We start from the raw sequence: 48116 nt of genomic DNA, 5'->3' as shown, positions 1-48116 counted from the left end.
GCACGAACTCGCCGCCGATGTAGTTGCCGTAGCGGGCCTTGAAGGAAACGATGGCGCCTTCGCTACCGGGATGGGCGTAACGCATGATGGTATCTCCTGGCTCTTGTGCTTATTAGGGGAGGACGCGCTGTCGCGCTTGTCGTAAGCCTGGAGCAAGGGCCGGGCCAGAGTGGCGAAAGGCCCGGAGTAGAGCGTCCTGAAGGTTGCGCAGGGGGAGCTTGCGAACGCTCCCTGTCACGCGGGCGGGACGCTCGTGAGTGACACTCTGTACCGTTTTTGGCGCAGCGCATGACTCATCGGTCAGTCCGTCGTTGCATTGCGCCCCGGCCTGTTGGATGCTGCACCGATAGCCGTCCGGAGAGTCGCGGACCGATCCACCGCGCCCAGGCAAGAGACGGCCCGTCCCTCGCGGAGAACCATAACAATGCCTGCCAGTTCCATGAGCCGCCACGCGCGGCAAGTGCTGACCGTCGCCCAGGGCAAGATCCCGCCGGGCGGCCCTGCGACCGATCCGTCCATCGCCCGCTCCTGGCTGCGCTGCCTGGAACAGCACCATCTCGATCCCGGCCAGCCGATGGCGCCGATGGTGCTGGAGCACGCGCGCATGCTCGAACGCCGCGAGCGCCTGCAACAGGTGCTGGAGATCGCCGATGGCGAGATGCACAGCCTCTACCAGCAGCTTTCCGGCAACGACCATGCGGTACTGCTCACCGATGCCCGCGGGGTGATCCTCAATTGCGTCAACGCCGACGCCCAGCGCCAGACCTTCGAACACGCCGGCCTCTGGCTCGGCGCCGACTGGAGCGAGCCCTGCGAAGGCACCAACGGCATCGGCACCTGCGTGGTCGAGCGGCAGGCCCTGACCATCCAGCAGGAAGAGCACTTCCGTAGCCGCCACACCGGCCTGACCTGCTCGGCGAGCCCGGTATTCGATCCGCAGGGCGAGCTGATGGCGGTGCTCGACGTGTCTTCGGCGCGCCAGGAAGTCTCGCGGCAGAGCCAGTTCCACACCATGGCGCTGGTCAACCTGTCGGCGAAGATCATCGAGGGCTGCTATTTCCTCCGTCGCTTCGAGGGCTCCTGGCTGCTGCGCTTCCATGTCCAGGGCGACTATGTCGGCCTGTTCAGCGAAGGGCTGCTGGCCTTCGAGGAAGACGGGCGGATCCGCGCGGTGAACCAGAGCGCGCTGAACCTGCTCGGTTGTCCGCGCCAGCGCCTGCTCGGCCAGCCGGTGGAGACCTTCTTCGATTGCCGTCTCGACGACCTGCTCGGTCGCGCCTCGCCGCAACCCAGCGCCAGCTGGCCGCTGCGCACCCGCGAGGGACGGCCCCTGTACGCCATGCTGCGCGGCGCGCCGCGGGCGATACCCCAGGGCCTGGCGGTGCCCACGGCAGCGAAGCCGGCGCCTGCCGCGCCCGGCCTGTGCCTGGGCGACGCCGAGCTGGCCGCCGATTTCCGCCGGGCGCTGAAGGTCTACGCGCGCGACGTGCCGCTGCTGCTCAACGGCGAGACCGGTTCCGGCAAGGAGGCCTTCGCCAAGGCCGTGCACCTGGCCGGCCCGCGCGCGGAACAGGCGTTCGTCGCGCTGAACTGCGCGGCGATCCCGGAAACCCTGATCGAGAGCGAACTGTTCGGTTATCGCGGCGGCAGCTTCACCGGCGCGCGCAAGGAGGGCATGCGCGGCAAGTTGCAGCAGGCCGACGGCGGCACCCTGTTCCTCGACGAGATCGGCGACATGCCGCTGGCCTTGCAGACCCGCCTGCTGCGGGTGCTGGAAGAGCGCCGGGTAGTACCGCTGGGCGGCGAGCCAGAGGATGTCGACGTGCGCCTGATCAGCGCTACCCACCGCGACCTGGCCGGGCTGGTCGCCGACGGACGCTTCCGCGAGGATCTCTACTACCGCCTCAATGGCATGGTCGTGAGCCTGCCGCCGCTGCGCGAGCGCAGCGACCGCGAGGAGCTGCTGGACTACCTGCTGGCCGAGGAAGCCAGGGGCCAGCGCATCCAGCTCGACGGCGAGGTTCGCCAGGGCCTGCTGGCCTACCGCTGGCCGGGCAACGTCCGGCAGATGCGCACGGTGCTACGGACCCTGGTGGCACTCTGCGAGGACGGCCGGGTCGGCCTGCGCGACCTGCCCGCGGATATCCGCCAGGCCCTGGCGGCGCTGCCGCCCGCCGCAGCGGCGCCCGCCCCGGCCGCGAGCAACAGCCTGGACGACGCCGAGCGAGCCGCGTTGCTGGCGGCGCTGGATGGCCAGCGCTGGCACGTGAGCCGGGTGGCCGAGCAACTGGGGATCAGCCGCAACACCCTGTATCGCAAGCTGCGCCGGCACGGCCTGGTGCGCGGCCAGGCCTGACGGGCGGGACGGCTCCAGGCGGGCCGCCGCGAGGCCGGCGGGAACCCCGCCGACGCCGCGTCGTCTGATGCCGCGACGCCGGGCGGCCGGCGCCTCCGCTGTGCTAATCTGCCGCCCATTCACAGCGCCTTCGACGGCTTGATCTGCAGGAGTCTGCATGCACATCCACGTACTCGGCATCTGCGGGACCTTCATGGGCTCGCTGGCCGTGCTGGCCAAGGAACTGGGCCACCGGGTGACCGGTTCCGACGCCAACGTCTACCCCCCCATGAGCACCCAGCTGCAAGCCCAGGGCATCGAGCTGATGCAGGGCTACGATCCGGCCCACCTGGAGCCGGCGCCGGACCTGGTAGTGATCGGCAACGCCCTGTCGCGCGGCAATCCGGCGGTGGAGCATGTCCTGAACAAGGGCCTGCCCTACGTTTCCGGCCCGCAGTGGCTGGCCGACCACGTGCTGCAAGGACGCTGGGTGCTGGCGGTGGCCGGTACCCACGGCAAGACCACCACCACCAGCATGCTCGCCTGGGTTCTGGAGCACGCCGGCATGAGCCCGGGCTTCCTGATCGGCGGGGTGCCGCAGAACTTCGGGGTTTCGGCGCGCCTGGGCGGTACGCCGTTCTTCGTGGTCGAGGCCGACGAGTACGACAGCGCCTTCTTCGACAAGCGCTCGAAGTTCGTTCATTACCGCCCGCGCACGGCGATCCTGAACAACCTGGAATTCGACCACGCGGATATCTTCCCCGACCTCGCGGCCATCGAGCGGCAGTTCCACCATCTGGTGCGCACCGTGCCGGGCGAGGGCCTGATCATTCGCCCGAGCGCCGAGAAAGCCCTGGAGCGCGTACTCGGGATGGGCTGCTGGACCCCGGTGCAGACCACCGGCGAAGGCGGCCAGTGGCAGGCGCGCCTGCTCGCCGAGGACGGCTCGCGCTTCGAGGTGCTGTTCGACGGCATCGTCCAGGGCGAGGTGGACTGGCCGCTGACCGGCCTGCACAACGTCGCCAACGCCCTCGCCAGCCTGGCGGCGGCGCGCCATGTCGGCGTGGTGCCCAGCCAGGGCGCGGCGGCACTCAGCGAGTTCCGCAACGTCAAGCGGCGCATGGAGAAGGTCGCGGAGGTCCGGGGCGTGACCCTCTACGACGACTTCGCCCACCATCCGACCGCCATCGCCACCACCCTCGACGGCCTGCGCAAGCAGGTTGGCGCCGATACCCAGGTGATCGCCATCGTCGAGCCGCGTTCCAACTCGATGAAGCTCGGCGCTCATCGCGACGGCCTGCCGGACAGCGTGCGCCAGGCCGACCAGGTGCTCTGGTACGCGCCGCCGAACCTGGGCTGGGACCTGGCCGCCACCGCCGCGCAATGCGCGATACCGTCGCAGGTCTGCGATACCCTGGAGGCGATCATCGAGCAGGTGCGCCAGCAGGCCAGGCCCGGCGCGCAAGTGGTGATCATGAGCAACGGCGGCTTCGGCGGCTTGCACGGCAAGCTGGCCGCGGCGCTGGCCGAGTGAGGGGCGCAATGAGCGGTCCGGAACGCATTACCCTGGCGATGACCGGCGCCTCCGGCGCCCAGTACGGCCTGCGCTTGCTCGATTGCCTGGTGCAGGAAGAGCGCGAGGTGCACTTCCTGATCTCCAAGGCCGCGCAACTGGTGATGGCCACCGAGACCGACGTGGCCTTGCCGGCCAAGCCGCAGGCGATGCAGGCCTTCCTCACCGAATATTGCGGTGCCGCCGCCGGACAGATCCGCGTGTTCGGCCAGAACGACTGGATGGCGCCGCCGGCCTCCGGCTCCAGCGCGCCCAATGCCATGGTGATCTGCCCGTGTTCCACCGGCACCCTGTCGGCGGTCGCCACGGGGGCCTGCAACAACCTCATCGAGCGCGCCGCCGATGTCGCCCTGAAGGAGCGCCGGCCGCTGGTGCTGGTGCCGCGCGAGGCGCCGTTCTCCAGTATCCACCTGGAAAACATGCTCAAGCTGTCCAACCTCGGCGCGGTGATCCTGCCGGCGGCGCCGGGCTTCTACCACCAGCCGCAATCGGTGGAGGACCTGGTGGACTTCGTCGTCGCGCGAATCCTCAACACCCTGGGGATTCCCCAGGACATGCTGCCGCGCTGGGGGGAACAGCACCTTGTCAGCGACGAGTAGGGTGCTGCTACTGGTCCTGGCGGTGCAGTTGGGCGGTTGCGCCACCGTGCGCACCCTGGATGCGGCCAAGCCAGGGGCGCCGGTGGTCTACGCCGGCACCCGGCTGGACTGGTACAGCCTGCACGGCGGCTGCTGCCCGATGGAACGCTTCGGCGCGGAGGCGCCGGCCCATCCGGGGCTCGACCTGCCGGGCAGCGCGCTGCTGGACACCCTGTTGCTGCCGTTCTCGCTGGCCACCGCCATCGGCCTCAACCTCGGCGTCAGCGGCGGCATGTAGGGCGGGACCCGCCCGCGGCTCATTTCCCCAGCTTGCGCAGTTCGTCGGACTCGACGATGCGCACGCCCTTGCCTTCCTCCAGCGCCAGGCGCCAGAGCGCGCGGGCCAGGTCGCAGGCCTCGATGCCGTGGTACTTGCCGGGAAGGATGCGGGCGATCGGCGCGGCGAGGATCTCGGCCAGGCGGAATTCCTCGCGCGGGCCGAACAGCAGCGATGGCCGGGCGATGGTCAGCTGTGGCCAGCCCTGTTCCTGCAGGGCCTGCTCCAGTTCGCCCTTGACCCGGTTGTAGAAGATCGACGACTTGGCGTCGGCGCCCAGGGCGCTGACCACCAGGTAATGCCGGGCGCCCATCTCCAGCGCGCGCTTGCCCACCGCCAGCGGCAGGTCGAAATCGACCGCGCGGAAGGCCTCCTCCGAGCCGGCTTCCTTGATCGTGGTGCCGAGGCAGCAGAAGGCGGTATCGATGCTGCCGTCGAGTTGCGGCAGCAGCTCGGCCAGCGGGCCGACCGGGTTGTCCAGCCGCGGATGCTCGGCCAGCGCCTTGCGGGCAGGGGCGATGACCTTGGCCAGGGTCGGCTCGCTCAATATCCGATCCAACAGGTGCTCGCCGGTAAGACCGGTCGCGCCGGCGAGCAGAACGCGCTTGGGCGTCGAGTGCATGTGTGTTTCTCCCCTTCCACACCAATGAGCGTAGTGCGCGGCGTATCTATTTGCCCGCCGCGCCCTCGCCGGTTTTTCCTTCCCGGGACGCGAGCGCGCGCTCGGCTTGCTGCCCCCGCAGCGTCCGCCAGTGCGCGAGCACGCGTTCCGGTAACCAGGCTTGCGGTTCCGAAGCTTCGAAACCTTCCTCCTTCTCCCTTTGACGCACTTCCTCTTTCGCCAGTTCGAACGCTTTGGACAGATCGTCGGTGCGGTTCAGCGCATTGGCCAGCAAGGCGCGGCCGAAATAGGTGAAGTCGGCGTCGTCGGAACAGCCGAACGAGACCCGGTCGGCACGCGCGGCGGTCAGGATCAGGGTACGTTCGTCTTTCAGCGGCGGGATGAAGCCCCCGCTGTAGCAGGCCGATACCACCAGCACCTTGTCGCGCTGGCGCAGCGGCGCGAGCAGTTCGGCCAGTTCCGCGGCCGGCAGGTCGCCGAGGTTCAGGCCGGGCATGTCCAGGGCCAACTGGTGGTCGCTGGAGCCGTGGCTGGTCAGGTAGATGAAGACCAGGTCTTCCGGCCCGCTGCGTTCGGCCAGGGTGCGCACGGCGCGGGACAGGCTTTCCCGGGTAGCCAGCGGGCGGTCGCCGAAGTGGTCGCGGTGGTTGACCAGGCGAATCACGCCACGAGCGGCGAAACGCTGGCCGAGCAGGTCGCCGGCGTAATCGGCCTCGCGCAGGAACACGCCCTGGCGGCCATCGCCGCCCAGGCTCAGGGCATAGAGTTCGCTGGCCGGCGTCGAGGCCGGGATCTTGCGCAGTTCTTCGTCGAGCAGGCGACCCTGGGCCAACAGGCCGATTTCCAGGGTGTCGGGCAGGGCCTTGCCGGCGGCGTCGCGGATGCGCTTGCCGTCGGCCCAGAGTCCCTGCTCACGGCTGCCGTCGGCGCGGTCCAGGGTGCCTTGGCCGGCATAGGCGCCGGCGGCGAAGCCGCCTTCGTAGCGGGTGCCGTCCAGTTGTTCGAGCAGGCCCTGGCCATGGAAGCGCCAGAACTGGAAACCGCCGCGGTAGCGGCTGCCGTCGGCGCCGAGAAGCTCGCCGGGGCCGTTCAGCGCGCCTTCGCTGAAGCGGCCGATCCAGACATCGCCGCTGGCGCTTTCGTAGCGCCCCTGGCCATGGAACTGGTTGTCCTTGAACTGGCCGACGTAGCGGTCGCCATCGGGCCCGCTCCAGCGCCCCTTGCCGTTCAGTTGCCCGTCGCGGAAGGTACCGGCGTACTGGTTGCCCTGGCTGTCGCTGAAGCTGCCTTCGCCTTCCAGGCGGCCCTGGCGGAAGCTGCCCTGGTAGCGGCTGCCATCGCTGCCGTCCAGCGTGCCCTGGCCGCTGTACAGGCCCTTGCGGAAACCGCCGCGGTAGCGAGTGCCCTGTTGTTCCAGGCTGCCTTCGCCATCGAACAGGCCCTGGCGGAAGCCGCCCTGGTAGACGCTGCCATCGGCCATCGCCAGGCGTCCCTGACCGTCGAACAGGCCGGCCGCGAAGCCACCGCTGTAGCGGCTGCCGTCGGCGCCTTGCCAGGTGCCATGGCCGTGCAGCAGGCCATGCTCGAAGCGGCCGGCGTACCAGGCGCCGTTGTCGTAGTCCAGCCGGCCCTGGCCTTCCAGGCGCCCGTCCACCAGCTCGCCGCGATAGCGCGCGCCGTCCGGCAGGCGCGCATCGGCCGGGAGCAGCGGTTCGCCCTCGCCGCAGGCGGCGAGCAGGATGACCAGGGCGGAGCAGAGCGAGAGAGACCTGGCGGGGCGAAGCATGCGGCGTTCCCGATGAGTGGTTCGGTCCGAGGGTGGAGGGGAGACAGTGTGGCGGAAAAATCGTTGCCTGGCAGTAGGGTATTTCCCTGCCGGCCCAGAGCGCCCCCGCGAGCGGGGGCTTTTGGAGGGGGGAGAGGGGCGCGAAGGCGCCTGGCCGTCAAGCGAACGGCAACGCTCGCTGGGGCGGGCTCAGACGAAGCAGAGGCTGAGGGTCTCGGCGATGTAGGCGGGTTTCTCCTGGCCTTCGATCTCCAGGGTGGCGCGCGCCTTGATCAGCCACTGGCCGGGATTCTTCTCGTTGACGTCGAGCAGGGTCAGGCCCAGGCGGACCCGCGAGCCGACCCGCACCGGCTGGATGAAGCGCACCGTATCGAGGCCGTAGTTGACCGCCATCTTCAGTCCTTCGGGAAGCACCAGCAGGCCTTCCATCAGCTTCGGGATCAGCGACAGGGACAGGAAACCGTGGGCGATGGTGCCGCCGAAGGGCGTCTTCGCCGCTTTCTCCGGATCGACGTGGATGAACTGGTGGTCGCCAGTGCATTCGGCGAACTGGTCGACCCGCTCCTGGTCGATGGTGAGCCATTCGGAATGGCCGAGATCCTTGCCGACATAGTCCTTGAGCGCTGCTACGGGTACGAATGGCATAAGTCCTCCGGGAGGATGGCTGTTGTTCTCATGGTGCAGGAAGATCAGCACGCGTTGGCGACCGGGTCAAGAAACCATCGGCCTGGCGAATATCGCGTCATGCGGTGCCGCGACTGCGACTGATGGATAGGCGAGGAGCGTGCCAATGTCCCGGCGGGCTGGGCATAATGGTCGGCCCTTGCTGGAGGTGCCCATGTTGCTTCGTGGTCTGACCTGGCTGGTGCTGTTCCAGTTGCTCGGCACAGGTCTGAACGTTCTGTTGTTGCCCATGCTGCCCGGTCCGATCATCGGCCTGGTGCTGCTGTTCGGTTATTTCCTGGCGCGTGGCGAGGTCGGCAAGCCGGTCAACGAGGCGGCCGGCTCGTTGCTGCGCTACCTGCCGCTGCTGCTGGTGCCGGCGGCGGTCGGGGTGATGGCCTATGCGCGGGAGATCGCCGCCGACTTCTGGGCCATCGTCGGCGCGCTAGTACTGTCGCTGCTGCTGTCGTTCCTGTTCGCCGGCTGGATGATGCAGAAGCTCATCGATCGCCAGCAACGTCGCCGGGAGGAGTCCTGATGGCCTGGCAGGCCGCCCTCGAGGCGGTGATCCACCATCCGCTGTTCGGCGTCGGCGTGACCCTGGGCGCCTACCAGTTGGCCCTGGCCGCCTATGAACGGACCCGCTGGGTGTTCCTGCAGCCGGTGCTGGTGTCGATGCTGGTGGTGATCGGCGTACTGCTGCTTTGCGGCATCGACTACGACGAATACAGTGCCAGCGCTAAGGTCCTGACCATTCTCCTCGGCCCCGCCACGGTGGCCCTGGCGGTGCCGCTGTTCCTCAACCTGCGGCGTATCCGCCAATTGTTCTGGCCGACCCTGCTGACCCTGGTGGTCGCCGGTACGCTGGCGACGGTGCTGGGCATCGCATTCGGCTGGCTGTTCGGTGCCGAGCCGCGGATGCTGATGAGCATGGCGCCGAAGTCGGTGACCTCGCCGATCGCCATGCTGGTGGCCAGCCAGATCGGCGGCGTGGCGGCGCTGGCCGCCGTGTTCGTACTGATCACCGGGGTGCTCGGGGCGATCCTCGGGCCGGAGCTGCTGCGCGCCATCGGCGTCCGGCACCCCGCCGCGCAGGGCATGGCGCTGGGCATGACGGCCCACGCGGTGGGCACTTCGCGGGCCTTGCAGGAAGGCGAGGAGTGTGGTGCCTTCGCCGCCCTGGCGATGAGCCTGATGGGCGTTGCCACCGCAGTGCTGCTACCGTTGGCGGTAGCGCTGGTTGCCTGACGATGCCCGAGGAGTCGCGATGAAGTTGCCGTTGTTTCCCCTCAACGCCGTGCTGTTCCCCGGTTGCCGCCTGGACCTGCAGATCTTCGAGGCGCGCTACCTGGACATGATCAGCCGCTGCATGAAGCAGGGCACCGGTTTCGGCGTGGTGACCATCGGCGAAGGGCGGGAGGTCGGCGAAGCGCCGAGCCGTCTGGCGATGGTCGGCTGCGAGGCCTCGGTCCGCGACTGGCAGCAGCGCCCGAACGGCCTGCTGGGCATCCGCGTGGAGGGCGGTCGGCGTTTCCAGGTGCTGTCGGTGGAGGTCCAGGCCGACCAGCTCAGCGTCGGCGAGATCGAGTGGTTCGAAGACCTGCCGGAGCAACCCCTGACGTACGAACACAACGATCTCGCCGCGTTGCTCAGCGTGCTGGCCGAGCATCCGATGGTGGCCGCGCTGGAGATGGGCGGCGAGCCCGGCGGCCAGCAGGACCTGGCCAACCAGTTGGCCTACCTGCTGCCGTTCGATACCGAACGCAAGCTCGAACTGCTCGCCCTGCCCGACGCGCAGATGCAACTGGCGCGGATCCAGGTGCTGCTGGAGCACCTGCAGGGCGAGTTGGGTATCGACTGAACGCCAACCCTCACAGCGGCCGGTAGCGCGCAATGGCTTCCGGCAGGGCCCAGCCGGCGGCGATCGCCAGGGTCGCCACGCAGACCGGCAACAGCAGCCACCAGACCCGTTGCGGCAGCGCCGGCAGCGACTCGCGGCGCTGGCTCAGCCACAGGCTGGCGGCGCAGACCGTAGTGGCGAGCAGGGCGCCGGCGACGATGTCCGACGGCCAGTGCACGCCAAGGTAGACCCGCGACAGGGCGATGCTCAGCGACGGGATCACCGCCAGCAGTACCCAGGTCAGGCGCCAGCGCGGCGGTTGCTGGCGGCTGGCGAGGACGCCCAGGGTGAGGAAGAAGGCGAAGGACGCCGAGCTGTGTCCGCTGGGGAAGCTGAAGCTGCTCAGCGGTTCGGCCAGCACTTCCGGGCGGGCGCGGGCGAACAGGGTCTTCAGGGTCTGGTTGGCCAGCGCGGTACCCACCAGGGTGCCGATGGCGAAGATGGCCGGACGCCATTGCCGGGTCAGCAGGAGGATACCGCCGAGCAGCGCGCCGGCGATGAACTGGGTGCGGAAATCGCCGAGCCGGGTGACCACCACCATCACCGGGTTCAGGTCGGCGTTGCGATGCTCCTGGACCAGCGTCATCAGGCCCTGGTCGAGGTCCTGGAGGTACGGCCAGGCGACGGTCATCGCCAGCAGGAGGACCAGGCTCAGCGCGGCCGCCACAGCGGTTGCCCAGCGTTTGCGTCGCAGGCTGGCCTGGACTACCACACCGACCAGCACCGCCAGGCAGGCCGCGACGATCCCGGCTTCGCTCCAGAAGCCTTCCGGCAACGGCAGGCGCAGGGCTGCGCCGGTGGCCCAGCCGGGCAACAGGTAGGCGACCGCCCAGCCGGCGGCGGCGATCAGCGAAACGCCGAGAAAACGGCCGAACGGCATGTCGAGCATGCCGGCGACCATCGGCAGCATCGGCCGCAGGGCGCCGATGAAGCGGCCGACCAGCAGGCTGGCGATACCGTAGCGCTCGAAGTACACCTCGGCGGCGGTGATCCACTGCGGATGGCTGCGCAGGCCGGGCAGGCGGCGGATGTTCTGGTGGAAGCGGCGGCCGATCCAGTACGAGCTGAGGTCGCCCAGCACCCCGCCGGCGTAGGCCAGCAGCAGGGTTTCGCCGAGGCTGAGGGCGCCGCTGCCAGCGATCACCGCGACGCCGAACAGCAGCACCACGCCGGGCAGGACGATGCCGACGATGGCCGCGCATTCGAGGAAGGCGATGAGGAAGATGGCCAGCCCCAGCCACTCGGGGTTGGCGGCCATCCAGGCGTTGAAGCTGTCGAGACTCATTGCAGGTGCGGGTCCTGGTGTCCGAGTAGATGATAGTCGCGCCCGGCGACCTGGCCGCGGCGCAGTGGGTTGCGGGTACAGAAGGCGGCGAAGGCGGCATCGACGAAACGGTACGGCAGGTGTTCGTCGCGCCCCTTCGGAATGCCCAGCCGAGCGGCCTGGATCACCTGGCTGGGGCGCTCGCCGACATCGTCGACGAACAGTCGCTGCGGATCGAAGCGCTGTGCGTCCCACTCCGGCACCTTCAGCCCCATGGCCTTGCACAGCAGGGTCTGGCCGGCGCACAGGCGGCCGATCTCGCGGGGCCGGCCCTGGCTGTCCGGGTTCAGGCTCTGCATCCGCTCCAGCGCCGCGTGGTCGCTGATACGATCCAGCCAGGGATGACCGGACTTGATCAGCACCGCATTGCCCGGCCCGCCGGCGCTGAAGTTCAGCGAGTCGCCGCCGCGCGCGTAATACATATAGATGTGCCCGCCGTCGAGGAACAGTGCCTTGCGCTTCTCGGTGTAGCCGAGCGAGGCGTGGCTGCCTTTCTCCTCCAGGTAGTAGGCCTCGGTCTCGATGATTCGCGCCGCCAGCCAGAGATTGCCCTGGCGATGGCGGATCACCTTGCCCAGCAGCTCGCGGGCGACCAGCAACGCATCGCGGTCGAAGAAGGTGTCGGGGAGTGGCCGGGCGTCGGGCCAGGGCAAACTAAGGATGGGATCGCGGGACATGGGATTGTCGCTGGGACCATGGCAGTCATAGGCTGGCGAATGATAACAACAAGAGCCTGAATCATGGTTGAACGAGAGCGTGTCGACAGTGCCCACATCACGCCCAGCGCCCATTACACCGGCTACGTCTGGTTCCGCCATCGACTCGCCGAACCGGCCTTCGCCACCGTCTTCGGCCGCTGGGTACACGGCTTCGTCGCGCCGATCAACTGGGGCGCGCAGCTCGGTTTCGGGCTGAACATCGAGGATTTCCTGTTACAAAGACACCTCATGATCGACGCGCGCCTGACCCAGGCCGTCGAACGCGAGGGAGTGGTCCAGGTGGTGGAAATGGCCTGCGGACTCTCGCCGCGCGGGCGACGCTTCCGGCAACGCTATCCACAGTTGCGCTACCTGGAGGCCGACCTGCCGCCGATGGCCGCGCGCAAGGCGGCGCTGCTTCGCGAGCAGGGTTGGCTGGGCCCGGAGCACGCGGTGGCGGCTGTGGATATCCTCGCCGAGGACGGCGAGCGCAGCCTCGCCGCGCTGTTCGCCGGGCTCGACCGCGAGCGCCCGCTGGTGGTGATCACCGAGGGGCTGGTGAACTATTTCCAGCGTCCGGTGATCGAGGCCTTCTGGAGTCGCCTGGCGACCGAACTTAAACGCTTTCCCCAGGGCACCTACCTGACCGACCTCTATCCCGATCTCCGCGAGCACCCGCGCTACCGGCAGATCCGCTGGGGAGTGGGGATCATCGGGCGGCTGACGCGGGGAAGCTATCCGTTGCACTACCGCAATGCCGCGGAAATCGAGGCGGCCTTCGCCCGCTGCGGCTTTGCCTCCACCCTGGTGCTCGACCCGCAGCGCGAAGGCGCCGCCCTGGGCTTGCCGCAGGGACGCCTGCCGAGCCTGGTGCGGGTGATCGAAAGCCGCACGGCATAGCCGCCTTTCAGGCGACCTCCGCTCGCTGCCAGGCGGCGAGGAGGTCGGCCAGTCCGGCGCTGGCCGCCGGATCGGAGTGCGGGAAGATGAAGGCGAAGCCGCCGGCGGTCGAACGCAGGGGCAGGATGTCCAAGTCCGCCAGGCCGTCGTAGCACAACCGCCAGCCGCGTTGCGGGCGGGATTCGGGCAGCTCGGCGTGCAGCCGCCCGCCGAAATAGCCGAGTTCCACCAGTTCCGCCGCATAGACGCCGAGCTGCGGATGTTCCAGCCGAGCGTGCCCCTGGGCTGGCCGATGGCGGACCTCGAAGCGTCGCTCCAGGCCGAGCAGGCGCGTGCGCGGGATCCGCGTGCTGCCCTCGGCGCGCTCCGGCAGCGCCTCGCCGCGCAGGAACGGGCCGTAGAGCCGGGCGCAGGCCTCGCGTCGTTCGAACTGGGCAAGATGGTCGGCGTCGTGGATCAGGGCGAACTCGGCGTTCCCGCAGGCATGGGCGAACACCGCATGTTCCCAGGGCTGGGTGAAATGGTCGTACTCGCCGGCGAGCACCAGGGTCGGGCAGGTCGGGTGCCGCTCGAAGCCGCCGAAGGCCAGCAGGCGCCGGCTATTCTGCCGGTAGCGTTCGATCTCCGCCGCGGTCAGGCGTTGCAACTGGCGCAGCATGGCCTTGCGAAATACCGGGGAGACGCCGGTACGTTCCAGCTGTAGCGGGTTGATCAGGCCGGTCAGTACGCCGTGGGCGAAGGCGCTCTGGTCGCCCTCGTCGAGCCGGGCCAGCGCTTCTTCCAGCAGCAGCCGCGCACCGGGGCGGCCGAATGCGGTGATGCCGGCCAGTAGCAGGCGCGTGCAGCGGCGCGGATGGCGGGCGGCGAACAGCGCGGCCAGGGCCGAGCCGTAGGACAGGCCGATGGGCATCAACGGCGGCAGGCCGAGCCGTTCGGCGAAGGCCGCGATCAGGTCGGCGAGGTCTTCCAGGCTCAGTTCCGCCGCCAGTTGCAGGTTGCCGCCCTGGCTCGGCAGGTCGAGCAGGATCACCGGGTGCTCGGCGAGCAGTTCGCTGACCTCGCCGGCGAACGAGCGGAAGCTCTGGAAGGCGCCGCCCAGCAGGAGCACCGGCGGGCACGGGTCGTCGGCACGGGCGGCGAAGGCCTGGTAGCGCAGTTGCCAGCCGTCGAGAAGGAGGATATCCGGTTCGCTGCTCAGCGACTGCGCGCTGTAGTCGGTACGGTAGCGCATGGCGAGGCCCCGCGGTGTGTGCGTCGTTATTGTTGTTCTGCCGAGCGGGTGCCGGTGGGTGGCAGCGGCCAGGCTCGCTTCGAAGGTAAACAGAGGTAGCAATTTTGTTTACCTATCCTTCGGCCGGCGCCTGCGCCCGGGTGTCACCGTCTCGCGCACAGGCCCAGGCGCAGCGGGGCCGCCGCGTTACCGCCGGGGGCCGCGGAACGCACTGTCTACCGACCGGCTGTTGCGGCTGGGCGCGCCGGGGCTGGCTCGCTATAATCGCGCATTTCCCTGACGCCAGATGCCGAGACCATGACCGAGTCCGTCCTCGACTATATGAGCCGCCTGGGCCGCGATGCCCGCGCCGCCTCGCGGTTGCTCGCGCGCGCCGCCACCGCGCAGAAGAACCGCGCCCTGCTGGCCGCGGCCGATGCGCTGGACGCCGCCCGCGCGGAGTTGTCCCACGCCAACGAGCAGGACCTCGCCGCCGGCCGCGCCAATGGCCTGGAGCCGGCGATGCTGGACCGCTTGGCGCTGACCCCGGCGCGCATCGACGACATGATCGAGGGCCTGCGCCAGGTCGCCACGCTGCCCGACCCGATCGGCGAGATCCGCGACATGCGCTATGTGCCCTCGGGCATCCAGATCGGCAAGATGCGCGTGCCGCTGGGCGTGGTCGGGATCATCTACGAGTCGCGGCCGAACGTGACCATCGACGCCGCCAGCCTGTGCCTGAAGTCCGGCAACGCGACCATCCTGCGCGGCGGCTCCGAGGCGATCCACTCCAACCAGGCGATCGCCCGCTGCATCCAGCAGGGCCTGGCCGAGGCCGGCCTGCCGGCCGCCGCCGTGCAGGTGGTGGAAACCACCGACCGCGCCGCGGTCGGCGCGCTGATCAGCATGCCCGAATACGTCGACGTGATCGTCCCGCGCGGCGGCAAGGGCCTGATCGAGCGCATCAGCCGCGAGGCCAAGGTGCCGGTGATCAAGCACCTGGACGGCATCTGCCACGTCTACATCGATGTCGCCGCCGACCTGGACAAGGCGATTCGCGTCGCCGACAACGCCAAGACCCAGCGCTACGCGCCGTGCAACACCATGGAGACGCTGCTGGTGCATGTCGGTATCGCCGAGCGGGTGCTGCCGCCGCTGGCCACGATCTACCGCGAGAAGGGCGTGGAACTGCGCGGCGACGCCGCGACCCGTGCGCTGCTCGGCGCAGACGTGCTGGAGGCTACCGAGGAGGACTGGCGTACCGAGTACAACGCGCCGATCCTGTCGATCCGCATCGTCGACGGGCTGGACGCGGCGATCGAGCACATCAACACCTACGGCTCGCAGCACACCGACGCGATCATTACCGAGAACTTCAGCGATGCGCGGCGTTTCCTCGCCGAAGTGGATTCCGCTTCGGTGATGGTCAACGCCTCGACCCGCTTCGCCGACGGCTTCGAGTACGGCCTCGGCGCCGAGATCGGGATTTCCACCGATAAGCTGCACGCCCGCGGCCCGGTCGGCCTGGAAGGCCTGACCAGCGAGAAGTACGTCGTCTTCGGCGACGGTCACGTGCGCACCTGATGGGCAAACGTATCGGCCTGTTCGGCGGCACTTTCGACCCCGTGCATATCGGACATATGCGCAGCGCCGTGGAAATGGCCGAGCAGTTCGCCCTCGACGAACTGCGCCTGCTGCCCAATGCGCGGCCGCCGCACCGGGAAACCCCGCAGGTGTCGGCCGCGCAGCGGTTGGCGATGGTCGAGCGGGCGGTGGCGGGAGTCGAGCGATTGACGGTCGATCCCCGCGAACTGAAGCGCGACAAACCGTCCTACACCATCGACACCCTGGAGTCGGTGCGGGCGGAGCTGGCGGCCGACGACCAGTTGTTCATGCTGATCGGCTGGGATGCCTTCTGCGGCTTGCCGACGTGGCACCGCTGGGAGGCGTTGCTGGATCACTGCCACATCGTCGTGTTGCAGCGTCCGGATGCCGACAGCGAGCCGCCGGAGTCGCTGCGCGACCTGCTGGCGGCGCGGAGCGTGGCCGACCCGCAGGCCCTGAAAGGGCCGGGCGGGCAGATCACCTTCGTCTGGCAGACGCCGCTGGCGGTGTCCGCCACCCAGATCCGTGCGCTGCTGGGTGCCGGGCGCTCCGTGCGTTTCCTGGTGCCGGACGCGGTATTGAACTACATCGAGGCGCACCACCTGTATCGTGCGCCACACTGATAAAGAAACAGAGACCGACTCAATGCAAACCGAACAACTCGTCCAAGTGGCCATCGATGCCCTGGAAGATCTCAAGGCCCAGGACATCGTGACCCTCGATGTGCGGGACAAGACCAGCGTCACCGACTACATGGTGATCGCCTGCGGCAGTTCCAGCCGCCAGGTCAAGTCGCTGGCCGACAACGTCCTGACCAAGGCCAAGGAAAACGGCGTCAAGCCCCTGGGCAGCGAAGGCCTGGAGTCCGGCGAATGGGCGCTGCTCGACCTGGGCGACGTGGTGGTCCACGTGATGCTCCCGGCGACCCGCCAGTTCTACGACCTGGAGCGCCTGTGGCAGGGCGCCGAGCAGAGCCGCGCCCAGCACCAGCCGGAAGAGTGACGCCGGCATGCGGTTGCGCCTGATCGCGGTTGGCTCGCGCATGCCTCGCTGGGTCGAGGAAGGCTGGCAGGAATACGTCAAGCGCCTGCCGGCCGAGCTGTCCCTCGAACTGGTGGAGATCCCGCTCAACACCCGCGGCAAGAACGCCGACGTGGCGCGCCTGATCCGTCAGGAAGGCGAGGCCATGCTGGCGCGCGTGCAGCCGGGGGAACGGGTGGTGACCCTGGAGGTCGAAGGTCGGCCCTGGAGCACCGAGCAACTGGCTCGCGAACTGGATCGCTGGCGTCTCGACGCACGCACCGTGAATCTCATGGTCGGCGGCCCGGAAGGGCTGGCGCCGGAGGTCTGCGCGCGCAGCGAGCAGCGCTGGTCGCTGTCGCCGTTGACGCTGCCGCACCCGTTGGTGCGGATCCTGGTCGGCGAGCAGATCTACCGGGCCTGGACCGTATTGTCCGGGCACCCCTACCACAAATAGTCCCCAGTCCCGATGCCGCAGCCGATCCACCTGAAAGACCACGAGAAAGACGCCCGCCTGGTGCGTCGGCGCGTCATCGTCGGGGCGGTGGCGGTGGTCTTGCTGACCCTGGTGCTGGTGGCGCGCATGTACCACCTGCAGGTGACCCAGTACGAGTACCATTCGACGCTGTCGGAGAACAACCGGGTCCATGTGCAGCCGATCCCGCCGACCCGCGGGATCATCTTCGACCGCAACGGCGTGATCATCGCCGACAACCGGCCGAGCTTCAGCCTGACCATCACCCGCGAACGCACCGAGGACCTGCAGAAGACCCTCGACACGCTGGTGGAGATCCTCGGCCTGACCGAGGACGACCGGGCCATCTTCGAGAAGCGCATGAAGCAGGGGCGGCGTCCGTTCGAGCCGGTTCCCATCATGTTCGAACTCAACGAGGAACAGATCGCCCGCATCGCGGTGAACCAGTTCCGCCTGCCGGGCGTCGACGTGGCGACCCAGTTCGTCCGCCACTACCCGCTGAAGGAGCACTTCGCCCATTCGGTCGGGTACGTCGGGCGGATCAACGAGCAGGAACTGAAGAACCTCGACCCGATCAACTACAGCGGCACCCACCATATCGGCAAGACCGGCATCGAGCGCTTCTACGAGAGCGAGTTGCACGGCACGGTTGGCTACGAGGAAGTCGAGACCAACGCCCGCGGGCGGGTGCTGCGGGTGCTCAAGCGCACCGACCCGATTCCCGGCAAGGACATCGTCCTGAGCATCGATAGCCGCCTGCAGGAGGCCGCCGAGAACGCCCTGGCCGGGCGGCGGGGCGCCATCGTGGCGATCCAGCCGTCCACCGGCGACGTGCTGGCGATGGTCAGCCAGCCGAGCTACGACCCCAACCTGTTCGTCACCGGCATCAGCTTCAAGGCCTATGCCGAGCTGCGCGACTCCATCGACCGGCCGCTGTACAACCGCGTCCTGCGCGGGCTCTATCCGCCGGGCTCGACGGTGAAGCCGGCGGTGGCACTGGCCGGCCTCGACGCCGGGGTGGTCACGCCGACCTCGCGGGTCTTCGACCCCGGCTACTACCAGTTGCCCAACTACGACCACAAGTACCGTAACTGGAACCGCTACGGCGATGGCTGGGTGAGCCTGGAGTCGGCGATCTACCGGTCCAACGACACCTATTTCTACGACCTCGCGCACAAGCTGGGGATCGACCGCCTGCACGCCTTCATGAGCCGCTTCGGCTTCGGCCAGAAAGTCGCCCTGGACATGTTCGGCGAAGCCGACGGGCTGATGCCCTCGCGCGAATGGAAGCGCAAGACCCGCCGCCAGGTCTGGTACCCGGGGGAGACCCTGATCCTCGGCATCGGCCAGGGCTACATGCAGGCGACGCCGATCCAGTTGGCGCAGATGACCGCGCTGCTGGCCAACAAGGGCCACTGGATCCGCCCGCACCTGGCCAAGACCATCGACGGCCAGCCGCCGGTCGACCCCGACCCGATGCCCGACATCGTGCTGCGCGACCCGGCCAACTGGGACCGCGTCGACTACGGCATGCAGCAGGTGGTGCATGGCGCCCGCGGCACGGCGCGCAAGGTTGGCGCCACCTCGGCCTACCTGATCGCCGGCAAGAGCGGTACCGCCCAGGTGGTGGCGATCAAGCAGAATGAGCGCTACGACCGCTCCAAGCTGCTCGAGCGGCACCGCGACCACGCCCTGTTCGTCGGCTTCGCGCCGGCCAACAACCCGCAGATCGCGGTGGCGGTGATGGTGGAGAACGGCGAGTCCGGCTCCGGCGTCGCCGCCCCGGTGGTCAAGCAGGTGATGGACGCCTGGCTGCTCGACGAGCACGGCAAGCTCAAGGCCGAATACGCGGAACCCGTCGCGCCGCTCGCGGCGGCGGTGGCCAAGCCCGAACCCACGGCAGCCGAGCCGGAGGCGCCCGCCCTTGAACAGTAACTTCGACCGCACCCTGTCCAACGAAGACGTGATGCGCCGGCGCGCCAGCCTGTTGCAGCGCCTGCACATCGACGGGATTCTCCTGCTGCTGTTGCTGATCCTCGGCGCCACCGGCCTGTTCGTCCTCTATTCGGCGAGCGGCAAGAGCTGGGACATGCTGATGAAGCAGGCCACCTCGTTCGGCCTGGGACTGGGCATGATGGTGGTCATCGCCCAGATCGAGCCGCGCTTCATGGCCCGCTGGGTGCCGCTGGGCTACCTGGTGGGGGTCGCGCTGCTGGTGGTGGTCGACGTGATCGGCCACGACGCCAAGGGGGCGACGCGCTGGATCAACATCCCCGGGGTGATCCGCTTCCAGCCCTCGGAGTTCATGAAGCTGCTGATGCCGATGACGGTGGCCTGGTACCTGTCCAAGCGCAACCTGCCGCCGGGGCTCAAGCACATGGTGATCAGCCTGGCGATCATCATCACCCCGTTCGTGCTGATCCTGAAACAGCCCGACCTCGGCACCGCCATGCTGATCCTCGCTTCCGGCGGCTTCGTGCTGTTCGTCGGCGGCCTGCGCTGGCGCTGGATCGTCGGCGCGGTGTCGGCGGCGGTGCCGATCGCCGTGGCGATGTGGTTCTTCATCATGCACGACTACCAGAAACAGCGGGTGCTGACCTTCCTCGACCCGGAAAGCGACCCGCTGGGCACCGGCTGGAACATCATCCAGTCTAAGGCGGCCATCGGTTCCGGCGGGGTATTCGGCAAGGGCTGGCTGCTGGGCACCCAGTCGCACCTGGATTTTTTGCCGGAAAGCCACACCGACTTTATCATTGCGGTCCTTGGCGAGGAGTTCGGCCTGGTCGGCGTCTGCCTGCTGCTGGTGCTCTACCTGCTGCTGATCAGTCGTGGCCTGGTGATCACCGCCCAGGCGCAGACGCTCTACGGCAAACTGCTGGCCGGTGGCATCACCATGACGTTTTTCGTTTATGTCTTCGTGAATATCGGTATGGTGAGCGGGTTGTTGCCGGTGGTGGGGGTACCGCTGCCTTTCATTAGTTATGGCGGAACTTCGCTGGTTACCCTGTTGTCAGGGTTCGGGGTTCTGATGTCGATCCATACCCATCGGAAGTGGATCGCCCAGGTTTGAGACCAAGAGTGAAGAACGCAATGCAAGTACTGCGTACATGGGCGGCCAGGGGCGTCCAATGGGTCGGCGTAGCCGGCGTCATTGGCCTGTCCGGGGCGGCCCAGGCGGGGGACTACGACGGCTCGCCGCAAGTGGCCGAGTTCGTCAGCGAAATGACCCGCGACTACGGCTTCGCCGGAGAGCAGCTGATGGGGCTGTTCCGCGACGTGAACCGCAAGCAGTCGATCCTCGATGCGATCTCGCGCCCGGCCGAGCGGGTCAAGCAGTGGAAGGAATACCGGCCGATCTTCATCAGCGACGCGCGCATCAGTCGTGGCGTCGACTTCTGGAACAAGCATGCCGAAGACCTGGCGCGGGCAGAGAAGGAATACGGCGTGCCGGCCGAGATCATCGTCTCGATCATCGGCGTGGAAACCTTCTTCGGCCGCAACACCGGCAGCTACCGGGTGATGGACGCGCTGTCCACCCTCGGCTTCGACTACCCGCCGCGGGCCGACTTCTTCCGCAAGGAGTTGCGCGAGTTCCTCCTGCTCGCCCGCGAACAGCAGGTCGACCCGCTCAGCCTGACCGGCTCCTACGCCGGCGCCATGGGCCTGCCGCAATTCATGCCGAGCAGCTTCCGCGCCTACGCGGTGGACTTCGACGGCGATGGCCACATCAATATCTGGAGCGACCCGACCGACGCCATCGGTAGCGTCGCCAGCTACTTCAAGCAGCACGGCTGGGTCACCGGCGAGCCGGTGGTCTCGGTGGCCGAGATCAACGACGAGAGCGCCGAGAGCGCGGTGACCAGGGGCGTCGACCCGACCATGAGCCTGGGCGAGCTGCGTGCCCGCGGCTGGCGCACCCACGATGCGCTGCGCGACGACCAGAAGGTCACGGCGATGCGTTTCGTCGGCGACAAGGGCATCGAGTATTGGGTCGGTTTGCCGAACTTCTACGTGATCACCCGCTATAATCGCAGCGCCATGTATGCCATGGCGGTTTATCAGCTGGCGGGCGAGATTGCCCGCGCGCGAGGTGCCCATTGAGCAAGCGTGTCCGCTCCTCCCTGATCCTGCCCGCCGTCTGCGGCCTCGGGCTGGCGGCCGTGCTGTTGAGCAGTTGCTCCAGCAAGGCGCCCCAGCAGCCGGCCAGGCAGGCGGGCATTTCCGGGCCGGGCGACTATTCCCGTCCGCATCGCGACGGCGCCCCCTGGTGGGACGTCGACGTGTCGCGGATCCCCGATGCGGTGCCGATGCCGCACAACGGTTCGGTGAAGGCCAATCCCTACACCGTGCTGGGCAAGACCTACTACCCGATGAACGATGCGCGGGCCTACCGGATGGTCGGCACCGCGTCCTGGTACGGCACCAAGTTCCACGGCCAGGCCACCGCCAACGGCGAGACCTACGACCTCTACGGCATGACCGCCGCGCACAAGACCCTGCCGTTGCCGAGCTACGTGCGGGTGACCAACCTGGACAACGGCAAGAGCGTGATCGTCCGCGTCAACGACCGCGGCCCGTTCTATTCCGACCGGGTCATCGACCTGTCCTTCGCCGCGGCGAAGAAGCTCGGCTATGCCGAGACCGGCACCGCGCGGGTCAAGGTCGAAGGCATCGACCCGGTGCAGTGGTGGGCCCAGCGTGGCCGCCCGGCGCCGATGGTCCTGGCGCAGCCCAAGCAGGCGGTGGCCCAGGCCCCCGCTGCGACGCAAACTCAGGCGGTGGCGATGGCCCAGCCGATCGAGACCTACACCCCGCCGCCGGCGCAGCACGCGGCCGCCGTGCTGCCGGTGCAGATCGACTCAAAAAAAAACGCTTCATTACCAGCCGATGGCCTGTATCTCCAGGTGGGCGCCTTCGCCAACCCGGATGCGGCGGAGCTGCTGAAGGCCAAGCTGAGCGGCGTGACGGCTGCGCCGGTGTTTATCAGCTCGGTCGTACGCAACCAGCAGATTCTGCACCGGGTGCGGCTGGGACCGATCGGTTCGGCGGACGAGGTTAGCCGCACCCAGGACAGCATCCGCGTGGCCAACCTTGGCCAGCCGACGCTGGTACGCCCCGACTGAGCGCCTACTCACGCAGGGAATTCCCGCAAGGGATTGTTTGACCATTGGTAGAACCAGAGAGACGGATGAACATCACCACTATCGCGAAACGCTTGTCACTGCTTGTCCTGTTCATCGCCCCTACGGCTGGCTGGGCTGCTGAATCCATGGTTCCGGCGCCGCCGCAACTGGCCGCCAAGTCGTACGTCCTGATGGACGGCGAGAGCGGCCAGGTTCTGGTCGAGAACAACGGCGACCAGCGCCTGCCGCCGGCCAGCCTGACCAAACTGATGACCGCCTACATCGCCACCAAGGAGATCGAGGCCGGCCGCATCGGCGAGAACGACCTGGTCACCGTCAGCGAACATGCCTGGCGCACCGGCGGTTCGCGGATGTTCATCAAGGTCGGCAGCCAGGTCTCGGTGAGCGACCTGCTGCATGGCATCATCATCCAGTCCGGCAACGACGCCAGCGTCGCCCTGGCCGAGCATATCGCCGGCAGCGAAGACGCCTTCGCCGACATGATGAACACCACCGCGCAGAAGCTGGGCCTGACCAACTCCCACTTCATGGACGCCACCGGCCTGCCCAACCCGGACCACTATTCCTCCGCCCGCGACATGGCGGTGCTGGCCCGCGCGATCATCTACGGCGAGCCGAGCCACTACGCGATCTACGCGCAGAAGGAATTCCTCTGGAACAACATCAAGCAGCCGAACCGCAACCTGCTGCTGTGGCGCGACAAGACCGTCGACGGCCTGAAGACCGGCCACACCGACGAAGCCGGCTACTGCCTGGTGGCTTCCGCGGTACGCGACGGCCAGCGCATGATCGCGGTGGTGTTCGGCACCAACAGCGAGCAGGCCCGCGCTGCCGAGACCCAGAAGCTGCTGACCTATGGCTTCCGCTTCTTCGAAAGCCGCAACTTCTACAAGAAGGGCACCGAGCTGACCAAGGGCCTGGTCTGGAAGGGTTCCGAGCATGAAGTGAAAGCCGGCCTCGCCGAAGACCTGACCATGACCCTGCCGCGCGGCCAGATGCAGAAGCTGCAGGCCAGCATGGTCCTGGAGCCGCAGCTGATGGCGCCGATCCAGCAGGGCCAGGTGATCGGCAAGGTGGAAGTGAAGCTGGACGACAAGGTCATCCGCAGCGCCGACCTGGTCGCCCTCAACGCCGTCGAGGAGGGTGGTTTCTTCCGCCGCCTGTGGGATAGCATCCGCCTGTTCTTCTACGGTTTGTTCAACTGACCGACCGGCGCCCGCCCGCTCACGAGGCCAGCGGGCGCCCGTCCCCGCGGACCACGGGTCCGCCGCCGCCATGACCGATACCCCTGACGTTCAACCCCCGAAAATCGAATTCCCCTGCGAGCGCTATCCGATCAAGGTGATCGGCGACGCTGGCGAAGGTTTCTCCGACCTGGTCGTGGAAATCATCCGGCGCCACGCGCCGGATCTCGACGTCGAGACCCTGGTGGTCCGTGACAGCAGCAAGGGGCGCTTCCTCTCGGTGCAGGTGCTGATCACCGCCACCGATGTCGACCAACTGCAAGCCATCCATAACGACCTGCGCGCGACCGGACGCGTGCACATGGTGCTCTGATGGGACTCGAGCTGGGCTTCCGTGAGCTCGGCGAGGTTCCCTACGAACCGACCTGGCATGCCATGCAGCGCTTCGTTGCCGAACGCGACAAATCGGTAATGGACGAAGCCTGGCTGTTGCAGCACCCTGCGGTCTTCACCCAGGGGCAGGCCGGCAAGGCGGAGCATGTGCTGTTCCCCGGCGACATCCCGGTGATCCAGGTGGATCGCGGCGGCCAGGTGACCTACCACGGCCCCGGCCAGTTGGTCACCTACCTGCTGCTCGATGTCCGCCGCCTGGGACTGGGCGTGCGCGAGCTGGTCAGCCGGATCGAGCAGAGCCTGATCGGCCTGCTGGCGTCCTATGACGTGCAGGCCGTGGCCAAGCCGGACGCGCCGGGTGTCTACGTCGACGGGGCGAAGATCGCCTCCCTCGGCCTGCGCATCCGCAACGGCTGTTCCTTCCATGGCCTGGCGCTGAACCTGGACATGGACCTGCGACCGTTCCAACGAATCAATCCCTGCGGCTACGCCGGGATGCCCATGACCCAACTGCGCGACCTGGTTGGGCCGGTGGATTTTGCCGAGGTGTGTACCCGATTGCGCGCTGAGCTCGTCTCACGCCTTGGCTACGCTGAACAGAAGACCCTTACGGGCGGGATCGAACTGACATGAGCACTGTTGTGGAGAAGTCCGGAGAAGCCAAGCCGGGTAAGGTGGAAGTCGGCGTGAAGCTGCGCGGCGCGGAAAAGGTCGCGCGGATTCCGGTGAAGATCATTCCCACCGAGGAACTGCCGAAGAAACCCGACTGGATCCGCGTGCGCATCCCGGTTTCCCCCGAGGTCGACCGCATCAAGCAACTGCTGCGCAAGCACAAGCTGCACAGCGTCTGCGAAGAGGCGTCCTGCCCGAACCTGGGCGAGTGCTTCTCCGGCGGCACCGCGACCTTCATGATCATGGGTGACATCTGCACCCGGCGCTGCCCGTTCTGCGACGTCGGCCATGGCCGGCCGAAGCCGCTGGACGTCGACGAGCCGACCAACCTGGCCATCGCCATCGCCGACCTGCGGCTGAAGTACGTGGTGATCACCTCGGTGGACCGCGACGACCTGCGCGACGGCGGTGCCCAGCACTTCGCCGACTGCCTGCGCGAGATCCGCAAGCTGTCGCCGGGGATCCAGCTGGAAACCCTGGTGCCCGACTATCGCGGTCGCATGGACATCGCCCTGGAGATCACCGCCAACGAGCCGCCGGACGTGTTCAACCATAACCTGGAGACGGTACCGCGCCTGTACCGCTCCTCGCGGCCGGGCTCGGACTTCGAGTGGTCGCTGGACCTGCTGCAGAAGTTCAAGCAGATGGTTCCGCACGTACCGACCAAGTCCGGGCTGATGCTCGGCCTGGGCGAGACCGACGACGAGGTCATCGAGGTCATGCAGCGGATGCGCGAGCACGACATCGACATGCTGACCCTCGGCCAGTACCTGCAGCCGTCGCGCAACCACCTGCCGGTGCAGCGCTTCGTGCATCCGGACACCTTCGCCTGGTTCGCCGAGGAAGGCGAGAAGATGGGCTTCAAGAACGTCGCGTCCGGCCCGCTGGTGCGTTCGTCCTACCATGCCGACCAGCAGGCGCACGGCAACAAGATCGGCTGATCGACGCCGCGCCAATGCCTCCGACGCCGCGTCCCTGCACAGGGACGCGGCGTTTTTCTTTGGGCAGCCACCAAGCCTCTTCGGACGTAGGACGAACAACCGCTTGCGGTTATCCGCCGGCGCGTAGGTGAGTACCGTTTGCGCTCATCCCTGTGCGGTAACGAAGCGACTGCGCTGGCCGAGCTGCCGCACCGCCTCGATCAGTGCATCGGCCGCCAGGCTGGGTTGGCGCGAGAAGGCGTAGAAACGCGCCTCCGGCAGCGTCGGAAAACCCTGTTCCGGGCCCAGTTCGCGTAGCCCCTCGCGCATCTGGCTGCGCGCCACCACCGTCACGGCGAAACCGGCCAGCGCGGCGGACAGGCAGCCGGCCATGCTGGCACTCTCGAACACCAGGCGCCAGGGACGCGCAGCGGCGCCGAGGGCTGTAATCGCCGCTTCGCGGTAGACGCAGGGTTCGGGGAACAGCGCCAGCGGCAGCGGTTCGCCCGCGGGCAGCTCGATCGCGGTCGCCGCGGCCCAGACCAGCGGTTCCTCCCAGAGCAGTTCGCCGTCGTCTCCGACCCGCCGGCACTGCTTGCCGAACACCACGTCGGTGCGCCCCTGGGCCTGCTGGCGGAGCAGGTCGGTGGTGATACCGACCTTGAGTTCGATGGATGCTTCGGGGTGCCAGCGGCGAAAGCGTTGCAGGACGCGTGGCAGCCAGGCGCTGGCGAAGTCCTCCGAAGCGCCGATGCGCAGGCGGTCGCGGATCGGCGTGCCGTGCAGCCTGGCGCGGGCCTCGCGCTCCAGCTCGACGATGTTGCGGGCATAGGCGTAGAGCGTCTCGCCCGCCTGGGTCAGCTCCAGGCGGCGGGTGGTGCGGCTGAGCAGGCTGACGCCGGCTGTCTGTTCCAGGCGCTTGATATGCCCGCTGACTGCGGAGGGGGTGAGCGCGAGATTGTCTGCGGCGAGGGCGAAACCGCCGCTGTCGACCACTTCGAGAAAGGTACGCAACAACACGATATCCAGGGATTGGGAGGTGGGGACGGCAAGCTCCATGAGGTCTTCCATTCATCTCGTTTCATGAATAGTAGACGCTAACTATTCATGAATCATCCTTGGCAAGCGTCCTAGGATGTCCCTTCGCTTTCTCTTGGAGAGGTCCGATGAGCCGCTATGCCTTCGTTTCCACCGATGTCCTGGATATCGCCTACCTGGAGTGGAATCCGCAGGGGGCGCGCAGCGCCGTCTTGTTGCACGGTTGGCCGGACAGCCCGCATGCCTGGGAAGACCTGGCGGAGTCCCTGGCGGACGCCGGCTATCGGGTGCTGGCACCAGCCCTCCGGGGATTCGCCCCGACCCGCTTCCGCGATGCGTCTACTCCGCGCAGCGGGCAACTGGCGGCTCTGGCTTGCGATCTGCTGGCATTCGTCGACGGCCTGGCATTGCAACGTCCCCTGCTGGTCGGCCATGACTGGGGTGCCCGCGCGGTGGCCAGTGCCTGCGGACTGCGCGAGGGCTTCGCCTCGCACCTGGTGATGCTCTCGGTGGGGTACGCCAGTAACGATCCGCAGCAAGTTCTTTCCCTGCCGCAGGCTCGTAGCTTCTGGTACCAGTGGTTCATGGCCACGCCACGCGGCGAGCGTGCGCTGCGCGAGGAGGGCGAGGCGTTCGCCCGGCAGATGTGGGACACCTGGTCGCCGCCGGGATGGTATGCCGAGCGCGATTTCCAGGAGGCCGCCCAGGCCTTCTCCGGGCCGGACTGGGTCGCCGTGGTGCTGCACTATTACCGGCATCGCTGGGGCTTCGTCGCGGGGGAGCCGCGCTACGGGGCGGCGGAACAGCGCTTGCTCCCGGCACCGCGCCTGGCGCTGCCGACCCTGGTGCTGCACGGCGGCGCGGATGCCTGCACCCACCCCGACGGCTCCCGCGGACGCGAGCACTACTTCAGCGGGCGTTACCAGCGGCTGGTGCTGGAGGGCGTCGGCCATTTTCCGCAGCGCGAGGCGGCCAATCAGGTGGCGGACGCTATCCTGCGGTTCTGCGCGGATGACTAGGTTCTGGACGCCGCAGCGGCGGATAACGCCCATGGCGTTATCCGCCCTACGAACCGGTGTGCCGCGAGCGGTCGCGGCGGACGTGGGGTCGTAAGCTCCGCCGGCGGCCCTATGGCGTCCGCAGGCGGTCGAGCAGCGCCGGGGTCGGATAGCCGTCCGCCGGCCAGCCGAACTCCTGCTGGCAGGCGCGGATCGCCTTGCGCGTATTGGCGCCGATGATGCCGTCCACCGCGCCCGGATCGTGTCCGCGGGCGGCCAGTTGCCGTTGCAGCTCGATGCGCTGCGAGCGGCTCAGCGGAACATCCTCCAGTGGCCAGGCGCCGACTATCCGGCCGCCGCCCTTGAAGCTGTCGGCGAGCAGGCCGACGGCCAGGGCATAGGCACTGGAGTTGTTGTACTTGAGGATGGCGCGGAAGTTGTGCAGCACCAGGAAGGCCGGGCCGCGGTGCCCGGCCGGCAGCAGCAGCGAGGCCTGTTCGCCGGAGAGCCCGGAGGGCAGGGGGCCGCCGTTGACGCCTTGTACGCCCATCCCTTGCCACTCGCCCAGGGGCTTGCGGATGGTGAGTTCCGCCAGGGAATAGTCGAAGCCTGCCGGCAGGCGGACTTCGAACCCCCAGGGTTGTCCGGCGATCCAGCCGGAGGCTTTCAGGTAGTTGGCGGTGGAGGCCAGGGCGTCGCCGGGCGAGCCCCAGATGTCACGCTTGCCGTCGCCGTCGAAGTCCACGGCATACTGGTTGTAGGTGGTCGGGATGAACTGGGTCTGGCCCATGGCGCCGGCCCAGGAGCCGATCATGAAGGAGGCCGGAACGTCGCCGTGCTGGAGGATCTTCAGGGCGGCGAGCAACTGGGCGTGGGCGAATTCCGGGCGGCGTCCTTCATAGGCGAGGGTCGCCAGGGAGCGGATCACGTTCTTGTTGCCCATGTGCGAACCGTAGTTGCTCTCCATGCCCCAGATCGCCACCACCGCATCCGCATCCACCGCATAGCGCGCGTCGACTTCGCCGAGGATGCGCGCGTGCTGCGCCAGGCGCGCCTGGCCCTGGCGAACGCGCAGCGGATCGAGGGCGCCTTCCAGGTATTTCCATACCGGCCGGGTGAATTCCGGCTGGCTGCGGTCGGCTTCGACCACGGCGGGATCGGGCTCGACCCCGGCGAAGGCGCGATCGAAGGTCTGCGCATCGATTCCACCGGCCAGCGCCTGTTGACGGAAGGCGTCGCGCCACTGTTCGAAGCTCTGCCCAGGCTGTGCCTCGCTCGGCGCGCCAGCGGACACCGAGGCGGCCGGGCCGGCGCCGGTGAAGGGCGCCTTGGTCTGCAGGGGAGCGGAAGGCTGGTTGTATTCGACTGTCGGGTTCTTCTGCGCGCAGGCACTGGAGAGGCCAAGCCCCATGGCGACGACGGTGCTGCCCAGCAGCCCGCTCACCTTCAGCAGGGCGGATCGTTCGGGGTTACGCATTGCTCTCCTCAGCAGGGTCCTCGGGACGGGCCACCTTAGCACGCCGGCCAGGACGCGTCTGCCGTCGTTGGACGCGCCGGCGGGGCCCCGGGTTCGCCAATGCGGTTCCATCGGCGCGGTGGATATCGTTCGCCATATGTTCGGTCACTGTCGGGCGGCCAATGGTTTCGTCCGTACCGCTCCGCCGCCTGTCGAAGCCTCGCGGCGCACCCGAGTCGGGATCGGCGACGGGCCGCGCGGCATGCTCGAGGCCTTCGACTTCTTCTTCCTGGCCTTCGTTCTGCGCGACATGGCTACCCGCTTCGGCGTCGGCATCGAACGCCCGAGCCTGGTTCGTGCGCTGCAATGGCCAGAGGGTTGCCAGTCGGCCGCACGGGATGTCGAGGCCGCGGATCATGATGGAGGAACCATTGGCTTTTCGCCCAACCCGATGGGGCCAGGGCTTGCGCGCCGACGATAGTGTGCCCATGGGCGGCAGGCTGGCGGTGGGGTTGGTCTTGTCGACGGGCTTCGGGCGGGGTAGGCGGGGCGCGTGGGTGAGGAGGGCGTTGCGGGAGGATGGACCAGCGGCTGTTTCAGGCCGCCATAACGAAAGAAGCCTCCCAGTTACGGGAGGCTTCGCGGCGGTAGCTGCCTTTGCCTTTCTTCGCCTGTTCCTGGCGGCTGCGGAACAGTGGCTGGGCGACCAGGGATTTGGCCTTGTTCGGCCGCTTGCTTTTCTTTGCCATGGCATAGGTCCTCGAAGGTGATCGGGCTGGCGCTCGCCAGCGCGCGCATCATCTGCCTGTCGCCGCGGATTGTCCAGTGCCGGTTGCGCCTTCAGGCTGCCGGCAGGCCGAGACGCTGGCCGGCGAGGCTCAGGGCGAGAAGCGAGAGACCGCTCCAGGGGCTGCCGGGTGCCTGTCCCTTGATCTGCGCGTCGATCAACTGGGCATCCCGCAGCATCTGGTTCCAGCGGCTGCTGGAGTGGCGTTGCAGGGCACGGGTCAGCAGCGGACGGCGCTTGTCCCAGACCGGCGGACGCGCCTGGGCGAAGGCTTTCTCCAGCGGGATGCCCTGGCCGTATTGCTGGGACAGGCCAGCCAGCAGGCGGATCTCGCGGGCCAGGCCCCAGAGGATCACCGGCGGCTCGATGCCTTCGCCGCGCAGTCCTTCCAGGATGCGCAGGGCGTGGGCCGCTTCACCGCCAAGGGCAGCGTCGATCAGGCCGAAGACATCGAAGCGTGCGCTGTCGGCGACCGCGGCCTGTACGGTGGCGGCGTCGATCTGGTTGCCCTCGGCGAGCAGCTTGAGCTTTTCGATTTCCTGGGCGGCGGCGAGCAGGTTGCCTTCCACGCGCGCGGCGATCAGCTCCAGGGCTTCGGGGCTGGCGGACAGGCCGGCCTGGGACAGGCGCTGGCGAATCCACTGCGGCAACTGGTGGACGTCGACCGGCCAGACCTGGATGAACTGCGCGGCGTTGCCATCGATCAGGGCCTTGGCCCACTTGGTCTTCTGCGTGCTGCCATCGAGCTTGGGCAGGCTGAGCAGGAGCACGGTGTCTTCCGGCGGCCGTTGCAGGTATTCCTGGAGAATCGCCGCGCCTTTGTCGCCGGGCTTGCCGGAGGGCAGGCGCAGTTCGATCAGGCGCTTCTCGGCGAACAGCGACAGGCTGGCGCCGGCCTCCAGCAGCAGGCCCCAATCGAAGTTGGCTTCGGCATTGAATACCTGGCGCTCGCCGAAGTCGCGCTCGCGGCAGGCCTGGCGAATGGCATCGCAGGCTTCCTGGCAGAGCAGCGGTTCATCGCCGCTGACGACGTAGACGGGCGCCAGGGGGCCCTGGAGGTGCTTGGCGAGTTGCGCGGGAGTCAGCTTCATAGGAGAAGACGGGGCCGGCGAAACCGGCCCCGGGGCATCACGGGGTGGGGAACTCGATCGGCGACTGCTGCGGCTCGGCGGCGCGGCGCTGGCGCTCCGCCTCGTCGGCGGCGCGCAGGGCTTCGGCTTCCGCCTTGGCCTTGGCTTCTGCCTGGCGCTGGGCTTCGTCGAGTTGCGCCGGGGTCAGCGTCTGGAGGCGCATGGACAACTGCTGGATCAGGTCGCGCCGCATCTCGCTGCGCAGCTGCGCGGCTTCCTGGTCGGAACCGATCAGGTTGTTTTCGTCGTGCACGTAGACCTTCTGCACCTGTACCTGGTTGCTCATCAGGACCAGGTCGTTGGCGCCGACGATCTCGTAGTTGATCGTGTTGGTCAGCTCGAACTCCGCGCCGCGCGCGGAACCGGTGTAGCTGACGGTGCGCTGCTGGTTGTCCTCGCGGACCAGCACCAGGTGGTAGGGCGCGTTGCTGGTGACCTTCACGCCGCTGTTTTCCAGGGTTTCCTTCAGTTCGCGCACGGTCGGGCCGTAGGCGTTGCGCGCGGACACGTCGATTTCCTTGAGCGCGAATTGCGCATCGCCCAGGCCGCGCAGTTGGAAGCCGCAGGCGGCCAGCAGGGTGGTCATACCGATCAGCGCGGCGCTGGTCAGGATACGTTTCATCAAGCTTCCCTCACTCCTGTTGATCAGCGCCCCCGGATGGCCGGGGGCGTCCAATGGAATCGCGTATCAGTTGGCGACGATGTTGACCAGTTTGCCCGGTACCACGATGACCTTGCGGATGCTCAGGCCTTCGGTGAAACGCAGCACGTTCTCGTTGGCGCGCGCGGCGGCCTCGACATCCTCGCGGCTGGCGCTGGCGGCCACGTCGATGTGCCCGCGCAGCTTGCCGTTGACCTGCACCACCAGTTGCAGGGTGTCCTGCACCAGTGCGCTCTCGTCGACGCTCGGCCAGCGCGCATCGATCACCGCTTCGGCATGGCCGAGCTGGCCCCAGAGCACGTGGCAGATGTGCGGAGTGATGGGCGCCAGCAGCAGGACCACGGTTTCCAGGCCTTCCTGGATCAGGGCGCGGTCCTGGGCGTCCTGGTTCGGCGCCTTCTCCAGCACGTTCATCAGGGTCATCACCGCGGCGATGGCGGTGTTGAACTTGTGGTGCTGGCCGACATCCTGGCTGGCCTGCCTGATCGCCAGGTGGATGGCGCGGCGGACCTGCTTCTGCGCGTCGCTCAGGGCGGCGACGTCCAGCGCGCCGGGGAGGCCGGCGCTGACATGGGCGTGAGCCAGGCGCCAGACGCGGCGGAGGAAGCGGTTGGCGCCCTCGACGCCGGCGTCCGACCACTCCAGGCTCATGTCCGGCGGCGAGGCGAACATCATGAACAGGCGGCAGGTATCGGCACCGTACTGGTCGATCATCGATTGCGGGTCGACGCCGTTGTTCTTCGACTTCGACATCTTCTCGGTGCCGCCGATCTCGACCGGCTGACCGTCGCTCTTCAGGCGCGCGCCGACGACCTTGGCCTTGGCGTCACGCTCGACCTCGACGTCGGCCGGGTTGAACCAGTCCTTGCCGCCGTTGGCGGTGGTCCGGTAGTAGGTATCGGCGACCACCATGCCCTGGGTCAGCAGGTTCTTGAACGGCTCGTCGCTGCCGACCAGGCCCTCGTCGCGCATCAGCTTGTGGAAGAAGCGCGCATAGAGCAGGTGCAGGATGGCGTGCTCGATGCCGCCGATGTACTGGTCGACCGGCAGCCAGTAGTCGGCCGCCTTCTTGTCCAGCATGCCGCCTTCGAACTGCGGGCAGGCGTAGCGGGCGAAATACCAGGACGACTCGACGAAGGTGTCCATGGTGTCGGTTTCGCGCTTGGCCGGCTGGCCGCATTTCGGGCAGCTGCATTCGTAGAATTCCGGCATCTTCGCCAGCGGCGAACCGGAGCCGTCCGGTACCACGTCTTCCGGCAGCACCACCGGCAACTGGTCGGCCGGCACCGGGACGTCGCCGCAAGCCTCGCAGTGGATGATCGGGATCGGGCAGCCCCAGTAGCGCTGGCGGCTGATGCCCCAGTCGCGCAGGCGGAACTGGGTGCGCGCCTGGCCCAGGCCCTTGGCCTCGAGGTCGGCGCCGATGGCGTCGAAGGCGGCCTGGTAGCCGAGGTTGTCGTACTTGCCGGAGTTGACGGTGAGCACGGACTCGTCCTTGGCGCCGTACCACTCCTTCCAGACGCTGGACTCGAAGTCGTCGTCGCCCTCGACCTTGGCGATCACCTGGCGGATCGGCAGGCCGTACTTGTTGGCAAACTCGAAGTCGCGCTCGTCATGGCCGGGCACCGCCATCACCGCGCCTTCGCCGTAGTTCATCAGCACGTAGTTGGCGACCCATACCGGCAGCTTGTCGCCGGTCAGCGGGTGTTCGACGAACAGGGAAGTGGCCATGCCTTTCTTCTCCTGGGTGGCGATGTCGGCCTCGGCGACGCCGCCGCGCTTGCATTCGTCGATGAACGCCTGCAACTGCGGGTCGTTCTGCGCGGCCTGGGTGGCCAGCGGGTGTTCGGCGGCGACGGCGACGTAGGTGGCGCCCATCAGGGTGTCCGGACGGGTGGTGAACACCTTCAGTTGGCCGGCGTGGCCGATGGAGGCCTGGTCGTAGGGGAAGCCGATCTCCATCCCGCGCGACTTGCCGATCCAGTTGCGCTGCATGGTCTTCACCTGCTCCGGCCAGCCGGGCAGGTTGTCGAGGCTCTCCAGCAGTTCCTCGGCGTAGGCGGTGATCTTGAAGTAGTACATCGGGATCTCGCGCTTCTCGATCAGCGCGCCGGAGCGCCAGCCGCGCCCGTCGATCACCTGCTCGTTGGCGAGTACGGTCTGGTCGACCGGGTCCCAGTTGACCGTGCCGTTCTTGCGGTAGATCACCCCTTTTTCGAACAGGCGGGTGAACAGCCACTGCTCCCAGCGGTAGTAGTCCGGCTTGCAGGTGGTGACCTCGCGGCTCCAGTCGATCGCCAGGCCGAGGCTGTCCAACTGCGACTTCATGTAGGCGATGTTGTCGTAGGTCCAGGCCGCCGGGGCGACGTTGTTCTTCATCGCGGCGTTTTCCGCCGGCATGCCGAACGCGTCCCAGCCCATCGGCTGCAGCACGTTGCGGCCCTGCATGCGGTGGTAGCGGCTGATCACGTCGCCGATGGTGTAGTTGCGCACGTGGCCCATGTGCAGCTTGCCGCTCGGATACGGGAACATCGACAGGCAGTAGAACTTCTCCTTGTCGGGTAGCTCCCTGACGAGGAAGGACTGGTGTTCTTTCCAGTAGTTCTGGGCCTGGGTTTCGATCTCGAGTGGCTGATATTGCTCGTGCATGGCGCTACTTAGACGTGACTGTTCGAAAGCCTCGTAGCATACATGACCCCCACTCCTGTCGATAGCCCGCGCCGTTTGTCGCCGGGGGCGGTTCAGCCGAACGGGAACGCTAAGCTTGCCCTATGGACGGTCGATGGCTGGCTGCCCAGTGGTACCTTCAGAGGTGTTCGATGGCTGAGCTGCAACGCGCGAGTGTGACGGGAGGTGGGCTGTACGAGAGGCTGCTGCAGCGTCTCGCCCTGGCTCTGGATGAAGCGGATACGGCCGAGCGCCTGCGTGACGAGCATCCCACGGAGCTTGAGTTGCGTGGTTTGAGCGAAGCGGAGATGGGGCTGATACGCGCCTATCTCGACCAGGACCTGCACTGGTTGCGCGGCTGGCATGCGGCCGCCGAGGAGCTGGCGCTGCTCGAGCGCCAGCCCGGCAGGACACCCCGGCCGCCCCGGCCGCAACCGCCGGCGCCCCGTCGGCACGTCTCGTTGAAACAGCGGCAACTGCTCTGTGCGCTCTGCGGTGCGCCGGTGCAGTGGAGCAAGGGGCATGGCGTGTTGCCGTGCGGCCATTGCGGCTCGCAACTGTTCCGTTCGGGCAACGACCGCTAGGGTCTCCTTCCCGGAAGTTTCGCCAGGCGTCGCGCAATCCTTTAGATTGCCTCTTCCGACAGGGAGGGGGCGATGCCGATCCGTTATTTCTTCAAGCAACTGCTGCTGCCGCCGGGCGGCCTGTTGCTGCTGCTGTTTTTCGCTTTCTGGTGGCGCACCAGCCGACCGCGGCTGGCGCGGCTGTGCGGTGTCTGCGGGTTCTTCGGTCTGTGGCTGATGAGCATGCCGCTCAGCGTGGAGTGGATGGGGCGCTGGCTCGAAAGCGAACCGGCCCTACTGGCGGAGGATCTGCCGGGCCTGGCGCAGCGCGCCGACGCCATCGTCATCCTCGGTGCCGGCCGGCAGACCAACGACCCGGCCTGGGGCGACGATGCGCCGAGCCTGCTGGCGGCCGAGCGGCTGCGCTATGCCGCGCGGCTGGCCAAGACCTCGGCGCTGCCGGTACTGATCAGCGGCGGGTTGCATTACGGACGCCCGCCCAGCGAGGCGGCGCTGATGGCCAATGCCCTGCTGCAGGACTTCGGCGTGCCGACGCGCTGGCAGGAAGGTCTCAGCCGTACCACCTGGGAAAACGCCACCCTGAGCGCCCCGCAGTTGCGCGAGGCCGGCGTGCGCCGGGTGGTGCTGGTGACCCAGGCCTGGCACATGCAGCGGGCACGCTGGAGCTTCGAGCGCCAGGGGTTCGAGGTGATCCCGGCGCCGGTCGGCTTCCTCGGCGGGGCCAACCTGCGGCCCTTCGGCGGCTGGCTGCCGGAAGCGCAGGCCTTCTGGCAGAGCGGCATGCTGCTGAACGAGGCGATCGGCCTGGTCGGCTATCGCCTGTTCTACCGCTGAGACGCCACCGGCGCCGCAGGGGCGCCGGTCTTTCCAGGAGGGGCTGGCTTCAGCCGAACAGGCGTCGCTCCTGCGGGCGCAACTGGCGGCCGAGCAGAGCCCATAGCAGCAGCACGCCGGCCAGCCCGGCCAGCGGCCAGACGCGGTATTGCAGATAGGGCGTCAGGCCCTGCATGGGAATCACCTCGCCGCGCAGGATGCCCTGCTGGAACTGCGGGATCTGCCGGACGATCCGGCCATAGGGATCGATCAGGCCGGTGACGCCGTTGTTGGTCGCGCGGATCATCCAGCGACCGCTTTCCAGGGCGCGCATCTGCGCCATCTGCAGGTGCTGCAACGGGCCTATGGAAGTGCCGAACCAGGTGTCGTTGCTCACTGTCAGCAACACCTGGCTCTGCGCCGCGAGCGCGGCAGCGAACTCCGGGTAGACCACTTCGTAGCAGATGTACGGGGCGATCTCGTAGCCCTTGGCCTTGAGCAGCGGCTGGTCGGCCGGGCCGCGAGCGAAGTCGGACATCGGCAGGTCGAAGAAGGCGATCAGGCCGCGCAGCAGGTCCTGCAGCGGCACGTACTCGCCGAACGGCACCAGCTTCTGCTTGAGGTAGGTGCCCGCGCCTTCGCCGACCACGGTGATGCCGTTGAAGTAGCGACTCTTGCCGTCGGCGAGACGTTCGCGCACCGGGACCCCGGTGATCAGCGCGGCGTTCTTCTCGTCGGCGACCTGGCCCATGGCGCCGAGGTAGCCGCTGGCCATGTCCTGGAGAATCGGCACCGCGGTTTCCGGCCAGACGATCAGGTCGACGTCCTGCTGCGGCAGGCTCAGGTCGCGGTAGAGGTCGAGTTGCGCGCGGACCTGATTCGGGTCCCATTTCAGCTCCTGGGCGATGTTGCCCTGGATCGCCACTACCCTCAGCGGTTCGCCGGCCGAATGGGTCCAGGCGTGGCCCTTGAGATAGAGGCCGGCCGCCCACGGGCCGAGCAGCAGGACCAGCCCCAGAAGCAGGCTGGCACCGTGCGGGAAGAGGCGCGGCAGGTTCACCAGCAGGGCCGCGCTGAGGGCGATGACGAAGGAGGACAGCCATACGCCGCCCACCGGTACCAGCCCGGCCAGCGGTCCCTGCAACTGGCTATAGCCGGCGTAGAGCCAGGGGAAACCGGTAAGGAACCAACTGCGGAACAGCTCCAGTGCCAGCCACAGGGCGGCGAACGCCAGGGCGTCGCCCAGCGGCGCGTTGTCGCGGCGCAGGCAGCGCGCCCACAGCCAGGCCGGCAGGGCGAAGAAGAAGGCGACGCCGGCGGTGAAGCCGAGCATGAGGAGGCTTGCCAGCGGCACCGAGGCGGCGCCGTAGTCATGGATACTGACGTAGATCCAGCTGGTGCCGGCGCCGAACGCGCCGAAACCGTACCACCAGCCGCGCCACAGGGCGGACTTGCCGGGAAGGCCGCGCAAGCCGAGATAGAGCAGGGCGATCGAGAGGATCGCCAGCGGCCAGTAGTCGAAGGGCGCCAGGGCCAGGGGCGTGAGCGCGCCTGCGGCGAGTGCCAGCAGGTGTCCGGGCCAGCCGGGACGAGAAATCCAACGCATCGAATGTCCTTAGAGCCTGTTCAATGTCCGACTGCGCAGACCGGGGCCGCCTTCGGCTGCCGGACGGCAACGTCCGCGGCGACAGGGGAGTCTGGCGCAAGGCGCAAGAGTAAAGGAGGGGCTGGCGAGACGCCAGAAGGACGGCGCGGGAAGATGCCCCCTCCGCCGCGGCGGAGGGGGCGCGCTCAGTTCTGCAGGGGAGACAGGCGCAGCAGATGGACGCGGCGGCTGTCGGCGTTGAGTACGCGGAAACGGAACTCGCCCAGCTCGACCACTTCGTTGCGCTTGGGCAGGTGGCCGAAGGCGCTCATCACCAGGCCGCCCACGGTATCGAATTCCTCGTCAGAGAATTCCGAGCCGAAGAAGTCGTTGAAGGCGTCCACGGGGGTCAGCGCCTTGACGATGAAATCGCCGCTGGGCAGCGGCTTGATGTAGCTGTCCTCCTCGACGTCGTGCTCGTCCTCGATATCACCGACGATCTGTTCCAGCACGTCCTCGATGGTCACCAGGCCGGCCACGCCGCCGTATTCGTCGATGACGATAGCCATGTGGTTGCGGTTGGCGCGGAATTCGCGGAGCAGCACGTTGAGGCGCTTGGATTCGGGGACGAAGGTAGCCGGACGCAGCAGTTCCTTGATGTCGAAGGGACGCTCGTCGTTGTGCAGGATCAGTGGCAGGAGGTCCTTGGCCAGCAGTACGCCCATGACGTCGTCGAGGCTTTCGCCGACCACCGGGTAGCGCGAGTGGGCGGCTTCGATGATGGCCGGAAGGAATTCCTTCGGCGTCTGGGTCGAGCGGATGCTCATCATCTGCGAGCGCGGCACCATGATGTCGCGCACCTGCAGGTCGGCGACCTGGATCGCCCCCTCGACGATGGACAGCGCCTCGCTGTCCAGCAGCTTGTTGTCGTGGGCATCGCGCAGCAGCTCGAGTAGCTCCTGGCGGTTTCTCGGCTCGTGGGCAAAAGCCTGGGTGATCTTGTCCAGCCAGGACTTGTGCCCGTTGCTCGATCGGTCTTCGCTCATTTTTCCTTGCTCGGTGGCTCTTCGTCGTCGCAGGCGTACGGATCGGGATGACCCAGTTCCGCTAGCAATTCACGTTCCAGTGTTTCCATTTCTTCCGCTTCGGCGTCGTCGATGTGGTCGTAGCCGAGCAGGTGCAGGCAGCCGTGGATCACCAGGTGGGCCCAGTGGGCCTGCAACGGCTTGCGCTGTTCCAGGGCTTCGCGGGCGACCACCGGGGCGCAGATCACCAGGTCGCCGAGCAGCGGGATATCGAGAAGCTCGTCCGGGACATCGGCGGGGAAGGACAGCACGTTGGTCGCGTAGTCCTTGTGCCGGTAGGTGCTGTTCAGTTCCAGGCCTTCGGCCTCGTCCACCAGGCGGATGGTCAGCTCCGACTCCGGACGCTGGCGCAGGGCCAGTTCGCACCAGGCGCGGAACTGCGCTTCGGAGGGCAGGTCCGGGGCGGCGCTAGCGACCTGCAGGTCGAGCTCAAGCGGCATCGTGACCGCCCTTGCCCGTTCCCTCGACCGGCCGCACCTGGCCTTGCTGGCGGCTCTCGTGACGCTCGTAGGCTTCGACGATACGCTGCACCAGCGGGTGGCGGACCACATCCTTGGGCTTGAAGTGGGTGAAGCTGATGCCGGGGACGTCCTGCAGGACCTCGATCACGTGCTTGAGGCCGGAGCGGGTGCCGCGGGGCAGGTCGACCTGGGTGACGTCGCCGGTGATCACCGCGGTGGAGCCGAAGCCGATCCGGGTGAGGAACATCTTCATCTGCTCGACTGTGGTGTTCTGGCTCTCGTCGAGGATGATGAAGCTGTTGTTCAGCGTGCGCCCGCGCATGTAGGCCAGCGGCGCGACCTCGATGACGTTGCGCTCGATCAGCTTGGCCACGTGTTCGAAGCCGAGCATCTCGTAGAGCGCGTCGTAGAGCGGGCGCAGGTAGGGGTCGATCTTCTGCGACAGGTCGCCGGGAAGGAAACCGAGCTTCTCGCCGGCCTCGACCGCCGGGCGCACCAGCAGGATGCGGCGGATCTGCTCGCGCTCCAGGGCGTCGACGGCGCAGGCCACGGCGAGATAGGTCTTGCCGGTGCCGGCCGGACCGATGCCGAAGTTGATGTCGTGGTCGAGGATCGCCTTGACGTAGCGCTGCTGGTTGGCGCCGCGCGGGCGGATGTGCGCCTTGCGCGACTTCAGGGTGACCTGCGGCGCGCTCTGCAATTCCTCGAGGTCTTCCAGGCCGGACTCCTGCAGGTACAGGTGCACGGTGTCGGGGGTGAGATCGGTGCCGTTCTGCGCCTCGCGGTAGAGACGCTGCAGCAGGCGTTCGGCGACCTTGGTCCGGCGCGGTTCGCCGGCCAGTTCGAACTGGTTGCCGCGGTTGCGGATCTCGATGTCGAGGCGTTTCTCGATCTGGTGGAGATGCTCGTCGAACTGCCCGCAAAGTGTCGCGAAGCTGCGGGCGTCGAACGGCTCGAGGATAAAGCGATGAAGTTCCTGGGGGGCGTTCAAGGTGTTCTGTCGTACTCGCCAGTGGCTGATTGATAGGGAAGAGAATAACCGCTGGATATCGTCGCGCAAAGTTGCCGTATCGCGGCGGCGCTTTCCCGGTTCCCGCTGAAACGTTGGTGCACCGTGGCGGCGGGAAGGTTCAGCGAGCCCGCCGTACGGTCGTCGGCCTCAATGCAGGGTGCTGTCGATCAGGGTACCGCGCAGCGAGTGCGGCAGCGCGTCGTCGATGTGCACCTGGGCGAACTGGCCGATCAGGCGTGGATTGTCGCAGCGGAAGTTGACGATCCGGTTGTTCTCGGTACGCCCCTGGAGCATGCCCGGGTCCTTCTTCGAGAAGTCGGTGACCAGGATCCGCTGGGTGCTGCCGACCATGCGCCGGCTGATCTCGTAGCCTTGCTGGTGGATGCGGCTCTGGAGGATCTGCAGGCGCTGTTTCTTCACTTCTTCCGGCAGGTCGTCGGCGAGGTCGGCGGCGGGCGTGCCGGGCCGCGCGCTGTAGATGAAGGAGAAGGAGAAGTCGAAGCCGACGTCCTCCACCAGCTTCATGGTCTGCTCGAAGTCCTTCTCGGTTTCGCCGGGGAAACCGACGATGAAGTCGGAGCTGATGCAGATGTCCGGTACCGCGGCCTTCAGCTTGCGGATACGCGACTTGTATTCCAGCACGGTATGGTTGCGCTTCATCGCCGCCAGCACGCGGTCGGAGCCCGACTGCACCGGCAGGTGGATGAATTTCACCAGCTCCGGCACCTCGGCGTGGGCCTGGATCAGCGCGTCGGAGAATTCCAGCGGGTGCGAGGTGGTATAGCGGATGCGCTCGATACCGTCGACGGCGGCGACCACCCGCAGCAGTTCGGCGAAGTCGGCCAGGCGGCCATCGTGGGTCAGGCCGCGGAAGCCGTTGACGTTCTGTCCCAGCAGGGTGACTTCGCGGACGCCGTTCTCGGCCAGGTGGATCACTTCGGCGATCACGTCGTCGAATGGTCGGCTGACTTCCTCGCCGCGGGTGTAGGGCACCACGCAGAAGCTGCAGTACTTGCTGCAGCCTTCCATCACCGAGACGAAGGCGGTGGGGCCATCGACCCGCGGTTCCGGCAGGCGGTCGAATTTCTCGATTTCCGGGAAGGACACGTCGACCTGCGGCTTGCGCGTGCTGCGCGCGGCGTCGATCATTTCCGGCAGGCGGTGCAGGGTCTGCGGGCCGAAGACCACGTCGACATAGGGCGCGCGCTCACGGATCGCGGCGCCTTCCTGGCTGGCCACGCAGCCGCCGACGCCGATCACCAGGTCGGGATTCTGCTGCTTCAGCTCGCGCCACATGCCGAGCTTGGAAAACACCTTTTCCTGGGCCTTCTCGCGGATCGAGCAGGTATTGAGCAGGATGACGTCGGCCTCGGCGGCGTTTTCGGTCACCTCGAGGGCTTGGTGTTCACCGAGCAGGTCCGCCATTCGCGACGAGTCGTACTCGTTCATCTGGCAGCCGTGGGTTTCGATGAAAAGCTTCTTGGCCATGCGCTTCGTCGGACAGTTCGAAAAGGACCGCGCATTATAGAGGGCGGGGCCCCCGGTTCCTAGCGTTGCTGGCCGAAAGGCTGTGCTATGATTCGCGCCCTTCATTTTCCGGCATTGCTTTCCCCGCCATGAACAAGCGCGAAAACCCCATCTACAAGGTGATTTTCCTCAACCAGGGCCAGGTCTTCGAGATGTATGCCAAGCAGATCTACCAGAGCGATCTGTGGGGCTTCCTGGAAATCGAGGAGTTCGTCTTCGGCGAGCGCACCCAGGTGGTGGTGGACCCCAGCGAGGAGAAGCTCAAGGCGCAGTTCGAAGGCGTTCTGCGCAGCTTCGTGCCGATGCACGCGATCGTCCGCATCGACGAGGTCGAGCGCCTGGGTACGCCGAAGATCAGCGAGGCCAAGGGCGCGGGCAACGTCATGCCGTTCCCCATGCCGATGCCCGGCAAGAGCGACTGATTCGCGAAAGGGACGTCAGGGCAGCGGCGCGAAGGGCGTGACGCCGCCGGCAGTCTGCAGTTCGATCAGGTAGTTGCGGAAGATCTGCCCCAGCACCCGGGTGGCGATGTCCAGTTCGTCGCGGTTCATCTGCTCGGCTACCAGGTCGGCGCTGTCCAGGGCGTCCTCGGCGCCGTTCACCGCTGCCATCTTCAGCACGATGTAGGCCTGTACGTTGTTCGCCGGAACCCCTTCGCCACGGAAGAACATGGTGCCGAGGTGGTACTGGGCCTGGGCATGGCCCTGTAGAGAAGCTTTCTCGAACCAGTTGAGGGCGGCCTGGAGGTCGCGCGGGATGCGCTCGCCGTCGTAGAAGAATTCGCCCAGTTCGTATTGCGCCTCGGCGTCGCCGCCATTGGCGACCTGCTGGCAGGCGGCGAGCGCCTGTTGCAATTCTTCGGGAACGGTGTTCAGCGCGCAGCGGCCGGTCGCTGGAATCAGCAACGAGTTGCCTCCCGCCTGCGCGAGCAGCGGCTGGAGGATCAACAGGCAACCCAGGGCGAGGGTGCGGCCGGTACGGAACATGAGGGGAAGACACCTCCTGGATCGGGGCGGGCAAGGGCTGCCCGGCCAACGAAATGCGCTGACCCTCACATTATGAAATAAGCCGACGCCTCCTTACAAAGTCTTTACTGTCTTTTCGGGAACTTTGTCGGCGCGTTTATGCATTTCGGCTAGGAAGGCGTTCCGGCGGGGAGGAGGGCGGCGCCTGGGAAGGGCGCCGCGAAGAGGATCATTTCAGCGCGGCGAAGGCTTTTTCGGCGGCGTTCAGCGTGATTTCCAGCTCCTTGTCGCCATGGGCGATGGAGGTGAAGCCGGCCTCGAAGGCGCTAGGCGCAAGGTACACGCCACCGTCGAGCATCAGGTGGAAGAAGCGCTTGAAGCGTTCGACGTCGCTGGCCATCACGTCCTCGAAGGTCACGATGGCGTCGGCGCCGCTGAAGTACAGGCCGAACATGCCGCCCGCCTGGGTGGTGACGAAGGGGATGCCGGCGGCATCCGCGCGCTGTTGCAGGCCGTCGAGCATGCGCGTGGTGTAGGCGGTCAGTTCGTCGTGGAAACCGGGGCGGCTGATCAGGCGCAGGGTGGTCAGGCCGGCGGCCATTGCCAGCGGGTTGCCCGAGAGCGTGCCGGCCTGGTAGACCGGGCCCAGCGGGGAAATCTGCTGCATGATCTCGCGCTTGCCGCCGAAGGCGCCCACCGGCATGCCGCCGCCGATGATCTTGCCGAAGGTCGACAGGTCCGGGGTGACCCCGTAGTAGGCCTGGGCGCCGCCGAGGGCGACACGGAAGCCGGTCATCACTTCGTCGAAGATCAGCACCACGCCGTGTTCGTCGCAGGCTTCACGCAGGCCTTCGAGGAAGCCCGGCGCCGGCGGCACACAGTTCATGTTGCCGGCAACCGGCTCGACGATGATGCAGGCGACCTCCTTGCCGACTTCGCCCAGTGTCTTGCGCACCGCCTCGATGTCGTTGAACGGCAGGGTCAGGGTGTGCTTGGCGAAGGCTGCCGGAACGCCCGGGGAGTTCGGCACGCCGAAGGTCAACGCGCCGGAGCCGGCCTTCACCAGCAGGCTGTCGGAGTGGCCGTGGTAGCAGCCTTCGAACTTGATGATGCTGTCGCGCCCGGTGTAGCCGCGGGCCAGGCGGATGGCGCTCATGGTCGCCTCGGTGCCGGAGCTGACCATGCGCACCATCTCCATCGACGGCACCATGGAGCAGACCAGGTCGGCCATTTCCACTTCCAGCGCGGTCGGCGCGCCATAGGACAGGCCGTGGTCGAGTTGCCGGCGCACCGCGTCGAGCACGTCCGGATGGCTGTGGCCGAGGATCATCGGGCCCCAGGAGCCGACATAGTCCACGTAGCGCTTGTCGTCCTCGTCCAGTACATAGGCGCCTTCGGCGTGCTTGAAGAACAGCGGGGTGCCGCCGACGCTCTTGAAGGCGCGCACCGGGGAGTTGACCCCGCCGGGAATGTGTTTCTGGGCGTTGTTGAACAGCGTTTCGGAACGGGACATGGCTAGCTCTCTATCTCTCGGGCGAGGCGCGGAGGCGTCAGGCAGGTTCGAACAGGGCGCTGAAGGCGCGGGCGCGGCGTTCCACCTCGGCGGCGGACGCGGCGGCGAACAGCGCATGGATCACGGCGACCAGATCGACGCCGCGGGCGATCAGGCCGGGCGCGGTGTCGAGGCTGATGCCGCCGATGGCGGTGATCGGCAGGTGCAGGCGCGGCCGGGCCTGGTCGAGCAGTTCGACGCTGGCGGCGGGGGCGCCGGGTTTGGTGCTGGAATTGAAGAAGCGGCCGAAGGCGACGTAGCTGGCGCCCTCGGCCACCGCCTGCTCGGCCAGTTCCAGTTGGGCGTGGCAGGTGGCGCCGATGATCGCCTGGCGGCCGAGCAGGGCGCGCGCCGCCGACAGCGAACCGTCGGTCTGGCCGAGGTGCAGGCCGACGCCCAGGCGCGCGGCGAGTTCGGCGTCGTCGTTGACGATCAGCTGCGCGCCGTGGCGTTCGCAGAGTTCGCGCAGGCTTTCCGCCTCGCGCAGGCGCCGCGCCCGGTCGCTGGATTTGTCGCGGTATTGCAGCAGGCGCGCGCCGCCGCGTAGCGCGGCTTCGACGTAGGGCAACAGGCGGCCGTCGTCCAGTAGCTGGCTATCGGTGATGGCGTACAGGCCGCGCAGTTTCATCGGCTGGCTCTCAGTGACAGAAGTCGGTGGGCAGGCGGCGCGGCACGTATTGGCCGTGGCCCGGACTCTCGGCGTCGCGCAGGGTCCGCCAGGTGTAGTCGAGGGCGCTCTGTACGGCGCCGTGCAGCGCTTCGCCGAGGGCGATGCGACCGGCCAGGGCGCTGGCCAGGGTGCAGCCGGAGCCATGGTAGCTGCCGGGCAGGCGCTGGCAGGTGAAGGTGCGGTGGCTGCCGTCGCGGCTGTACAGGCGATTGTGCACTTCGCTTTCGTCGCCGTGTCCGCCGGTGATCAACAGGTGCTCGCAGTGTTCCAGCAGGCGCTCGGCGCACTGGTCGGCGCTGCCCTCGGGCAGGTCGGCGAGCAGGCGCGCTTCCGGCAGGTTCGGCGTGGCGATGGTGGCGCGCGGCAGCAGCCGCTCGCGCATGGCGAAGCCGACGTCGCCCTTGCCCAGCGCACCGCCGCCGCCGGCGCGCAGCACCGGATCGCAGACCACCGGCAGGTGCGAGTGGGCGGCGAGGATCTCGGCCACCGTGTCGACCATCTCCAGCGAACCGAGCATACCCAGCTTGACCGCCGCGACGGGCAGGTCGGCGAGTACGGCGTTGGCCTGGGCCAGCACCCACTCGCGGTCGAGGACGCGGAAGTCGCTGACGTTGACGGTGTCCTGCACGGTCAGCGCGGTGACTGCCGGGGCGGCGTGGCAGCCCTGGGCGAGCAGGGCTTCGATGTCGGCTTGCAGTCCGGCGCCACCACTGGGGTCGTGACCGGACAGGCAGAGCACTACGGGGCGGGAAGTCGGTGTTTTCATGGCGCGTGAGCTTACCACTAAAAGCGCTCCGTGGCGGCTGCGCGGACGACCTTTCGGGCGCCGCGCCCGGGCCCTGCGTGACACGTCCCGGGCCTGACGTGACGTGGCGTGTGCTAAAGTTCGGCGAATATTCATACAACGCTCGCCAAGGGCGGACCATGACGAGGGAGGTGGGGCTCCCGGTCCGTTCGAGGAGCACTGCGGGGCATCATGCGGCACTGGCTGATTCTCTTTCTTCTTGCGTTGCCGTGCCTGGCGGGTGCGGTGAGCTTCAACGAGCAGGTCGAGCGCCTGCCGCTGGGGCAGTCCATCGACGTGTTCGAGGACGTGCGCGGTAGCGCCGATATCAACGACATCACCTCGCGGGCCATCGACAGCAGCTTCCGCCGCCATGACAAGGACGTGCTCAATGCCGGCTATTCGCGCTCGGTGTTCTGGTTGCGCCTGGACCTGGACTACCGGCCGGTCGCCTCCAGCGATCCGCGCACCTGGCTGCTGGAGTTGGCCTATCCGCCGCTGGACAAGCTCGACCTCTACCTGCCCGATGGCCAGGGCGGCTACCGCCTCGCCCAGCGCACCGGCGACACATTGCCGTTCGCCAGTCGGCCGATCCGGCAGAACAACTACCTGTTCGAACTCGGCCTCGAGCCGAACAAGCCGCAGCGTGTCTATCTGCGGCTGGAAAGCCAGGGATCGATCCAGGCGCCGTTGACCCTGTGGTCGCCCAAGGCCTACCTGGAGGAGCAGCCCGAACGCATCTATGTGCTCGGCATCATCTATGGCGTGCTGCTGGTGATGCTGATCTACAACCTGTTCATCTTCCTCAGCGTCCGCGATACCAGCTATCTCTACTACATCCTCTATATCGCTTCATTCGGGCTCTACCAGGTCTCGGTGAACGGCGCCGGCATCGAGTACTTCTGGCCCGACAGCCCCTGGTGGGCGAACGCCGCCACGCCATTCCTGATCGGTTCGGCGGCGCTGTTCGGCTGCCAGTTCGCGCGCAGCTTCCTGCATACCCGCGACCACAGCGTGTGGGTCGACCGCGGCCTGCTGGCGCTGATGGCGGTCGGCGCGCTGGTCATGCTGATGGCGCTGACCATGAGCTACGCCGTGGCCCTGCGCCTGGCCACCTACCTGGCGCTGGCCTTCACCGGCCTGATCTTCGCCGCCGGCATCCTCGCCTGGCTGCGCGGCATGCGCGTGGCGCGCTATTTCATCATCGCCTGGACCGCCTTCCTTCTCGGCGGCATCGTCAACACCCTGATGGTCCTCGGCTACCTGCCGAACATGTTCCTCACCATGTATGCCAGCCAGATCGGTTCGGCGCTGGAGGTGGGCTTGCTGTCGCTGGCGCTGGCCGACCGGATCAACGCGATGAAGGAGGAGCGCGCGCGAATCCTCCAGGAGTCCAGCCGCAAGCTGGAAGCGCTGAACCAGGAACTGGCCAACAGCAATCGCCTGAAGGACGAGTTCCTCGCCACCGTCACCCACGAACTACGCACCCCGATGAGCGGGGTGATCGGTTCGCTGGAGCTGATGCAGACGGTGCCGATGGACGTCGAACTCGCCGAGTACCAGCGCACTGCCGCCGGTTCGGCGCGGGACATGATGCGGATGGTCAACGACATCCTCGCCCTCATCGAACTGCAGGCCGGCAAGCTCTACCCGCGCCGCGAGCCGTTCAGCCTGCGCGGCCTGTTCGACAGCCTGCGCGCGCAGTACGCGCCGCGCGCCGAGGAGAAGGGCCTGCGCTTCGCCCTGCAACTGGACGACAGCCTGCCGGACACCCTCGAAGGCGATGCCGGCAAGCTGGCCCAGGCGCTGGGCTACCTGGTCGACAATGCGATCAAGTTCACCGCCAGGGGCAGCGTGACCCTGCGCGTCGCCGCCGGGCGTACCCATGACGGGGTGGCGCTGCGGGTGGAAGTGATCGACACCGGCATCGGTTTCGACATGGCCGCCGGCAGCGACCTCTACCAGCGTTTTGTCCAGGCCGACAGCTCGTTGACCCGTGGCTACGGAGGCCTCGGCATCGGCCTGGCGCTGTGCCGCAAGCTGGTGGAGCTGCTTGGCGGCGAGCCGACCCACGAGTCCCGGCCGGGACAGGGCAGCCGCTTCCTCCTGCGCCTGCAACTGACCCAGCCGGCCCAGGGCCTGGCGCCGCCCCCGCGGCGCGCCGGCGGGCAGGCGGTGCGGCGTCCCGAGGAGTGCACCGTGCTGGTGGTGGAGGACAACGCCATCAACCAGTTGGTGACTCGCGGCATGCTGCTCAAGCTCGGCTACCGGGTGCGCACCGCCGACAACGGCAGCGAGGCCCTGGAGTTGCTGGCGCGCGAGCGGCCGGACGGCGTACTGCTCGACTGCCAGATGCCGGTGATGGACGGCTTCGCCACCTGTCGGGCGATCCGCGCGCTGCCCGGCTGCGCGGAACTGCCGGTGCTGGCGTTGACCGCCCACAGCCACAGCGGCGATCGCGAGCGCTGCCTGGCGGCGGGCATGAGCGACTACATGGCCAAGCCGGTCAAGTTCGAAGAGTTGCAGACCCTGCTGCACGATTGGCTGCTGTGCCAGCCGATCGTCACCAAGTCCGCCTGAAGCCTTTCCGCGGCTGGCTGAAATGCCGGCCTGCGCGACCTGTATGTCTCTTTAGGCAAAGCCTGAAGCGTGATTCACTGGGAAAAAGTGAATCCGGATTCAGTCATGGTCTATCGTGTCACCGAACGCCGCCTGCAACGCGATTCCGCGCTGCGCGAGCGCATCCTCCAGCTAGGCCTGCGGCGTGTCGCGGAGGGCGGTTTCGCCGCGCTGACCATGCAGGCCCTGGCCGACGACGCGGGGATCGCCACCGGCAGCCTGTACCGCCACTTCCGGGGCAAGGGCGAGCTGGCGGCGGAAATCTTCCGCCGCGCCAGCCAGCGTGAGGTCGATGCCCTGGCCGTGGTCCTGCGCGGTCCCGGCGCGCCCGCCTGGCGCCTGGCCGAGGGCTTGCGGCGCTTTGCCGCGCGCGCCTGGAGCAG

At 67.6% G+C, this 48116-nt stretch carries 49 protein-coding genes (1 of these 49 cut by a window edge); 26 read left to right on the top strand and 23 right to left on the bottom strand.

Annotated features, from left to right (window positions below):
- Window positions 1-85 (bottom strand): hypothetical protein (locus tag HMPREF2914_RS33020; RefSeq protein WP_239667261.1); only part of this gene is annotated, 85 nt, incomplete at its 3' end.
- Window positions 86-424: 339 nt separating this feature from the next.
- Here HMPREF2914_RS33020 and eatR point away from each other — a divergent pair.
- The 4 genes from eatR (at window position 425) to HMPREF2914_RS18365 (ending at window position 4784) form a co-directional block, all read left to right on the top strand.
- Window positions 425-2356, top strand: coding sequence for a sigma-54-dependent transcriptional regulator EatR (gene eatR, locus HMPREF2914_RS18380; protein WP_023092446.1), 1932 nt, complete (start codon window positions 425-427; stop codon window positions 2354-2356).
- A 157-nt stretch (window positions 2357-2513) separates the two neighbouring features.
- Complete coding sequence (gene mpl, locus HMPREF2914_RS18375) at window positions 2514-3869, top strand: UDP-N-acetylmuramate:L-alanyl-gamma-D-glutamyl-meso-diaminopimelate ligase (protein ID WP_003124067.1); 1356 nt, start codon at window positions 2514-2516, stop codon at window positions 3867-3869.
- 8 nt (window positions 3870-3877) lie between these two features.
- A complete protein-coding gene (gene ubiX, locus HMPREF2914_RS18370; RefSeq protein ID WP_003093227.1) occupies window positions 3878-4507 on the top strand; it encodes a flavin prenyltransferase UbiX in 630 nt (209 codons plus the stop codon).
- Window positions 4491-4784, top strand: coding sequence for a YceK/YidQ family lipoprotein (locus HMPREF2914_RS18365; protein WP_023094415.1), 294 nt, complete (start codon window positions 4491-4493; stop codon window positions 4782-4784). The genes ubiX and HMPREF2914_RS18365 overlap by 17 nt, the downstream gene beginning before the upstream one ends.
- A gap of 19 nt (window positions 4785-4803) precedes the next feature.
- Here the strand turns inward: HMPREF2914_RS18365 and HMPREF2914_RS18360 are convergent, their stop codons facing one another.
- The 3 genes from HMPREF2914_RS18360 to HMPREF2914_RS18350 all read right to left on the bottom strand — a co-directional run bounded on the left by HMPREF2914_RS18360 (window position 4804) and on the right by HMPREF2914_RS18350 (window position 7876).
- The gene (locus HMPREF2914_RS18360; protein WP_023092447.1) at window positions 4804-5445 is read right to left on the bottom strand and encodes an oxidoreductase; all 642 of its coding nucleotides are present in this window, start codon (window positions 5443-5445) and stop codon (window positions 4804-4806) included.
- A 46-nt stretch (window positions 5446-5491) separates the two neighbouring features.
- A complete protein-coding gene (locus HMPREF2914_RS18355) occupies window positions 5492-7231 on the bottom strand; it encodes a C13 family peptidase (RefSeq protein WP_003118249.1) in 1740 nt (579 codons plus the stop codon).
- A gap of 189 nt (window positions 7232-7420) precedes the next feature.
- Entirely contained in the window at window positions 7421-7876 is a 456-nt protein-coding gene (locus HMPREF2914_RS18350; RefSeq protein ID WP_003093220.1) for a MaoC family dehydratase, read from the bottom strand.
- Window positions 7877-8069: 193 nt separating this feature from the next.
- Between HMPREF2914_RS18350 and HMPREF2914_RS18345 the strand changes: the two genes are divergently transcribed.
- The 3 genes from HMPREF2914_RS18345 to HMPREF2914_RS18335 are packed head-to-tail and all read left to right on the top strand — an operon-like array spanning window position 8070 to window position 9755.
- Window positions 8070-8432, top strand: coding sequence for a CidA/LrgA family protein (locus tag HMPREF2914_RS18345; RefSeq protein WP_003093216.1), 363 nt, complete (start codon window positions 8070-8072; stop codon window positions 8430-8432).
- A complete protein-coding gene (locus tag HMPREF2914_RS18340; RefSeq protein WP_003093214.1) occupies window positions 8432-9142 on the top strand; it encodes an LrgB family protein in 711 nt (236 codons plus the stop codon). The genes HMPREF2914_RS18345 and HMPREF2914_RS18340 overlap by 1 nt, the downstream gene beginning before the upstream one ends.
- A gap of 19 nt (window positions 9143-9161) precedes the next feature.
- Window positions 9162-9755, top strand: coding sequence for an LON peptidase substrate-binding domain-containing protein (locus HMPREF2914_RS18335; protein ID WP_003093212.1), 594 nt, complete (start codon window positions 9162-9164; stop codon window positions 9753-9755).
- Between the two features lie 10 nt (window positions 9756-9765).
- On the opposite strand, the gene HMPREF2914_RS18330 is transcribed toward HMPREF2914_RS18335, so the two are convergent.
- Both HMPREF2914_RS18330 and HMPREF2914_RS18325 read right to left on the bottom strand, forming a co-directional pair.
- A complete protein-coding gene (locus HMPREF2914_RS18330; protein ID WP_009313361.1) occupies window positions 9766-11079 on the bottom strand; it encodes a bifunctional DedA family/phosphatase PAP2 family protein in 1314 nt (437 codons plus the stop codon).
- Entirely contained in the window at window positions 11076-11795 is a 720-nt protein-coding gene (locus tag HMPREF2914_RS18325) for a DNA-3-methyladenine glycosylase (protein ID WP_003110373.1), read from the bottom strand. The genes HMPREF2914_RS18330 and HMPREF2914_RS18325 overlap by 4 nt, the downstream gene beginning before the upstream one ends.
- Before the next feature lie 63 nt (window positions 11796-11858).
- Here HMPREF2914_RS18325 and HMPREF2914_RS18320 point away from each other — a divergent pair, with 63 nt between their 5' ends.
- The gene (locus HMPREF2914_RS18320; RefSeq protein WP_003093206.1) at window positions 11859-12716 is read left to right on the top strand and encodes a class I SAM-dependent methyltransferase; all 858 of its coding nucleotides are present in this window, start codon (window positions 11859-11861) and stop codon (window positions 12714-12716) included.
- A 7-nt stretch (window positions 12717-12723) separates the two neighbouring features.
- Here HMPREF2914_RS18320 and HMPREF2914_RS18315 read toward each other — a convergent pair whose 3' ends face one another.
- Complete coding sequence (locus tag HMPREF2914_RS18315; RefSeq protein ID WP_023980214.1) at window positions 12724-13947, bottom strand: alpha/beta fold hydrolase; 1224 nt, start codon at window positions 13945-13947, stop codon at window positions 12724-12726.
- A 297-nt stretch (window positions 13948-14244) separates the two neighbouring features.
- Here HMPREF2914_RS18315 and HMPREF2914_RS18310 point away from each other — a divergent pair, with 297 nt between their 5' ends.
- The 12 genes from HMPREF2914_RS18310 to lipA all read left to right on the top strand — a co-directional run bounded on the left by HMPREF2914_RS18310 (window position 14245) and on the right by lipA (window position 25360).
- Window positions 14245-15510, top strand: a complete 1266-nt coding sequence (locus tag HMPREF2914_RS18310) for a glutamate-5-semialdehyde dehydrogenase (RefSeq protein WP_023092448.1) — start codon at window positions 14245-14247, stop codon at window positions 15508-15510.
- Complete coding sequence (gene nadD / locus HMPREF2914_RS18305) at window positions 15510-16154, top strand: nicotinate-nucleotide adenylyltransferase (RefSeq protein WP_003110376.1); 645 nt, start codon at window positions 15510-15512, stop codon at window positions 16152-16154. Before HMPREF2914_RS18310 ends, nadD begins: the two co-directional genes overlap by 1 nt.
- Before the next feature lie 22 nt (window positions 16155-16176).
- A complete protein-coding gene (rsfS, locus tag HMPREF2914_RS18300; protein ID WP_003100305.1) occupies window positions 16177-16533 on the top strand; it encodes a ribosome silencing factor in 357 nt (118 codons plus the stop codon).
- 7 nt (window positions 16534-16540) lie between these two features.
- A complete protein-coding gene (gene rlmH, locus HMPREF2914_RS18295; RefSeq protein WP_003093193.1) occupies window positions 16541-17008 on the top strand; it encodes a 23S rRNA (pseudouridine(1915)-N(3))-methyltransferase RlmH in 468 nt (155 codons plus the stop codon).
- Window positions 17009-17020: 12 nt separating this feature from the next.
- Entirely contained in the window at window positions 17021-18961 is a 1941-nt protein-coding gene (mrdA, locus tag HMPREF2914_RS18290; protein WP_003093191.1) for a penicillin-binding protein 2, read from the top strand.
- Between the two features lie 31 nt (window positions 18962-18992).
- Window positions 18993-20096, top strand: coding sequence for a rod shape-determining protein RodA (gene rodA, locus HMPREF2914_RS18285; protein ID WP_003114090.1), 1104 nt, complete (start codon window positions 18993-18995; stop codon window positions 20094-20096).
- 8 nt (window positions 20097-20104) lie between these two features.
- The gene (gene mltB / locus HMPREF2914_RS18280; protein ID WP_003132500.1) at window positions 20105-21127 is read left to right on the top strand and encodes a lytic murein transglycosylase B; all 1023 of its coding nucleotides are present in this window, start codon (window positions 20105-20107) and stop codon (window positions 21125-21127) included.
- Entirely contained in the window at window positions 21124-22149 is a 1026-nt protein-coding gene (gene rlpA, locus HMPREF2914_RS18275; RefSeq protein WP_003093184.1) for a septal ring lytic transglycosylase RlpA, read from the top strand. Before mltB ends, rlpA begins: the two co-directional genes overlap by 4 nt.
- Window positions 22150-22214: 65 nt before the next feature.
- Window positions 22215-23375, top strand: a complete 1161-nt coding sequence (locus tag HMPREF2914_RS18270) for a D-alanyl-D-alanine carboxypeptidase family protein (protein ID WP_003093182.1) — start codon at window positions 22215-22217, stop codon at window positions 23373-23375.
- Window positions 23376-23445: 70 nt separating this feature from the next.
- The gene (locus tag HMPREF2914_RS18265) at window positions 23446-23727 is read left to right on the top strand and encodes a DUF493 domain-containing protein (RefSeq protein WP_003093179.1); all 282 of its coding nucleotides are present in this window, start codon (window positions 23446-23448) and stop codon (window positions 23725-23727) included.
- The gene (gene lipB / locus HMPREF2914_RS18260) at window positions 23727-24380 is read left to right on the top strand and encodes a lipoyl(octanoyl) transferase LipB (protein ID WP_003093177.1); all 654 of its coding nucleotides are present in this window, start codon (window positions 23727-23729) and stop codon (window positions 24378-24380) included. The genes HMPREF2914_RS18265 and lipB overlap by 1 nt, the downstream gene beginning before the upstream one ends.
- Complete coding sequence (lipA, locus tag HMPREF2914_RS18255; protein ID WP_003119196.1) at window positions 24377-25360, top strand: lipoyl synthase; 984 nt, start codon at window positions 24377-24379, stop codon at window positions 25358-25360. Before lipB ends, lipA begins: the two co-directional genes overlap by 4 nt.
- Window positions 25361-25504: 144 nt before the next feature.
- Here the strand turns inward: lipA and HMPREF2914_RS18250 are convergent, their stop codons facing one another.
- The gene (locus HMPREF2914_RS18250) at window positions 25505-26398 is read right to left on the bottom strand and encodes a LysR family transcriptional regulator (RefSeq protein WP_003119197.1); all 894 of its coding nucleotides are present in this window, start codon (window positions 26396-26398) and stop codon (window positions 25505-25507) included.
- Window positions 26399-26505: 107 nt separating this feature from the next.
- Here HMPREF2914_RS18250 and HMPREF2914_RS18245 point away from each other — a divergent pair, with 107 nt between their 5' ends.
- Window positions 26506-27396 carry an alpha/beta fold hydrolase gene (locus HMPREF2914_RS18245; RefSeq protein WP_023092449.1) on the top strand — a complete coding sequence of 297 codons (891 nt, stop codon included), beginning with the start codon at window positions 26506-26508 and terminating at the stop codon, window positions 27394-27396.
- 109 nt (window positions 27397-27505) lie between these two features.
- Here the strand turns inward: HMPREF2914_RS18245 and HMPREF2914_RS18240 are convergent, their stop codons facing one another.
- The 6 genes from HMPREF2914_RS18240 to leuS all read right to left on the bottom strand — a co-directional run bounded on the left by HMPREF2914_RS18240 (window position 27506) and on the right by leuS (window position 34058).
- Window positions 27506-28852 (bottom strand): lytic murein transglycosylase, encoded by a 1347-nt coding sequence (locus tag HMPREF2914_RS18240; protein ID WP_023092450.1) that lies wholly within the window; start codon window positions 28850-28852, stop codon window positions 27506-27508.
- Window positions 28845-29249, bottom strand: coding sequence for a hypothetical protein (locus tag HMPREF2914_RS32670; RefSeq protein ID WP_166729433.1), 405 nt, complete (start codon window positions 29247-29249; stop codon window positions 28845-28847). Before HMPREF2914_RS32670 ends, HMPREF2914_RS18240 begins: the two co-directional genes overlap by 8 nt.
- Window positions 29250-29427: 178 nt before the next feature.
- The gene (arfA, locus tag HMPREF2914_RS18230) at window positions 29428-29580 is read right to left on the bottom strand and encodes an alternative ribosome-rescue factor A (RefSeq protein WP_003093169.1); all 153 of its coding nucleotides are present in this window, start codon (window positions 29578-29580) and stop codon (window positions 29428-29430) included.
- Between the two features lie 91 nt (window positions 29581-29671).
- Complete coding sequence (gene holA / locus HMPREF2914_RS18225; protein ID WP_003093168.1) at window positions 29672-30709, bottom strand: DNA polymerase III subunit delta; 1038 nt, start codon at window positions 30707-30709, stop codon at window positions 29672-29674.
- 37 nt (window positions 30710-30746) lie between these two features.
- The gene (lptE, locus tag HMPREF2914_RS18220) at window positions 30747-31370 is read right to left on the bottom strand and encodes an LPS-assembly lipoprotein LptE (protein WP_003110380.1); all 624 of its coding nucleotides are present in this window, start codon (window positions 31368-31370) and stop codon (window positions 30747-30749) included.
- Window positions 31371-31436: 66 nt separating this feature from the next.
- Window positions 31437-34058 carry a leucine--tRNA ligase gene (gene leuS / locus HMPREF2914_RS18215; RefSeq protein WP_019486576.1) on the bottom strand — a complete coding sequence of 874 codons (2622 nt, stop codon included), beginning with the start codon at window positions 34056-34058 and terminating at the stop codon, window positions 31437-31439.
- A gap of 170 nt (window positions 34059-34228) precedes the next feature.
- Here leuS and HMPREF2914_RS18210 point away from each other — a divergent pair, with 170 nt between their 5' ends.
- Both HMPREF2914_RS18210 and HMPREF2914_RS18205 read left to right on the top strand, forming a co-directional pair.
- Complete coding sequence (locus HMPREF2914_RS18210; protein WP_003137702.1) at window positions 34229-34660, top strand: hypothetical protein; 432 nt, start codon at window positions 34229-34231, stop codon at window positions 34658-34660.
- Window positions 34661-34732: 72 nt separating this feature from the next.
- Window positions 34733-35494: a YdcF family protein gene (locus tag HMPREF2914_RS18205; RefSeq protein ID WP_003093163.1), complete on the top strand. Its 762-nt coding sequence runs from the start codon at window positions 34733-34735 to the stop codon at window positions 35492-35494.
- Window positions 35495-35543: 49 nt separating this feature from the next.
- On the opposite strand, the gene lnt is transcribed toward HMPREF2914_RS18205, so the two are convergent.
- The 5 genes from lnt to miaB form a co-directional block, all read right to left on the bottom strand.
- On the bottom strand, window positions 35544-37079 hold the full coding sequence (gene lnt / locus HMPREF2914_RS18200) for an apolipoprotein N-acyltransferase (protein WP_003119200.1): 1536 nt from the start codon (window positions 37077-37079) through the stop codon (window positions 35544-35546).
- 185 nt (window positions 37080-37264) lie between these two features.
- Window positions 37265-38104, bottom strand: coding sequence for an HlyC/CorC family transporter (locus HMPREF2914_RS18195; RefSeq protein WP_003093161.1), 840 nt, complete (start codon window positions 38102-38104; stop codon window positions 37265-37267).
- Complete coding sequence (gene ybeY / locus HMPREF2914_RS18190; RefSeq protein WP_003093160.1) at window positions 38101-38583, bottom strand: rRNA maturation RNase YbeY; 483 nt, start codon at window positions 38581-38583, stop codon at window positions 38101-38103. Before ybeY ends, HMPREF2914_RS18195 begins: the two co-directional genes overlap by 4 nt.
- Window positions 38573-39595: a PhoH family protein gene (locus tag HMPREF2914_RS18185; protein ID WP_003093159.1), complete on the bottom strand. Its 1023-nt coding sequence runs from the start codon at window positions 39593-39595 to the stop codon at window positions 38573-38575. The genes ybeY and HMPREF2914_RS18185 overlap by 11 nt, the downstream gene beginning before the upstream one ends.
- A gap of 168 nt (window positions 39596-39763) precedes the next feature.
- Complete coding sequence (miaB, locus tag HMPREF2914_RS18180) at window positions 39764-41104, bottom strand: tRNA (N6-isopentenyl adenosine(37)-C2)-methylthiotransferase MiaB (RefSeq protein ID WP_003093158.1); 1341 nt, start codon at window positions 41102-41104, stop codon at window positions 39764-39766.
- A gap of 128 nt (window positions 41105-41232) precedes the next feature.
- On the opposite strand from miaB, the gene HMPREF2914_RS18175 reads away from it, so the two are divergent.
- On the top strand, window positions 41233-41565 hold the full coding sequence (locus tag HMPREF2914_RS18175; protein ID WP_003093157.1) for a DUF1820 family protein: 333 nt from the start codon (window positions 41233-41235) through the stop codon (window positions 41563-41565).
- A gap of 15 nt (window positions 41566-41580) precedes the next feature.
- On the opposite strand, the gene HMPREF2914_RS18170 is transcribed toward HMPREF2914_RS18175, so the two are convergent.
- From HMPREF2914_RS18170 to HMPREF2914_RS18155, 4 genes are all read right to left on the bottom strand, one after another.
- Window positions 41581-42129, bottom strand: a complete 549-nt coding sequence (locus HMPREF2914_RS18170) for a tetratricopeptide repeat protein (protein ID WP_003093155.1) — start codon at window positions 42127-42129, stop codon at window positions 41581-41583.
- Between the two features lie 208 nt (window positions 42130-42337).
- Window positions 42338-43621 (bottom strand): glutamate-1-semialdehyde 2,1-aminomutase, encoded by a 1284-nt coding sequence (hemL, locus tag HMPREF2914_RS18165; protein WP_003093150.1) that lies wholly within the window; start codon window positions 43619-43621, stop codon window positions 42338-42340.
- A 37-nt stretch (window positions 43622-43658) separates the two neighbouring features.
- Window positions 43659-44288 (bottom strand): thiamine phosphate synthase, encoded by a 630-nt coding sequence (thiE, locus tag HMPREF2914_RS18160; protein ID WP_003111487.1) that lies wholly within the window; start codon window positions 44286-44288, stop codon window positions 43659-43661.
- Window positions 44289-44298: 10 nt separating this feature from the next.
- Window positions 44299-45096, bottom strand: coding sequence for a hydroxymethylpyrimidine/phosphomethylpyrimidine kinase (locus HMPREF2914_RS18155; protein ID WP_023095217.1), 798 nt, complete (start codon window positions 45094-45096; stop codon window positions 44299-44301).
- A 210-nt stretch (window positions 45097-45306) separates the two neighbouring features.
- Here HMPREF2914_RS18155 and ladS point away from each other — a divergent pair, with 210 nt between their 5' ends.
- Both ladS and HMPREF2914_RS18145 read left to right on the top strand, forming a co-directional pair.
- Window positions 45307-47694, top strand: coding sequence for a hybrid sensor histidine kinase/response regulator LadS (ladS, locus tag HMPREF2914_RS18150; RefSeq protein ID WP_070702838.1), 2388 nt, complete (start codon window positions 45307-45309; stop codon window positions 47692-47694).
- 105 nt (window positions 47695-47799) lie between these two features.
- Window positions 47800-48116 carry the 5' end (the start) of a TetR/AcrR family transcriptional regulator gene (locus HMPREF2914_RS18145; protein ID WP_003093144.1) on the top strand. It continues 331 nt past the right edge of the window, so the window shows 317 of its 648 coding nt (coding positions 1-317); the start codon lies at window positions 47800-47802; its stop codon lies beyond the right edge, outside the window.

The organism is Pseudomonas sp. HMSC067G02 (assembly GCF_001813485.1).
Taxonomy (GTDB): Bacteria; Pseudomonadota; Gammaproteobacteria; order Pseudomonadales; family Pseudomonadaceae; genus Pseudomonas; species Pseudomonas aeruginosa.
The sequence above is the reverse complement of the archived record's forward strand: the minus strand, read 5'-3'. Positions and strand labels throughout refer to the sequence as shown.

Coding starts and splice junctions, on each gene's coding strand:
- eatR (WP_023092446.1), top strand. CDS start 425: ATGCCTGCCAGTTCCATGAGCCGCCACGCGCGGCAAGTGCTGACCGTC.
- mpl (WP_003124067.1), top strand. CDS start 2,514: ATGCACATCCACGTACTCGGCATCTGCGGGACCTTCATGGGCTCGCTG.
- ubiX (WP_003093227.1), top strand. CDS start 3,878: ATGAGCGGTCCGGAACGCATTACCCTGGCGATGACCGGCGCCTCCGGC.
- HMPREF2914_RS18360 (WP_023092447.1), bottom strand. CDS start 5,445: ATGCACTCGACGCCCAAGCGCGTTCTGCTCGCCGGCGCGACCGGTCTT.
- HMPREF2914_RS18355 (WP_003118249.1), bottom strand. CDS start 7,231: ATGCTTCGCCCCGCCAGGTCTCTCTCGCTCTGCTCCGCCCTGGTCATC.
- HMPREF2914_RS18350 (WP_003093220.1), bottom strand. CDS start 7,876: ATGCCATTCGTACCCGTAGCAGCGCTCAAGGACTATGTCGGCAAGGAT.
- HMPREF2914_RS18345 (WP_003093216.1), top strand. CDS start 8,070: ATGTTGCTTCGTGGTCTGACCTGGCTGGTGCTGTTCCAGTTGCTCGGC.
- HMPREF2914_RS18340 (WP_003093214.1), top strand. CDS start 8,432: ATGGCCTGGCAGGCCGCCCTCGAGGCGGTGATCCACCATCCGCTGTTC.
- HMPREF2914_RS18335 (WP_003093212.1), top strand. CDS start 9,162: ATGAAGTTGCCGTTGTTTCCCCTCAACGCCGTGCTGTTCCCCGGTTGC.
- HMPREF2914_RS18330 (WP_009313361.1), bottom strand. CDS start 11,079: ATGAGTCTCGACAGCTTCAACGCCTGGATGGCCGCCAACCCCGAGTGG.
- HMPREF2914_RS18325 (WP_003110373.1), bottom strand. CDS start 11,795: ATGTCCCGCGATCCCATCCTTAGTTTGCCCTGGCCCGACGCCCGGCCA.
- HMPREF2914_RS18320 (WP_003093206.1), top strand. CDS start 11,859: ATGGTTGAACGAGAGCGTGTCGACAGTGCCCACATCACGCCCAGCGCC.
- HMPREF2914_RS18315 (WP_023980214.1), bottom strand. CDS start 13,947: ATGCGCTACCGTACCGACTACAGCGCGCAGTCGCTGAGCAGCGAACCG.
- HMPREF2914_RS18310 (WP_023092448.1), top strand. CDS start 14,245: ATGACCGAGTCCGTCCTCGACTATATGAGCCGCCTGGGCCGCGATGCC.
- nadD (WP_003110376.1), top strand. CDS start 15,510: ATGGGCAAACGTATCGGCCTGTTCGGCGGCACTTTCGACCCCGTGCAT.
- rsfS (WP_003100305.1), top strand. CDS start 16,177: ATGCAAACCGAACAACTCGTCCAAGTGGCCATCGATGCCCTGGAAGAT.
- rlmH (WP_003093193.1), top strand. CDS start 16,541: ATGCGGTTGCGCCTGATCGCGGTTGGCTCGCGCATGCCTCGCTGGGTC.
- mrdA (WP_003093191.1), top strand. CDS start 17,021: ATGCCGCAGCCGATCCACCTGAAAGACCACGAGAAAGACGCCCGCCTG.
- rodA (WP_003114090.1), top strand. CDS start 18,993: ATGCGCCGGCGCGCCAGCCTGTTGCAGCGCCTGCACATCGACGGGATT.
- HMPREF2914_RS18270 (WP_003093182.1), top strand. CDS start 22,215: ATGAACATCACCACTATCGCGAAACGCTTGTCACTGCTTGTCCTGTTC.
- HMPREF2914_RS18265 (WP_003093179.1), top strand. CDS start 23,446: ATGACCGATACCCCTGACGTTCAACCCCCGAAAATCGAATTCCCCTGC.
- lipB (WP_003093177.1), top strand. CDS start 23,727: ATGGGACTCGAGCTGGGCTTCCGTGAGCTCGGCGAGGTTCCCTACGAA.
- lipA (WP_003119196.1), top strand. CDS start 24,377: ATGAGCACTGTTGTGGAGAAGTCCGGAGAAGCCAAGCCGGGTAAGGTG.
- HMPREF2914_RS18250 (WP_003119197.1), bottom strand. CDS start 26,398: ATGGAGCTTGCCGTCCCCACCTCCCAATCCCTGGATATCGTGTTGTTG.
- HMPREF2914_RS18245 (WP_023092449.1), top strand. CDS start 26,506: ATGAGCCGCTATGCCTTCGTTTCCACCGATGTCCTGGATATCGCCTAC.
- HMPREF2914_RS18240 (WP_023092450.1), bottom strand. CDS start 28,852: ATGCGTAACCCCGAACGATCCGCCCTGCTGAAGGTGAGCGGGCTGCTG.
- HMPREF2914_RS32670 (WP_166729433.1), bottom strand. CDS start 29,249: ATGATCCGCGGCCTCGACATCCCGTGCGGCCGACTGGCAACCCTCTGG.
- arfA (WP_003093169.1), bottom strand. CDS start 29,580: ATGGCAAAGAAAAGCAAGCGGCCGAACAAGGCCAAATCCCTGGTCGCC.
- holA (WP_003093168.1), bottom strand. CDS start 30,709: ATGAAGCTGACTCCCGCGCAACTCGCCAAGCACCTCCAGGGCCCCCTG.
- lptE (WP_003110380.1), bottom strand. CDS start 31,370: ATGAAACGTATCCTGACCAGCGCCGCGCTGATCGGTATGACCACCCTG.
- leuS (WP_019486576.1), bottom strand. CDS start 34,058: ATGCACGAGCAATATCAGCCACTCGAGATCGAAACCCAGGCCCAGAAC.
- HMPREF2914_RS18210 (WP_003137702.1), top strand. CDS start 34,229: ATGGCTGAGCTGCAACGCGCGAGTGTGACGGGAGGTGGGCTGTACGAG.
- HMPREF2914_RS18205 (WP_003093163.1), top strand. CDS start 34,733: ATGCCGATCCGTTATTTCTTCAAGCAACTGCTGCTGCCGCCGGGCGGC.
- lnt (WP_003119200.1), bottom strand. CDS start 37,079: ATGCGTTGGATTTCTCGTCCCGGCTGGCCCGGACACCTGCTGGCACTC.
- HMPREF2914_RS18195 (WP_003093161.1), bottom strand. CDS start 38,104: ATGAGCGAAGACCGATCGAGCAACGGGCACAAGTCCTGGCTGGACAAG.
- ybeY (WP_003093160.1), bottom strand. CDS start 38,583: ATGCCGCTTGAGCTCGACCTGCAGGTCGCTAGCGCCGCCCCGGACCTG.
- miaB (WP_003093158.1), bottom strand. CDS start 41,104: ATGGCCAAGAAGCTTTTCATCGAAACCCACGGCTGCCAGATGAACGAG.
- HMPREF2914_RS18175 (WP_003093157.1), top strand. CDS start 41,233: ATGAACAAGCGCGAAAACCCCATCTACAAGGTGATTTTCCTCAACCAG.
- HMPREF2914_RS18170 (WP_003093155.1), bottom strand. CDS start 42,129: ATGTTCCGTACCGGCCGCACCCTCGCCCTGGGTTGCCTGTTGATCCTC.
- hemL (WP_003093150.1), bottom strand. CDS start 43,621: ATGTCCCGTTCCGAAACGCTGTTCAACAACGCCCAGAAACACATTCCC.
- thiE (WP_003111487.1), bottom strand. CDS start 44,288: ATGAAACTGCGCGGCCTGTACGCCATCACCGATAGCCAGCTACTGGAC.
- HMPREF2914_RS18155 (WP_023095217.1), bottom strand. CDS start 45,096: ATGAAAACACCGACTTCCCGCCCCGTAGTGCTCTGCCTGTCCGGTCAC.
- ladS (WP_070702838.1), top strand. CDS start 45,307: ATGCGGCACTGGCTGATTCTCTTTCTTCTTGCGTTGCCGTGCCTGGCG.